The following is a 46,927-nucleotide window of genomic DNA, read 5'->3' as shown; positions in this document are numbered from 1 at the left end:
CCGTGGCGGGTGCCGAGGGCGCCTCGACACGCGCGACGCGATGCAAGTCCATCCACTACGGACCGTCACGAAGTCGTAGCGGGGAACTGCGTCGCTCGCAGGAGTGAGAGCCGGCATCCGCGACTGGCCGACCTCGGGCCGGACGCGGACCGTCTGCTCCTCACCACGCGTGAGGAGCCGACGATGTGGAACTGGCAGGACGGTCTGCAGGCGTGGGGCGCCATGACGGCGGTGGCGGTCGTGCTGCTGGCCGTCATCACCGCTCTGGCCTGGTACGCGCACCACCACGTCACCGCCGAGGACGATCCCGACCTCACCGCCGAGCTCCGAGGATGAACGGACGACCCGCTCAGCCGGCGAACGGTGAGTCGGGCTGTCCCTGACGGCGGCCCATCGAGCGCGGCGAACGACCGGTCGAAGGAGGGCAGCTCGCCGGTCGGCACGACACCGCGCACCACGGCGGTGTCCGCCTCGGGGATCGTCGCCAGCCGGGGCCAGGGTGCTGCTCGGGATCCAGTCGCGGCATGTGCCTCCGGTCTCGAGTCGTGGGGACTCGCCCCCGCTCGGACTCACTGCAGACACCCGGGCCGGGCGGGAGTCATCGCACCGGCTCCGTACCGTCATCCGCGAGAGCATCCTCTTGGGCAACCCGCTGCCTCGCTCGCAGGTCGGACGGGCCGGGCCCGGACCGGCCCGGCTGTCCCGTGACTGATCCCGTCCGGTGCCGCGCGCCCAGGAGCATTGCTCCTGCGGTCGCGCGGGTCGCCGGCACACATGGCCGGACCGCGTGAGGACCCGGCGGGGGCGACTACGTCTGCGGCTCGCCCTCCGGGTGCCGGGAACCGGTCGCCCGCAGCGATCCGGGGTGGGCGTGAGCGGTGGGGTCGCGGCGGGTCTTGGCCAGGCTGGCGACGGTGACGACGGTGAGCACGACGACGATGACGCCCAGGCTGAGCGAGGTGGGGATCTCCGGCACGCGCGGATCGATGTCGACGTGGGCCCAGTGCAGGATCAGCTTGACGCCGATGAACGCGAGGATGAGCGCCAGGCCGGCGGACAGGTAGACGAGCCGGTCGAGCAGGCCCTTGACGAGGAAGAACAGCGCCCGCAGGCCGAGCAGCGCGAAGGCGTTGGCGGTGAAGACGATGTAGGGCTCGTCGGTCACCCCGAAGACGGCAGGGATCGAGTCGAGGGCGAACAGCAGGTCGACGCTGCCGATCGCGATGAGCACGATGAACAGCGGCGTGACCATCCGCCGGCCCTCGAGGCGGGTGGTGAGCCGGCCGCCGACGTAGTCGGGGGTGACCGGCAGGAGGCGGCGGGCGGCCCTGACCATCGCGTTGTCCTCGATGTCGGGGTCCTCGTCGCGGTGCCGGAACAACTGCACGGCTGTGTAGATCAGCAGCAGGCCGAAGAGCAGGAACATGAAGGAGAACAGCGACAGCAGCGTCGCGCCCAGCGCGATGAAGATCGCCCGCATGACCAGCGCGAGCACGATGCCGAAGGTGAGCACCTTGTGCTGGTGCTCTTCGGGCACCGCGAACGTCGTCATGACGATGACGAAGACGAACAGGTTGTCGACCGACAGGCTCTTCTCCACCACGTAGCCGGCGAAGTACTCGGTGCCGGGGACGCCGCCGTAGGTGACGGTGAACCACACGCCGAACGCGATGGCCACCGCGATGTAGAACACCGACCACGCGGTGGCCTCGCGGAAGCCGACTCGGTGCGGCCGGACCGCGGCCAGCACGAGGTCGACGGCGAGCAGGGCGAGCACGAAGGCGATGGTGAGCGCCCAGGTCAGTCCGCTGATCTCGAGCACGCCGGTCTCCGTCTCGTCGGCGAGTGACCCCCACGCCGGTGCTGGGCGTGCCCTCCGGTGGGATGCCCGCCGGATCGACGGTCCAACCCGCGCGGCGCGGCGCCCCTGCGGTCGGCGGACCCACCGACCGCAGGGCAGGTCCCGTCAGCGGGCGGGGAGGACGGGCCCGGGCCTGTCCGGATCCGCCGTGCGGGGCGGCCTACCCGCCGTGGAACGAGGCGAACGGTCCCTCCGCGGAGCGGGAGCCGGAAGCGGGGTGAGGCTCATGCGGTGCGCCCGCTCGGCGTCCCGGGATGCGCGCTCGGCGACAGCGCACCAGGCGTCGGCGTGCTCGGTCCTGCCCGCGGCGGCGGCGTCCGCCGCCATCCGCTGCAGGGTCCCCGCGATCCGGGCCTCGGTCGCGGCGAGGCAGGCGGTCAGGTCGCGGGCCCGCGCGGTGGCCGCCCGGATGCGCTGCTGGGAGGGCGGCGCGGGCGGCATCCGGTAGGTGATGTGCGCCCACACTGTCTTGTGCTCCCCGTCTAGGTCCCAGCCGTGCGCGCGGCTGAGCCGGGCCACCAGGTGCAGGCCCATGCCGCCGAGCGCGGCGTCGCGGCCGATCGCCGGGGTGGGCGGTTGTGCGGCGGCGGTGTCCCGGACCTGCAGCAGCCACCCGGTAACGGCCGCGGTGACGGTCACGTCGACCGGCGGGCGGCCGTGGCGCAGGCCGTTGGAGGCCAGCTCCTCGACGGCCAGCAGCAGGCGCTCGCCGTCGTCGGCCCCGGCGGGCAGCTCGCCGTCGGCCAGTACTGTGCGCAGCCGTCGCCGCATGGCGGTCAGCTCGGCGGCGGTACCCGGTTGCCCGTGCCACATCGCGGCCCGGCCGGGTCCCGGCACCGGCGGTGGTCGCTGCGCCCACGACGAGTGGTCCATGTGCCCCATCCGAAGAGCGTCGAGGCCGTGCTCGACCTCCGGAGTGGGTGGGGCTCACCCGTCCCGTCGGACCGGCCGGACCCGTGTTGTCAAGTTCCGTCCGCTCCCGGCCTACCCGCGGCCCCGCCATCCCATGCCACCGCTGCCCCATGCCACCGCCGTCCCATGCCGTCGCTGTCCCATGCCACCGCCGTCCTCGCACGAGCAGTGCTCCCCCGATGAGTCAGTCGTGGCCGGCGCGCCGGGCGCGCCGCGCCTCCTGCTCGGAGGCATCGGCCTCACGCAGGAGCCGTTCGGCATCCGCCGTGCGGCCCTGGGCGTCGGCCGTGGCCGCGACCTCGTGCAGGGTGTCGGCGAGCCGGGCCTCGGTGTCGGCGGTCGTCGCCTCCGCACGACGCACGCGGGCCTGGACCTGTTCGAGCGCCATCTTGGCGTTCCGGGCGCGCTCGGCGGCCTTCCGGGCCTGCTCCCCGGCGGTCCGCGCGGCCGTGACCGAGGGGTGTTCACCCGCATCCGGCATACCGCCAGCGTGGCGCTGCCGGACGACGGCGGCACGCTCAGCGAGGCGCCGGCCCACCGCGACTGCGCCTGGATCGCGTTCACCATCGGGATGGGCTTCGCGATGCCGGACAGAGGTTCAGGACACGTCGATCCGCGAGGTCACCCTCGGGCACGCCTTGCTGATCCACCTGTTCGGAACGGTGGTGATCGCCGTGGCGGTGAACCCGGTGACCAATCGGGGACGGCAGGGATAGACGTCGACCCGTCACCTGGCACGGATGTGCTCGTCGTGGTGGCAGTTCCGGCTGCAGTCGGCGGCGTTCGTGGACACACGAAGCCGTCCGCGGCCGCATCTCCCCGCTGATCAAGCCGCCCATGGAACGGCAGTGAACGGCCCCGAACGCGATCCATGGCGGCCTGTTCGACGACGACCTGAGCGATCTGGCCGCTCGGATGGACGCCGCGGCGAGGGAGGCAGCGTCCGCGCGTGTGGGCGCGGTGTGGGCGCGGCCCGCATTCGGACCGGCGTCAGGACGTAGAAGTGCTGGTCAGCACGGTGGGCCCCGTGGGGATCGAACCCACAACCCGCGGATTAAAAGTCCGCTGCTCTGCCAGTTGAGCTAGAGGCCCGGGGGATCCGTGCTTTAGACGGTGCTGGCCTCGGGGTTTCCCTCGGTGTTATCCGGCACAGGGGGCACGGGCCCGCCGCACGTAGCGTACGGCGGGCCCGGAGGTCAGAGCTCGTAGACCTTCAGGACGTCGTCCCCGTAGTGGTTGATCACCTTGACCGCGATCCTTCCCGTCGACGGCTTGGGGAAGGGCCGGCTCACCGTGCTGTTCAGGCTGGCCCACGCGTCATGGTCGATCTCCGCTCGCAGAGCCTTCTTCAAGTTGCCGTAGGGGTCGTCTTTTCCAGTGAAGTACGCATGCCGCACGAAGAACGAATCACCGTTGTAGTTGGTGTCGATGAACCAGCAAGCGATGTCGTCGGTGGAGTGCGACCGGACTGCTCCAGTCGTCGGGTCGAAGACGTCGACACCGTGGACTTCGACTTCGACCATCCCATTCAGCTCTGAAGGACGCACAGTGATGTCAGGTTCGCCGAAGACCATAAAGAGGTTGCCGGCACCTGTGTTCTTCAGCAGCGTGCTCCCCATCGTCAGGTCCGGATTCATACGCACCAGAAGCACTGGGAGCTTCCCCATCCGAACCTCGGCCTGTTGAGTGGCGAAGGCATTCACGTCGTTAGACGGCTTGAACTCGGCAGTGACCTCGCCCGCGCGGGAGTCAAACGCGAACCCGCACACCAGAAGCAGGTCGAATCCAGCCCCCTTGAGCGCCTCCTTAGCTGCCTCCTTTATCTGGTCAGGACCAACAGTGCCGTGTTGGGGCCCGAGGCTCAGGGCCGCTCTCCGCGGCTCCCCGTCAGCAGAGATGTATTCACCGGTCGCCTGAAGCCACGTGCCCGCATACGGCTCTAGGCGATCGAACTCCAACCTCTCCTGCTTCACGGTGTTCTGGACGCCGGCCTTACGGAGCTGACTCAGGATTGTGGCCTCATAAGTCTCCTCCGAGGCTACGGCCGCGGCCGCCTCAGTTGCCGGCATTTCCTGCGACGGATCCACGACGGAATGCGGGGATAGCGTCTCGACAGTGAATCGCCCGGTGACCCGAACGCGGCGGGATTCCTCATAGGGTTGGTCGAACAGCACCTCAAACTCGGCACGCGACGAGATGCGCCGCCGAAGCTCAACTCGGGAGAGCCCGTCGGCAACGTCCGGATTATTCGCGATCGACCTGAGCGTGACTCGAGGAATGCGCCGATAGACAAAGCCCTGCCGGATGTCATTCCGGAAGCCGTCGGCCTTTCGCTCTTCCTTATCAAGCACGGCAAGCGCCTCGGCGCCCTCACGCGAATCAGCGAGCACGTATGACGGATAGCGCCTACCCATCAAGCGCGCCCGAGCTAGCGTGACCGCTACGCGGGAAGTGTCGATAGCGACCCACCGTCGCCCCCACTGTTCCGCGACCACAGCAGTTGTGCCGCTACCACATGTCGGATCCAGCACCAGGTCGCCGGGATCGGTGGTCATGAGCAGCGCGCGCTCGATGACCTTCGTGTTCGTTTGAACCACATAGGTCTTGTCCATGCCGCTGCCCGACTGCGTGTCAGTCCACAGGTTTGTCACTGGAATACCCGGGAAGTCGTCAAGGTACCTAATGTACGACAGCGAGTTTCCTGTTGCGGCAACGCGCCCGGCGTGGATCAGTCTTTGCATCCCTTCGCGATGCGTCGACCATTCCCGACTGCTAGGCAGGTATGTGCGTCCTTCGAACTCGACAGGGAAGTATCCGGTACGCCCCTCCCGAACTCGGGCTGACGTGAGAATCTGATAGCGAAAGACCCGGCCTCCAGGCGGGATTCGGGTGGGATCCCGTCGCTCTTCCTTCGTTAGACGTCGCCTCTCGCCGTCCGTCAGCTCCACCATGTCGTACGCGTCGGCCCCCGCGCCGCCCACGTCTTTGGCCATGAACAACTGTCGGTACTTCATCTGGCCGCGTTGCTTCGCATACCAAAGGAGGTAGTCAGTGGTGCCCGGGAGGAAGGCCGCCGTTTGTCCGGCCGTCTTGCGGAAGGTGATCTGGGAAACGAAGTTGTCAGCCCCGAAGACCTCATCTAGGAGACTCCGGACCACATGTACGTTTTCATCCCCGATCTGGACGAAGACGCTCCCGGTTTCGTTTAGCAGGACGTTTGCAGCAGCAAGTCGATCGCGAAGGTAGGAAAGGTACGTGTGGACGCCGTCCTTCCATGTGTCGCGAAAGGCGCGGATCTGCTCGGGCTGTCTTGTTAGATCGCTTGCCTTTCCGTCCTGCACCTCGCGCTTACGCGTACTGATCTGGAAGTTGGAACCGAAACGGATCCCGTAAGGCGGGTCGATGAAGACCGCCTGCACCTTACCTGCGAGTCCTTCCTTGTCAGCCATGCTGGCCATAACCAAGAGGCTATCGCCGAGGATGAGCCGGTTCGACCAGTTCGTATCGTGCTGATAGAAGTCGACTAGTTCAAACGAGTCGAGTCCGTCGAAGTCATCGAAGAGGCTGGGTTCCGACTCGACCTCTTCTGAGGACGCAGTGCTGCGTAGGTTCTCGACAATGGCTCGCGGCTCGATCTTCTCCTGGATGTAGATCGGAACCGCCGGCACCTGGAAGGGCTCAGCGTCCTGGTCGTCCTTTCCCCGCCAGACGAGCTGCGGGTCAGCAGACTGGTCCCGGGGGTACAGAAGCGGCCGCTCGTAGGTGACCTTCTGTGGCTCCCGCTGCTCGTCCGTGATGAAGTCGGCGAGGTCCGCGGTGGGGATGTTTGCTCGCTTGTCGGCGTGCTGGACCGACTCGACCGGCAGGGGACCGGGCGCGGCGGCCCGCTGGACAGGTGGCATCAGGGTGTCTCCTCAAGTTCACCGGCGCGGACCCGCTGAACGATCTCGGTCATCTGACGAAGGGCGACGTTGGGATCGGTGATCTCCGCGAACTGCCAGCGGCCGTACTGCCCGTCGTTGTTGATCGCGGGACACCACAGGTTGCGAGCTGCGGCGGTCTTGGCCAGCTTGTCCTCGCGGCCCTGACCAGAAACCTCGACGATCAGCGTGGTCGGGCCCCAGGTGGCGTCGACGCGGACGAGGAAGTCCGGCTCGTAGCTGTGCTGCTCACCCTCGTGCGTGTACGGGATGGAGAAGCCGAGGCGGTCGTTCTTGCAGTAGCTCATCACGCCGGGGGTGGCCTCGATGGCCTTCGCGACGGTCTGCTCCCATCCAGAGTGCAGGGTGACGTGGGTGATTTGGCAGCGGTCAGGCTGAGTCTCGTAGGTGCGGCGGGTCGTGTCGAAGGACACCTCCGCAGTAGAACCGACCGGGTCGAAGGATCTGTAGACCGGACGCAACCGGGGCGTTCCGCGCTCCGCACTCGTGCCGCGCACGATTGCCTGGTAGATGCGCTCTGCGGCGTCAGCCTTCTTCTGGTCGAGCAGGACCATGCCGGGGAACGCGTAGTCCTTACATTCGAGCCAGTGGTCGAGCCAATCCCGGACGATTGGTACCAGTTCACGGAACCGCCAGAACCGGTCGTTGCCGGCTTCGTCTCGGAGCCGTGGAAGCACGGTTCGAGCCAGTTCGTAAACGAGGGCCTGTTGGCGCACGGCTCGCAGGTCGTCCAGCGTGTGAACTTCCGCCTCACCGACGACGCCACGCACCGTGGTCTGGGTGGGCACGTCGTTGACGGTGAGCACCAGCCGGGAGTCGTCGTCGAACTGGGCCGACAACCGTGGATCGGGGAGGTCGTATCGGTAGCCCACTACACGGGGGAAGGTGATCTGCAGGTCAGCCCGCTCTAAGAGGGCACGGACGTGCACGATCGGGCGAACGACTGTCGGGCGGCCGCTCTTGCCGGTGGTGGCGATGAAGGAGAACGGGACTCCGTAGACCTCGGCGTACTCCGCGGTGAACAGGCCGGTGTCCTCGTCGATGGCGTAGGACCGTCGGCGCAGGGCGCGGCCGACGACCTGCTCGCACAGCAGCTGTGTGCCGAACGCGCGGACGCCGAGGACATGCGTGACGGTGTTGACGTCCCAGCCCTCGGTGAGCATGGAGACGGAGACGACGCAGCGGACTCCCTCGCCGAGCTTGCCCGGCTTGCCGACGGTGTTCATGACCTCGCGGAGAAGGTCCTCGTCGGTGAGGGCGTCGGCGTCGCGGCCGGGGAACCGGGCGCGGTACTCGGCCTTGAACTCCTCGATCTCCCGCGCTGCGATCCGCTTGAACTCCGGGCTCATCGCCTCACCGGACTCCAGCTGCTGGGAGTCCACGAGGATGGTACGGGGGCGGTCCCGCCAACCGCCGCGTTCGTCGTCGTTGCGGAACAGCGGCAGGCCGCCGCTCTGGACGACTGGGCGGTCGAAGCCGGGTAGCTGCTTCTCCCAGCCGGCGATGTAGTCGAACACCCGCTTGGAGACGGCGGTGTTGTTGCAGACCACGATGAACACCGGCGGCGTGCTGCCAGCGATGGTGGGGTCGCTGGCCTCCCAGTGCCGGAAGGAGCGTTCGTAGTTGCTGTACAGACTGTGCAGCGCGGCCTTGAGCTCGTCGGGCAGCACCGGCTCCTCGCCGTCCGCGTCGGCGCGCCGCCCGCGCTTGGGCAGATGGTCGCGGATGTGGACCCACAGGTCGCGGAAGGTGGGCAAGTCGGCCGGAGCGGCGTTGTCGTCCACGGGCAGCCGGGGAATCTTCACGACTCCGGCCTCGATGGCGTCGATCAGCGAGAAGTCGGAGGCGACCCAGGGGAACAGGGTTCCCTCCCCGTAGCCGGAGCCCTTCAGGAAGAAGGGCGTGGCAGAGAGGTCGTAGATGCGGCGGATGCCGTACTTGGCGTGAATGGCCTTGAGCCCGTTGATCCACTGGTGGGCCTCGCTTGCCCGGGCGGCTGCTTCCTTCTTCTCCTCACCGGTGAGCTTCTCCTGCTGGGCGTCCGCCTGGGGCACCGCTGGCCCCTGCCAGCAGTGGTGGGCCTCGTCGTTGAGGACGACGATGTTGGCCTTCCCTCCGCTGCGGTTGGCCAGCTCCCGGCAGACCCGGCGGGCCATCTGGTCGGGGGTCTCGGTGAACGGGCTCGGCCCGTCACCGGGATTGAGGATCTCCTTCGCGAGCTTGCCGGCGTTGGCACCGGCGCCGGTCTCGCGGAGCCCAAACTGGTGGAAGTTCACGATCGCGACGCGGGCGCGCTCGATGCCCGCCCGGAGGTCGGGCGGCACTAGGTCCATCGCGTCGTAGTAGTTCTCCGGGTCCGAGGGCAGCAGAACGCGCAGCCGGTCGCGGATGGTGATGCCGGGGGCGACGACGAGGAATGCGTCGGAGTAGGACCGGCTGCCCGGGCCCATCGGATTGGCCGCCTTGTTGCAGGCGTGCCAGGCGATGAGCATGGCCATGACGACGGTCTTGCCGGATCCAGTCGCCATCTTGTGCGCGATGCGGGGCAGGCCGTCGTTGAACGTCCCGTTGTGCTCGCGCAGCTCGTTGCCGAAGGAGGGGTCGGTCTTGGGCGCCACTTCGGTAAGCCAGATCGCCGTCTCGAGCGCCTCAATCTGAGCGAAGAACAGCGGTCGTCCGCGGTCTCGACGTGTCCAATGCGCGAGCAGCGCCTTGCTGGTGTTGGTCGCGCCGGCGTAGCGCTGCTTGCGCCAGATGTCGAGCTTGCCGCGGATCAGGTTGACCTGGTCGTTGGTCTTGAGCCGGTCCTCTGTCCAGTCCAGCGCCAGGGACAACTGCCCGGAGCGGCGCTGCGCCTGGGGCACGGGCATGAAGTACTGCGAGGGCCGACGCTTCCTGACGACCTCATTGGTGATCCCGTCGTCGTCGAACCGGAAGTGCCTCCCGGGCTCGACGTAGGGCGAGTTCAGGATCGGGTTCTCGATCACCCGGTCGACCACTGTTGCTGCCACCTCACCCCGTACCGCAGGTTGCGGAATCGCTACTACCGGTGGGAACGCTAACCGCTGGGCGGCCGGTTGCCACGCAGCCGCTCTTGAGGCCGCCGCGCCGGACCGCGCCCCTGGCGGTTCACCTCCTTCTTCGGCTCATTGGTCCGGCGCGTCTGCGTGTCCGGTCGGGCCGGCCACTGGTGCACTGTGGAGTTGTCAAGGAACTGCTGGGGGACGGTGCGCGGGGAGCGCCGGTGCGCAGTCGGTCAGGCGGCCCGGCGGAACCGCGGCGTGGCCGGCCGGGGACTGGTGGGCCTGGGCAGGTCCGCGGTCAGCAGCCGCCGGGTGCGGTGCTCGGTCTCGCCGGTCAGTGCGAGGGCGGCCTGGCGGTCGCCACGGTCCGCCGCGACCTGCGCGGCGTAGAGGCTGACGCTCTTGGCGGTGATGTCGGCCAGGTGGTAGAGCCCAGCCTTGACGAGGATGCCGTCGATGACCCGCTGGGCGCTCATGGTGGCCTGCTGGCCGCCGGGCTGGTGGCCGCCGCCATAGCTGACCCGGGTGGCGGGGTCGAGCTCTCCCCCGGCGGCTCGCGTAAGGACGGTGAGCTGCCGGGTGACGATCCGGCTGCCCCAGTCGTCGAGCCGGCCGGTGCGCGCGGCGCGCAACTGCCTCTGCGGGAGCTTGTCGGTGGCGTGGGCGGGGTCGTAGGGCAGCGGGATCGTGCGCGTTGAGCCGGGGAGCGCGAAGCCGCTGGGCGCCTGCCAGCGGTCCAGGTCGCAGATGCGGACGCCGGTGGTCTCGCCAGGGGTGGCGCCGCCGTCGGCGAGGGCGAAGGTGGCCGCGCCCTGCAGCGACCGGGGACGGCGCGCGGCGGCGGTGGCGACCAGGCGGCAGAGCAGCATCTCGTCCGCGGTGAACGGCCGGAAGGTGTGCATGGTGCGGCGCGCGACCAGGACCGGCATGGTCGCCAGGATGGCGTCGGGGTCGCCTCCGGCGGCCAGCTCAGGGCTGGCGAGGAGCGCGGCGAGCAGGTTGCGCTGGCGGTGCAGCCGGTGCATGTCCTCGCTGCCCGGGTGGCAGTCGGTGACGGTCAGGGGGATCTGGGCCTCCCGCAGCGAGCGGGTGTCCTTCTTCGTCGGCTTGTACGGGGTCAGCGGCAGCCCGGTGAGCTGCTGCAGGGCAGCGCCGGCGTCGGCGCGGACGTCGCGCAGGGTGGCGTAGCCGTGTCGGGTGAGGGACTCGGCGAGCCGCTGCAGGTCAGAGGGCAGGTCCTCGCCACCGATGGGCAGCAGCTGCTCGTTCCGCCAGGTGGCGAGGGTGAGCAGCGCGGCGTCGGCCAGGGCGAGGTCGTCGGTGTTGGGGATGTGGCGCGCAGCGGCAGGCATGTGGGTCTCCGTCCGTGAGGGAACGGAGGCGGACCGTCCGCGGAGCGGAGGCGTCGGCAATCACCGCGAAAGGCGGGGTCAGCAACGCCAACAGCCGCCGCCCCGGATGGGGCGGCGGCCGTTGTGGATGGCCTGCACGTGGGGTCAGTACGCGCCGGCGCGGACGGCGCGCTGGTGGGTCTCGGCGTCGATCATGTGGTGGACGCAGAGCATGTCGAGGGTCTGCACCATGCCGTCGGGGCTGGAGGCGCGGCCGTGGTGCTGGGTGGTGGTCTGCGCGGTCTGGTTGACGCTCTCGGAGAGGTTGCGCTGGTTGGCGGCCTTGAAGCCGGGGTCGCGGCGGGAGGGCACCCGGATGTTGTCCAGGGCCCGCTGGCGCCGGTCGCGACGCCGGGAGTCGCGCTGGGTGCGCTGCGGGTACCAGACGCTGTGGTGGTCGAAGCCGCCGTGCGGGCACGGGACGTGCCAGTCGGTGTGCTGGGCGAAGCTGCCGTCGGCCAGCCGCTCGGCGGTGCTGCGCCGCGGGGTGCAGCGGGCGGTCTTGATGCCGTTCTCGACCACCCACAGGGCGCCGTCATCGGCCCACAGCTCCGGCTCGCACGCGTGGTCCGCAGCGTCTGCGGTGACGGTGCCGTACGGGTAGCGCTTGCCGTTGACGGCGTCGTAGCCGGCCGTGGTGGCGTAGAGGTTGATGCCCAGCGGCAGCGGCGCGTCCTGCTCGATGAGCGTGCGCGCGGTGGTACGCATCAGCGCCTCCAGCGTGGCCTTCTCGACGGTCAGGCCGGCCGTGGCGGCGATCTGCCGTGCCTGCCGTTCCAGGTAGTCCCGGGCCCGTTCGTGGTCGACGCTGCTGGCGGCGTTCTCCCGGTTGACGGCGCTGACGCCGTAGAGGGCCATCAGCCGGTGCCGGCGCCAGCCGGTGACCACGCGGTCGTAGTCGAGGAACCGGAACCCCTCGCCGATCTCGGCGACCAGGGCGTCGATGAAGGGCTGGGCGCCGTCGATCTCGGCACCGAGCTCGGCGACCGAGCCGAATCCGACGGTGCCGAACGGCGTCCACGTGTAGAAGCTGATGAAGTTGATCCCGTCCTTGCCCTTGTGGTCGGGGACCTTCGTCGGGTTGCGGCGCATCTGCTGGTAGCGCACACGGTGCGGCGCGCTGGCCCGCGTGTGCTGGTAGCCCCACCGGCCGACCTGGCCGGCCGGGTCGAAGCGGATGCGGCTGTACTCGTCGATGATGGTGCCGTCACCGATGACGGTGAGGGACTCGTCGGGGTCGGTGTAGTCCCAGGGCTTAGCCGGGTCGAACCAGCCGTACAGCTTGGCCTGCGCGACGGCGACCTCCAACCTCCGGGCCTGCATCTCCTGCAGCGCGTCGGCATCGGCGGCGACCCTGCGGTAGAGCTCGTCGGTCACCTGCGCGGACGGCACCTCCACCGGCAGCCACTCGCCGAAGGTGTCGAAGTGCGCCTGGCGGGCCGCGTCCCAGCCGGCGCGGTCCGCGGCGCGCGCGGCGTTGACCGTGCCGCGGGCCAGGCGCGCGCAGACCTTCATCGCCCACAGCTGGCGGTTGGGCCACTTGCGCGAGGCGCGCATCGGGTACACCTCGTCGAGGATGTCGTCGAACTCCACGATGCCCGGCCAGGCGAAGACGCCGGCCATGTGGTCGGTGAAGTCGTCGGGCCGGGCGATGTGCCCGGACAGGTGCTTGGTGCGGATGGAGCGGGGCACGGCCTTCTCCCGGTGCGTGCAGGTTCGATGACCTGTTCACGCTCGCCGAGCGGCCGGGCCGTTCGCGTCGCCCGCAGACCCTTTTCGTCCCTCCCCCGAACGCCCCACAAGCGTGGGGCGTTCGGGGGAGGTGTGGGGCGCTCAGGCCGCTCGCTTCAGCGCCGGCCGCGGGTCGGCGGCGAGCGCGGCCTGGTAGGCCGTCATGGCGTTGTGCAGCAGCGCGAAGCACAGCACGTCGACCAGCTGCCGTGCGCCGCCGAGTGAGGCGGCCCGGTCGACCAGCAGGCTGCGCTTGAGCATCGAGTTCCAGCTCTCGGCGTCATTGCGCAGTCCGTAGAGCCGGGCGAAGTCCGGCTCGCCCTCGGCGATGACGCGAACGTGCCCGGCCCGGCGGTGGTCGGGGTCGCCGGGCTCGGCGTGCGGGGTGATCCAGGCGGTGAACTCCCCTGCCGGGCACGGCACCCGGTAGGCGACGTTGAAGTGGTACCGGCCGGTGGACCGCCGGGACCGCTTGACCTGCAGGCGGTTGAGCCGGCCGAGCACCACCGGTGCGCCGGACTCATCCAGGCCGACCTCGCTGACCGCACCGTTGATCGCGGCCACGGTGTGCCCGCAGGAGCCGCCCGGGGTGTCGTGCTCCCACACCCCGAGGGGATACCAGCGCGGTACCTTGCCCTCCCCGGCGCGGGCCTTGTCCGCGGCGCTGCGGGGCGCGGCGGGCACCTTGTTCACCACGATCAGCCCCGTGTGGGTCATCACCTCATCGACCTGCGGGCCGACGAAGGCCCCGTCGTAGGCGACGGCCTGGATGCCGCTCTCAGCCGCGGCGTGCACCTGCTTGATCAGCTCGACGGCGGTGTCGGCCTCCAGCCCGGGGCGGGGGACGCGGTCGATGGCGAGCACCACCCGCTGCTGCGGGCCGTCGCCGCGGGCGTAGAGGGCGACGAAGTTCTGCCCGAACACCGGCCCGGCGTGGCCGTGGTACTCGGCGACGTCCGGGTCGAAGCGGCGGCCCGGCGCCTCGATGGGCTCGCCCGCGGGATCCAGGTAGACCACCCGGGTCTCGCCGGTCTCGGGGTCGGTCTCCCGGCGCGCCGCCGGGGGCCGGTACATCGGCCGGACCACCGTGCCGTCGCCGTAGATGGTGCGCGACCGGTCCGGGTGGCACAGCGAGCCGGGCCCGTCGGGCCGCAGCAGCCCGAAAGAGCGGGCCTGGCGCACCGCGGCGTCGATGAACCGCGCCTGCAGCTTGGCGCGGATGTCGGGGTCGGTGAGGTAGCGGTCCCGGGCGTTGCGGAACGCCTCGAAGGTCGCCGGCCGGTCCCCCGGCAGGCGCGGCACCAGCTCATCGGGCAGCTGCCGCTTGATGCGCGCCACGGTGTCATGCACCAGCCCCCAGGTCGCCGGGTGGGACAGCTCGGTCTGCACCCGGATCCCGGAGCGGTACAGCCGGGCGAGCACGCCGTAGGCCAGGACCACGTAGGCGGGGTTGGCCGGCGGCCGTCCCACCGGCGGCCGGGGGATCAGCTGGGCCAGCTCGTAGAGCGCCGGCGCGGAGAACACCGCCTCGATCTGCTCGGCGGTCGACAGCCGCCGCGGCGCGGGCACCGCCCGCGGCCGGCTCATCGGGCACCCTCCCGCCAGGCCAGGGCGATGTCCTCGGCGCAGGCGTCCAGCGACCGGTGTCCCAGCGCCCGGGCCACCTCCTCCAGCGGGGCGCCGGCGTCGTACAGCCGGCGGCCGGTCCAGTTGCGCAGGCTGGCCGGGCGCACGTCCGCCTCGGCGCGGAAGCCGGCCAGGTCGAGCACCGTGCGGATCGCGTTGCAGGCCGCGGCCTGCGCCTTCGCCCCGCCGGGCGGTGCGGCGCCGGCGTAGGCCAGCCGCGTCAGCGCGGTGGCACCGCGGTTGATCAGGTTGGTCACGTGACGGGTGAGGAGGCGCCGAGCCCAGAGGCTGAGCTCGCCGGTGCGCGGATCGTGCCGCCGCGTGCCCGGCAGCCGCACCGTCGACGGCTCGGTCGGCTCGTCGAGGTCTGCCAGGGTCAGCGTGGTGATCTCGCTGGTGACCGCACCGGTCTCACCCAGCGCTCACACCACCGCCCGCAGCCGGGCCACCGACTCCCCGCCGAGCTGTGCGGTGACCCGGCACAGCATGACCTCGTCGTCGGTGAGCGGCCGGGCCGCCAGAAGCCCCCGGGGCGGCAGACGCAGGTCCAGCGTCGGGTCACCCACCGGCTGCCCCAGTGCGCGCAGCGTCCGGTACAGCATCCGCACCGCCGTGCGCCGCGCATGCCGCGTGGCCAGCTCCGGCTCCTCGCCGCCGCGGGTGCGGGCATGGATGAAGCCGGCCGCGTCCGCCGGCGTCACCAACGCGAACGTGGCGACCCCGGTGGCGGACAGCCGGGCGGCGAACCGGGACGCGGTCTCCCCAACGCGCGCCACCGTCTGCTCGCTGTGCGGGCCGTCGGAGCGCCAGGAGGCGAGGACCAGGTCCAGTGCGACGTCGATGGGAAGCGGTGCCGGTGGCACCGGAGGACGAGAGGTGAGCCGCGTGACTCGGCGAGGCATCTACAGGCCCTTCGGGCGGAGCACGGACGTCTCCGAACCCGGGGGGACCGTGCTGGCCAGCCTCTGGCCTGCATTCACAACCGGAACCGGGGGCACCTCTACGCAGGTGGCTCCAGGCAGCGCGATACTGGATCTCCGTGCCGAGCGACCTGACCAGGTCCAGCACGGCTACTGGCCGTGTACGTGATCAGCCTGCGCCGATGACCTGTCTGAGCGAGAAGGGTCCTAGCGACGGCCCCGGACCCGCTCGCTGCTCTTCGGGTGGCCCGGGGAGACGTCGTGAATCAGCACGCGTCCCGCGTGCTTGCCGGCGGTCGTCCGGTCGACGAAGTACCAGATCCGCCCGCCGTCAGTCAGCTTGTACTGCCAGCGGGTGTACGCGGTCCCCTGGTACGTCCCGGTGCTCAAGTCGCCCTTGAGCGGGTACTGGCGGGGACTTTGTTCTTCCGGGGCGGCAGTCAGCTGCTCCCAGGCGTCGACAGTCGCATTGCGCGCGGTGGCCAGCATGTCTCGCCAGCCCTTCTCGGCGCTCTTTGTGATCGTGACGATCTCGTACTCGACCTTGCGGAGCGGCCTCGGCAGGGACGCGTCGCGGCTCACCGGCCGGTGGCCGCGAGCGCGTCCTCGTCCAGCGGGGATGGCGCCGGAGTCGCGTCCGTTTCATCTACAGCAGGCTCGCGCAGCCGGGCAAGTAGCTCCGGGTCGGCGTAGATCTCGGCCGTCGACTTCCACGCTTCGACCATCTGGTCGAATGCGGCGAAGCGGTCGACCGTGGCGCTTGCCCGTAGCACCCGGAAGAAGTCGTCGAGGAAGGCCCGCCGCTCGTGCACGGGCAGGAACTCCATCCACGGGTACTCGTCGCTCAGCGACTCGGTGAGCACCGTGACCAGGTCTCTGTTGTCGAGGGCATGTGTCAGCAGGTGAGCCAGCGCCGCGACAGCGTGGCGGTCACCTTCGCGCCGGCGCAGTGACGACAGCAACAGCGGCTCCTTGCCGCGTTGGGACAGCACGACCTCACCGTCGGCCAGATGGTTGACGACTTCGCGGTAGTCCCGCACGAAGCTGGAGAGCGGGATGGGCGCGGCAGTCATGCACACATAGTTCTGCGAAACCGCAGAAGTGTCAAGGGGTGCTGACAAGTGTCAAGGGGTGCTGACAGGTGTCAAGGGGTACTGACAGGCAACAGGGAGCGCTGACGCACGCACCGGGTATCCCGCCCGGAACTCGCCAGCCGGTCGGGGCAAGAGCGGAGGCAAGAAGCCCCTGCCCGTCGCGTACCGACTCACGGTGTCCTGGGAGCCGAGCGCCGAGTGACTCACAGCGGCGACTGCGGGAGCGCGAACCCCGGCGCACTGGCCCTGGGCCGATTGCGCAGCCCAGCTCGCGATGACACCCGTATTTCCATCCGGCCTGCGGGCTGGTGACCGCCGGCGTCACGCCCGGATCGCCCAGCCGGGCGAGCACCTCGCAGTCCGCCGAGAGGCGGCCGCGGACAACTCCACAGCGAACGAGACCACAGCGACTCGCACGTCGATGAGGGCTGCGGCACCGCGTGCCGGTGGCAAGGTGGAGGTGATGAGCAGCCACTGGGTGCGGCGGGACCGGCCTCGGCCGGAAGGAGGTGAACACGCCTCGGCCACCCGGGGACCGCAGGGACGGGATCAGCCCGGTATCCGCGCGAGCAGCGCAGGTCAGGCCGCGTCGGTGGCACCGAGGAGGTGACCAACCGCCACCCCGCGAGCCGAAGACCGGCTACCGCATGAATGGGGCAACACGTGTCAGGGACCCGGGGTGTAGCCGCACCCCGTGCGCTCCCAGCCCTTGCCCTTCGCCTCGGCGCCGTAATCGGTGACGGCGAGCTCCCCAACCGACATCGGCGGGAGCTTCGCGCTACCCCCCGGCATCACCGCCGGGACGAGCGCCGACCTCCGTCCCGGAGGACCGCATGACCACGATCGACGAACTGCTCGGCGCCGGTGACGGCACCGTCATCCAGCTGAACGAGCGGCATCCTCGCCGTCGCGCGCACCTGCGCCAGTTGCTCGACGTGCGCGCCCGCCTGGCCGTCACCGCGGCCGAGCAGCGCTCCCACAACCTCCCCGAACAGCACGAGGTCACCCGGCTGCTGTGGGCCGTCGAGGAGGCCATCCACACCGGCTGGCCCCGCACCTACTACGAGCAGTTCCCGCGGTGGTGCGTCGAGGAGGAGACGCTGCTGCATGAGCCGACGACATCGGTGACCGGCTGCAGCGTCTGCCGCGCCGACTTCGCCCCCGGCGTGAGCCACCAGCCGCCCGACGCGGCCTGACCGAGTGAGCCCGGGCGTCCGCGCCCGGGCTCACTCCACTCCAGACAGCGTGCAGCTGCTCACGTTCACCCGAATGGGGCGCTCAGCGAATGCCGCCCGAGCGCGCACCTGCACCTCTGGCGCCGCGACCCAATCGCCGCGGCCCCGCGCCGCCCGCCCCCGGAGGTGCCCTGATGTCCGTCCCCCACACCCTCACCGCCCGCCCGCACCGGCCGCTGCCGCCCGACGTGGTGGCTGAGCTGCGCGACGCGGCGGTCATGCGCCGCGCGGCCGCGCTGGTCGACATCGACATCGACGAGCTGCCGATCACCTTCAGCCCGCACCACGGCGGCGAGCGCCTCGCGGCCACCCGCACCGCCGCAGAGCTCCTGCTGGCCCGGCTGGAGCTGCTGCTGCCCTGCCCGGACTGCGCTGGAACCGACCAGCGGCTGGACTGCGCGCAGGAGCTGGGGACGCTGGAGGCCCGCCTCGCCGCCGCCGCGGCCCGGGCTCAGTTCGCCCTCGCCTCCCTGCTGCGCCATCCCGACCTGTACGCGGCCTGATCCCACCGTCATCCGCGACGCCGGCACCGAAGCCGGCCGCCCCGATCCGCCATGCGGCACCCAGCAGTGCCGCGATCCCCGCAGCAGGAGTCATGACCGCAATCCAGCCCTCCCGCAAGCCCAATGCCTGGATGTACGTCGAGGGCCCGGCCCGCCGGGTCCTGCACATGAAGTTGCTGTACCGCCGCCAGCACCTGGCTGCCGCGGCGGCCGAGCACACCGCCCACGGACAGGTGGGCGCCGAGATGCTGTGGCGGGCGGTCGACGCCACGGAGGCCCGGCTGCGCCACCTCTTCCCGGACAGCTGGGCCCAGCAGCACGAGACCTGGGCGACCACGGATGCCGCGCGGATGCACACCGCGGCCGACCCTCGCCCCGTCGACTGTCACCTCTGCGTCCCCAATCCGCCCGAGGCCACCGCCTCGTCGGGGTCCTGACCACCGGCGGTGGCCCCACCCGCATGGGCGGGGCCACCGGCCGTGCTACGCCTCCCCGGCGGCCTCACGGGCATGGCAGGCGGTGACACGCTCGCGACACAACGTCCTCGCACGCAGTTTAACTGCGACACTCGGGCTGTGTTGGCCGAACTCCGGGGGAAGCTCGACCCGGAAGGGAGCACCGCGGTCGACCGGAGCGAGGACCTGCTCACCGATGCCGTCTTCGGCGCCTTCCGTCATCTGCCCCGCCGCGCGACCGTGGCGCTGCTGGCGACCGTTGGCGTTGCCGTCACCGCGAAGGACGCCGAGCTCGGGCGCGTGGAACTGTGGCCACGTATGCCCATCACGCGCTGGCCGGGCGTCCTCATCGAGCCGGATGTCGTCGTGGTTGTCGGGAAGCAGCCCGTCGTTTTCGAGGCCAAGCTGCATTCGCCGTTCCACAGCTACCACGATCCGAAAGCCCCGGCCGCGGGGCCGATCCACCAGCTTGCCGGCCAGTACGCCGCAGTGCGGGAATGGGCCGCTGGAGAGAAGCTCCATCCACCAATCGTCGTGGCCGTGACCGCTCCGTCCGCACCACCCGAGCAGGATCTCCGCGAGGCCATCGCCGGCGCGCGTCACCTGCATCCGGACACCGCTGGGGACACGTTCCGTTGGCTGCCCTGGTACCGCATCGCGACGGTTCTTGAAGGGCTCGAACGACTCCAGGTGCACGAGAGAACCCACGTCGAGGACGTGCTGGCGTTCATGGACAGAAGAGGAGTGCGGCGCGTGTTCACGGGCTTCAACGCCGAGGACTACTGGCTCGTCAGCGCAGCGCAGCGGGTCGCCGGTGACAGGCTGTACCCCCAGATCCAGACCTTCGTGGCCGATCTCGCCGACGTACTCGCCGACGACGAGATCGGCTGGTCCCAGCCGAACTGGCGCGCCATGTGGATGAACGCCGGCGGCTCCATGACCAAGCCGACGGACTGGACGCGCGGGTGGATCGGCGCGGCGTTCTGGCCCCAAGTCTGGCCAACTCGGGGAACGAAGGGGGCCAGCCTGGCGCAGTACGCCCTCTTCGACTTCCTCGAGCCTGCGCTTGAGATCGGGCTCAGCATCCCCGGCCCCGGGGTCGCCGCCGCACAGAAGAACTGGTCACCGCACCTGGCGGCCGTCGCAACCGCATTGAACGGCTTGCCGGACCACTACGAGCTCGTCGTTGACGGAGGCGACCTGGCGCGCCCGTCGCGCGCCATTCCTGCCGCCGCTGTCGACGCCGACTGGCTCACCGCCGCCGTGAACGTCTTGCTGGGCACCGCGCACCTGCGCCTCCGTCGGCGCTCCGATCCCCTTCACGCGACGGTGCAGGCGGCCCGGGAGATGCTGGTAGAGCTGCGCGACGACCTCCTCAAGGTCGGGGAACCACTGTGGGACATGCTCGCCACCGTTGAGTACATCCACTCACCGTTCCAGCGCCCAGAGGCGGCAGAGCGCGAGTAGTGAGGGGCAGATGGAACGCCACACGTTCAACGAAGAACAGGTCGACGCAGGCATCGCGGCCATCATCGAGCGCGCGAAGGACCGTGGTCAGACGATCCGCTACTCGGCCGTGTTCGCAGCGGCTGGTCTCCCTGAACCACAGCAGCTCCACCAGGGGTCTGAGTCCCAGCTCGTCACCGACTTCATGAAGGCAATCCATGACCGGTGCATCGAGCGCGGACTGCCGCCGTTGGACTCGCTGGTGGTCCATGTTGCTGGGCCTCGGGAGAACTGGCCCGGCGGGGGCTACTTCAAGGTCAACGGCCTCGCGGACCCCATGAAGGAGCGGGTTTCGGCTGAGGACCAGGTCAAGGCGACCCGCTTCTGGGAAGACCAGAAGCAGCAGTGCAAGGACTGGGCAGACCGAGAGCGCCGGATGCGCTGACCGCGGACCGTCCCGCCGCTGCGGCAGGCATTCCGGAATCCAGCGAGGCGCATTCCAGAATCACGCGTTCACGTCTCAGAAACGGCCCACGCGACCGCCGGGCATGATCGCGAAAGCCCAGGTCACATCTAAAACACGGAGCCCCCAGAGGCCCGGCGGGGCCGAGTCTCCCAGACCGCGCGAGTGGTCACCGGTCGTCCCGGACCCGCCGCGCCACCGCCTCCTCCACCGCCGCGACCGCCGCCGCCGGCTCCGCACGGGCCCCGCGGGGTGCCGACGCCGGCCCGGCCGGCACCGCGGCGTCATCCGGGTCGGCGCTCACAGCACGTCGAGCACCAGCAGGACGACGATCGTCAGCACCGCCGAGATCAGCAGCGAACCGAGGCAGCCGAACCGGTTGGAGAAGAAGAGGAACACCCGCCCGGGGTGCCCGGAGACGCGCGCGCGGAACCCCGCGTGACCGGCGTCGCCACCCGGACGGGCGGGTCCACCCGTTCAGGGGATCGTGGCCCTCGCGGCCGACTACGTACGGTCATCCCCAGTGCGGCGCCGAGCGCGGCCGCACGCCAGACCCCGGTCCGGCCGCCCCGTTCCCCCCGGGCGCGGCCGGACCGGTCCCATGTCCGGGGTCAGCAGGCGCTCCCGGTCAGCGCGAACAGCTCGTCGCGCTGCGCCTGGTCCAGCGGCAGGTCCACGGTCACCTCGTCCTCGCCGTCCACCTGCACGCCGACCACGAAGAGGTACGGCTGCTTGGTCTCGGCCAGCGCGTGGGGGTCGCAGCGCGCCGTCGTGAACTCCAGCGACACCTGCCGCGTGGCCTCGCCCTCCCCCAGCGTCGCCGGGAGGTCCGCGGCGACGTCGTACAGCACGTTGCCGTCGAGCCGGGTCAGCGTCACCGCCCGCTCGTCGTCGCCGCCGCGGGTCAGCGCGAGCATCCCGGTCACGGCGTCGCCGTCGAGCGCCAGCCCCGTCACCGCCACCCCGGCGACGGCGAGCGCCGCCTCGGCCGCGCACGTGTCCGCGTGGATGCGGGCCAGGTCCGCCGCCGCCAGCGGCACCCGCAGCACCTCGCCGCGCCCGTCGGGGCGGACGACGGTCAGCCGCGCGGCCGCGGGCTCCGCGGCGGAGCCACAGACGGCGTCCCCGTACGGCGCGGGCAGGTCGATGACGCGGCCCGGCACGAAGGCGGCCTCCACCGGCCGGTCGGGCAGCGCCGCGAAGCCGGGCGAGTCGATCGCCACCGAGGTGACGGTGAACGGCCCGGCGCCGGTGTCGGTCACCCGCACCTGCACCTGCCCGCCGACCGCCGCGTCGGTGCGCAGCTCAACCGCCTCGGCCTCGATCCCCTCGACCGCGGGCACGGCCGGCCCCGGGGAGGGGGTGGCGGACGAGGACGCCGAGGGCGCCGAAGACGCCGCCGGGGCGCCGCCGCACCCCGCGCACAGCAGCAGGAGCAGCCCGGCCGCCGTCCGCCTCATGCGCGCAGGGTAGGGCGCGCGGGCCCCCTACTGGTGCCGCGCGGGCAGCCGGGCCATCACGTGCCCCGCCTCCATCCGCACGTCGAGCTTCTCCTGCGGGTTGGCCGCCGGCCCGCGCCGCGGCTCGCCGTTGTCCAGGTCGAACGCCGAGTCGTGCCACGGGCAGACCAGGCACGCGTGCCCGCGGACCTCCTCGACGCTGCCCTCGTACAGCGGCCCGGCCAGGTGCGAGCATGTGCCGACGAAGACGTCGACCCGCCCGCCCCGGCGGACGGCGGCCAGCGGCGCGGTGACGCCGCTGCCGGGCGCGGTGCGCAGCGCCGGGCGGCCCTCGGGCAGGTCGTCGAGCGGGCCGAGGTCGATCCAGTCGGAGGTGAGCGCGCGGGCCGCCGTCGCGGCATGGGAGGCGCCGGAGGACTGCGCGTAGGACATGTGCCCGCCCACCGCCGCCGAGCCGGTGGCCAGGCCCAGCCCGGTGTAGGACAGCACCCGGCCGAGCGTGCCGCGCCCCTTCGCCCGGGCCACCAGCGAGCCCACGTAGAAGCCGAGCGCGACGGTGTTGGCCACCGCGTGCAGCGCGCCGAGCCGGCGGACGCCGACCTCCTGCTCCGACCAGTCGGCCGCACCGCTCATCGCGGCGGGCACCGACACGACGACGCCGGTGCCGATGAGCACGGTCGCGGCCGGCCGCAGCGGCGGGATGGCGTCGAGCAGGCCGGCCGACGCCCAGCTGCCCACCGGCACCTGCACCAGCACCGGGTGCAGCGGGTGGCCGAGCCACGTGCCGTGCAGGGCGTCCTTGAGCGCTCCGGGCTTGAGCACGGCCTGGACCGCCGAGCGGGCCGGCTCGATGACCTTGTCGAAGGTGCTCACGTCCGCGAGGCGGTCGAGGAAACCCATCAGGCTCATGGGCGGCTCCCTACCCCCGTCGGCCGCTCGGCAAGCCGGTCGGCGGCGGCCGTCAGGCCGGCGACCAGCAGGCCCGTGACGACGGCGCCCGTGGCGTTGAGCAGCGCGTCGACCGGCGACACGACCCGGCCGAGCGGCAGCGCCCACTGCAGCGTCTCGATCGCCGCGCCCGTGGCGAGTGCGGCGGCGACGAGCACCGCGGGCGAGCGCAGGACCGGCCACCGCAGGACGGCCACCACCGCGAGCGGCGCGAGCAGCAGCAGGTTGCCGAGCAGCTGCACCACGGTGCCGCGGGAGCCAAGGCCGGTCACGTACCAGCGCAGCTCGGCGGCGGGAGCGCCCCACTCCCAGCCCCCGCTGCCCGCGGGCAGCAGCGTCAGGGCAGCCACCGCGGCCAGCGCGACGACGGTGCCGGTGGTCAGGGCGGGTCGGGCGTCCATGCCACCCACGGTGACCGGCCTGCCTGGGAGGAGCCTGGACGCGCCCGGGGTGACGCGATCCACACCGTCACGGGGGAATGCCGGGGCGTAATCCGCTGGCTCCCAGGGAACTGTCAGGGAGAACCTGTGCACTACCCCTGCCACCCCGAGAGACCCGGACCGAGGAGACGTCGTGACCTGCCCGTCGCTGCTGCACCGCCCCGTGGCGGTCGCCGACCTCGTCGGTGACGTCGCGGCCGGCGTGCGCTCCGACCGGTGGTTCGGCCAGTTCTCCCGGTTCGTCCTCGTCGGCGGGCTCTCCAGCGCCGTCTACGCGCTGCTCTACGTGCTGCTCAACGGCCTGGGCGACGTGCCCGCCAACGTCATCGGCTCGGCCATCTCGTCGATCATGGCCAACGAGATGCACCGGCGGATCAGCTTCCACGCCGGTGAGCGCGTGGGCTTCCTGACCGCCCAGTGGGAGGGCGGCGCGCTCGCCGTCGCCGGGATGATCGCCACCAGCCTCGCGCTGAGCTGGTTCAACTCGGTCACCACCGACCCGTCGGTCGTCACCGAGTTCCTGGTCATCGCCCTGGTCACGGCCACCATCGGCACCCTGCGCTTCCTCGCGCTGCGCTGGGTGTTCCGCCCCCGTCCCGCCTGACGGCACCGGTTCGTCCCCGATCCGGCGTTTGACGCGCCGGGATCCGCGGGCACACTCGGAGACGGTGGTTGAACACGCAACCACTGTCCGAGACACGAGAGCCGAGGGAACCGTGGCGAAGATCGCCGTCATCTACTACTCGTCCACCGGGAACGTGCACCAGCTCGCCGCCGCGCTCGCCCAGGGCGCGGAGGAGGCCGGCGCCGAGGTCCGCCTGCGCCGCGTGCCGGAGCTCGCCCCCGAGGAGGCCATCAGCTCCAACCCGCTGTGGCGCGCCCACGTCGACGCCACCGCCGACCAGGTGGAGGAGGCCACGCCGGCCGACATGGAGTGGGCCGACGGCTACGCGCTGGGCAGCCCCACCCGCTTCGGCACGCCCGCCGCGCAGATGAAGCAGTTCATCGACCAGCTCGGTGGCCTGTGGTTCACCGGCAAGCTGGCGAACAAGGGCGCCACGGCGTTCACCAGCGCGCAGAACGTCCACGGCGGCAACGAGTCGACGATCCTGACGTTCTTCAACATCTTCTCGCACTTCGGCGCCGTCATCGTGCCGCCCGGTTACACCGACCCGCTGCTGTTCGAGGCCGGCGGCAACCCCTACGGCGTCTCGACGGCGTCCGGCGGCCAGTCGGCCACCGCGTCCGAGGCCGAGCTCACCGCCGCCCGCTACCAGGGCCGCCGCCTCGCCGAGATCACGGCGAAGCTCGTCGCCTGACCGCCCGGCCGTCCCGGCCCGCCCCCGCCGCGGGGCGGGCCGGGACGCCGCGCCTCTAGCCTCGACGGATGGACGAGCCGACGACGACCCCGCCGCGGCCCTGGCGCCGCCGCGGACGCACCGCCGGCCGCTGGCTGCTGCGCGTCGCCGTGGCCACCGCCGGGGCGCTGCTCGGCATCCTGCTGCTGGGCCGCATCGACGCGCCGATCGGCCCCTTCGACGCCAGCCTCGCCCTCACCCCCACCGGCGGCGGCGCCACGGTCGAGGTGCCACCGCTGGGCAGCCTCGAGGTGGACGCCTACGACGGGCCGCTGGGCCTCGACGTGCAGCTGCGCCGCGTCGACGAGACCCGCATCCAGGCGCTGGTCAGCGACCCGGCGCGGCTCGACGGCCTGGTCGACCGCGTCAGCGCCGACCTGCAGGACGCCGTCACCCGGCTGGCCTGGACCACCGCACTGGCCGGCGTCGGCGGGGCGGCGCTCGGCTCGCTCGTCGTCTACCGGCGGTGGCGGGAACCGCTCGTCGCGGCCGGCGCCTCGGTGGTCCTGCTGGCCGGCACCGCCGGCCTGGGCGCGGCCACCTGGCGGCCCGAGGCCCTCTCCCAGCCCACCTACACCGGGCTCCTGGTCAACGCGACCAGCCTGATCGGCAGCGCCGAGGACATCGTCGCCCGCTTCAACGCCTACCGGGCCTCGCTCGAGGACCTGGTCACCAACGTCGGCACCCTCTACTCGACGCTGTCGGCGCTCCCCGCGCCCGGCGGGCCCACCGACACCGTCGCCCTGCTGCACGTCTCCGACATCCACCTCAACCCGGCGGGGTTCGACCTGGTCGCGCAGGTGGCCGAGCAGTTCGACGTCGACGCCGTCCTCGACACCGGCGACATCACCGACTGGGGCAGCGCGCCGGAGAACCAGGCGATCGGCTCCATCGGCTCCCTCGGCGTGCCCTACGTCTACATCCGCGGCAACCACGACTCCGCGATCACCGCCGCGCTGGTCGCCTCGCAGCCGAACGCCACCGTGCTCGACGACTCCGCGACGACGGTCGCCGGGCTCACCGTGGTGGGCGCCCGCGACCCCCGCTTCACCCCCGACAAGGACGCCACCGGCGACACCGAGTCCCTCGAGCAGACCGGCGAGGACCTCGCCGAGCTCTCCGCGGAGCAGGACCCGCCGCCGGCCATCGCGATGGTGCACGACCCGAAGCAGGCACCGCCGCTGGACGGTGTCGTCCCGGTCGTTCTCGCCGGGCACACCCACGAGCGGGAGGTCGAGACCCTCGACGAGGGGACGCTGCTCATGGTGCAGGGCTCCACGGGCGGCGCGGGCCTGCGCGGCCTGCAGGGCGAGAGCCCGACGCCGCTGACCTGCACGGTCCTCTACCTCGACCCCGACAGCGGGGCGCTGGTCGCCTACGACGACATCACCCTCGGCGGCCTCGGCGAGACCGAGGCGACCATCGCGCGCACCGTCGTCCCCGAGCCCGAGGAGCCGGCCCCGGCGGACGGCGGGACCGACGGCGACAGCAACGGCGACACGGACGGCGCCACGGACGGCGGGACGGGCGACGGCACCGACGGCGCCCCGGCCTCCCCGACCGGCTGACCGTCCCGCCCTACGCTCGCCGCCATGTCGACGACGTCGCGCACCCGCCTGTCCGCCGGCCTCCTCGCCGGGGCGATCGCCCTCGTCCCGCTGGCCGGCTGCTCGTTCACCTCCAACGGCTTCTCCTGCTCCGGCACCTCGTGCACGGTCACCCTGAACGGCGAGGGCAGCGAGGTGGACGTCCTGGGCACCACGGTGACCCTCGGCGGCGTGCGGGACGGCCGGGCCTCGATCACCGTCGGTGGCGCGAGCGTCTCCTGCGGGGCGGGTGAGTCCGTCGCCGCCGGGCCGCTGCAGCTGGAGTGCACCAGCGTGACCGGTGACGCCGTCGAGCTGCGCGCCAGCCTGAACTGAGCTCAGGCCGCGTCGGCGACCTCGACCACGACCCGCACCGGGTCCTGCAGCAGGTAGACGCGGAACGGCGCCTCCGCGCGGGCGCCGACGAACGCGACCGTCGTCCCCTCGTAGGTCGCGTCGAACACCACCTCGGTGACGTTGCCCGTCCCCTGCCCGGCCACCGGGCCGCCCGCGTACTCCTCGACCCCGGTGTCGTACGGGTAGCCGGCGCCGGTCACGGTCACCTGCAGCACCGCACCGCCGGCCACCGCGACCGGCGCGCCGCTGCCCTGCGAGCTCGCGGCGTCCACCCACCGGACGTCCCACCCCGGCGTCCCGGCGCCGTCGACCTCGAGGACGACCCGGTCGAAGCCGTCGTGCCGGCCGGTCCGGACGTCGGTGACGGTCACCTGCGCGCCCGCGGACGCCGCCGCGGTGTCGGGCGAGGCGTCCCCGGGGAACGCGGCGCCGCCGTCCCCACCGCCCCCGTCGCCGTCGTCCTCCGGCTCCTCCGCCGAGGGGGTCGCCGCCGGGGCCCCGCCGTCACCCGCCGCCGGGGAGGTCGCGGGCGAGGGCGCGGGGGAGGGCGCCGCGGACGACGTCGAGGGGGTGGCGGCAGCGGGTTCCGCGCCGCCTCCGCAGCCGGCGACGAGGAGGGCCGCCGACAGGGCGGCGCACACGGGCAGGAGGGGACGCCGGGTCACCCGGGGAGCGTCGCAGCGGAGGACCGGCTCCCCGCGCACCGGCGCGCCGACACCCCCGGACCGGGGTGGTGTCCGGGCCCCCGCGGGGGCCATGTATCGTTCTCCCTGCCCCCGGCGAACGAGCCCCCATCGTCTAGCGGTCCAGGACGCCGCCCTTTCAAGGCGGTAGCACGGGTTCGAACCCCGTTGGGGGCACGCACCACCGCAGTACCAGCACCACCAGCAAGGCCCTGTAGCGCAGTTGGTTAGCGCGCCGCCCTGTCACGGCGGAGGTCGCGGGTTCGAGTCCCGTCAGGGTCGCTTCCCCGGTGGAACGTCACCGGGAGGGGCAGGTAGCTCAGTCGGTACGAGCGCTCGCCTGAAAAGCGAGAGGTCGGCGGTTCGACCCCGCCCCTGCCCACACACACTCCCCCGGACGGTGCCGGTGGTCGTCGAGCGATCCGACCCGGCCGCCGATCCCCGCCTCGCCGCCCGCCTGCTCGAGGTGCAGCACGCCGCCTACGGCGTCGAGGCGCGGCTCATCGGCGACGACCGCATCCCCGCCCTGCACGAGGACCTGCCCGCCCTGGTGGGCGCGGGGCTCGACTGGCTCGTCGCCCGCGACGGCGGCACCGTCCTCGGCGCCCTGGGCATGCGCGCCACCGGCGGGGAGGTCGACGTCGACCGGCTCGTCGTCGACCCCGCGCACGCGCGGCGCGGCACCGGGCGCGCCCTCGTGGCGGCCGTGCTGGCCGGCGCGGGCGGACGGCGGGTCACCGTCTCCACCGGACGGGACAACACCCCGGCCCGGCGGCTCTACGCGCAGGCCGGCTTCCGGGAGACCGGCGAGCGCGAGGTGCTGCCGGGCCTGTGGGTGGTCGACGCGGAGTGGGTGGCCGGCGCGGCGCGGGAGCCCTAGACGCCGACGGCGCGGTCGGCGAGCACCTGCTCGTAGACCTGCTCGTGCACGGCGCGCACCGCCGCCAGCTGCCCCTCGCGCCACGCGCGGTCGGCCGGCCGGGGCATCGGCCGGGTCAGTGCCGCGCCGACCGCCGCGTTCAGCGACACCGGGTCGAAGCCGTGCTCCTCGTCGTTGCCGTAGACGACGACGTCGGACCACTGGTCGGCGAACCAGCCGCAGCTCGGGGCGACGACGCGGGTGCCGACGTCGCGGCAGACCTCCAGGTCCCGCGAGTGCGTGCCGCAGCGCTCGGGCAGGACGGCGACGTGCAGCTCCTGCAGCTGTCGCGCCCAGCGCGCCGGGTCACGGACCACCACCTCCAGGCCCTCGGCGCCGGCGAGCTCGCGGCCGCCGGGCAGCTCCTGGCCCGGCTCGAGGAACACCCGCAGCCGCCCGCCGCCGGACACCGCGCCCGACAGCGCCGCGCGGACCATCGCCGCCGGGTCGGGCACGGCGGTGCCCGGGGTGCCCAGCGCGAGCCCGACCAGGCCGCGCTCCGCGCCGGTGTCGGGGTCGGCCGCGGCCACCGACGGGTGCGCGACGACGATCGCCGTCCGGCCGAAGCGGTCGGCGATCTCGTCGGCCGCGCCGGGGGTCAGCGTGAACACGACCTCCGCCGTCGCCAGCAGCGCGGCCAGGTGGGCGTCGTGCCGGTGCCGGGTGGGCTGCGCCGGGTCGCGCAGCTGGTGCACCGTGACGACCAGCGGCACCCCGGTGCGCCGCAGCGCCTCGGTCCAGCTCACGACCTCGTCCTCGGGCAGGTGCCCGTAGCCGGTGTGCACGTGCACGACGTCGACGCGGTCGGCCCAGGCGGTCAGGTAGGCCGGGTCCAGCCACGGGCTGGGGTCGTGGTCGGGCCCCACCGGGACGGCCGTGTCCGGCAGCACCGCGGCGACGTAGGCGTCGCGGTGCGGCACCGTCGCGACGCGGACCCGCGCGCGCGAGGCGGACGGCGGCAGAGCGGGGATCACTCGGGCGGCACTCCTCCTGCGGTCGAGCACTGCGACGGCAGGGGCGGTGCTCCTCGATGAACTCCGGCCGTTCCGATACCCAGGATGGTGCCGCACAACCGTGTGCGACCTCACCCGGTGGGCCGCGTCACTCGTCGGGAGGACCGGTGCGCGCCTCCTGGGCGGCGGCGTACGCGGGCGCCCGGAAGCGGGCCATCGGCCCGTCGGCCAGCATGCCCGGCGGCGGGTTCCGGACGGCGTCGAAGCGCAGGTCCGGGTCGACCTCGCCCACGGGCGCGGTGACCAGCAGCCGGCCGAAGGGCACCCAGTCCCCGCCGCCCCGCGCGGCCAGCAGCCGGAACGCCGTCCCCGGCGCCGCGGCGGCCACCGGGCCCGGGTCGGACGGCAGCGCGGCCGGACCGTCCGGGACGGCGGCCAGCCGCACGGTGCCGGCGGCGCAGCGGTAGCCCATGAGCGAGGTGTAGGCGGCCGCGGCGTCGGCGCGCAGCACCGGCAGGTAGCGGGTCCGCCGGCCGCGGCCGGTGGTCGACAGCAGCAGGTCCACCGGCCGGTCGCCGTCGGGCAGCCGGACGGCGAGGCCCAGCAGGTCCGGCAGCGGGGCGGGCAGCCCGGCGCCGCGGGAGAACCGGACGACGGCGGGCTCGCGGGCCGCGCCGGCCAGCCAGGGGACGCCCCAGTCCGGGCCGCCGGACCGCTCCAGGACGGCGTCGAGCACGGCGCCGCGCGGGTGCATCGGCTTGCCGTGCCGCCGGCGCGCGAGCGCAGCCAGCGGCACCGCCACGAGCCGTCCGGCGAGGGCCAATGCGTCTGCCACGGCGGCTCCCTACCCGGGCCCGCCGCGACGGAACGACACCGACCGCCGCGTCCCGGTGGGCAGGACCTGCCGGTGTCGGGCGGGATGTCCGTCGTTCCTTGCCCTGTGGTGCGGACCGGTCCGCTGCCTACCGTCGGGAGGTGCTCTCGACGCTCCTGGTCATCGGCGGGGTCCTCCTCGGGCTGGTCGCCCTGCTCGCCCTGATCGTCGGCCTGAGCGCCCGCCCCGCCCCCCGCACCGACCGCCGGCCCGCCGGCTGGGTCGCCGACGCGGGGCGCCCGCACCCCGACGCGTGGTCGCCGCTGACCAGCACGACCACCTCGGAGATCCCGCCGGTCCGCTGACCGGCCCCCGATCCGGCGTCCCGGCGGCTGCGGCCAGCGCGCCGCCGGGACGACCCGTCACCCCCGCCGGCCGACCGGCTCCCACTCCGACTCGGCGCGCAGCACCGGCTTGAGCACCTTGCCGCCGGGGTTGCGCGGCAGCACCGCCGAGCGCACCGACACGAACTGCGGCACCTTGAAGTCGGCCAGGTGCGCGCGGGCGTGGCCCAGGAAGGCCTCGACGTCGAACGCGCTGCCCGGGACCGGGACCACCACCGCGCCGACCTTCTCCCCCATCACCGGGTCGGGCACCCCGACGACGGCGACCTCGAACACACCCGGCGCGGCCGCCAGCGCGTTCTCCACCTCCACGCAGTACACGTTCTCGCCGCCGCGGTTGATCATGTCCTTGGCGCGGTCGACGACGTAGGTGAAGCCGTCGTCGTCGATGCGGGCGAGGTCGCCGGAGTGCAGCCAGCCGTCGGTGAACGCCTCGGCGGTGGCCTCGGGCTTGTTCCAGTAGCCCTGCACCACGTTGGCTCCGCGGATGAGCAGCTCGCCGACACCGGTGGCGGGGTCGACACCCTCCAGCCGCAGGTCGACCACCGGCGCGGGGAAGCCCACCGAGTCCGCGTGGGTGCCGGCGTGCTCGTGCGGCAGGAACGTCGAGATCGACGAGGTCTCCGACAGCCCGAACCCGTTGCCCACCTGCGCCGAGGGGAACGCCTCCTTGATGCGGGCGACCAGCTCCGGGGCGATCGGCGCCCCGCCGTAGGTGGCGAACCGCACCACGCTGACGTCGGTGTCCGCGAAGGCCGGCTGGTTGACCGCCAGCCAGAACACCGCGGGCACCGAGGTGACGACGGCGATCCGCTCCTCCGGGATGACCCGCAGGAACCGGCCCACCTCGAAGGCCGGCATCACCACCGCGGCCGCGCCGCTCTGCAGCGCCGGCAGCAGCTGGCTGTTGCAGCCGGTGACGTGGAACAGCGGCACGCTCACGAGGTTGCGCAGCGACGGGTCGTCGCGGCCGAGACCCACCACCCGGCGGGCGTTCTCCGTGTTGGTCAGGAAGTTCTCGTGACTGGTCATCGCGCCCTTGGGGAAGCCGGTGGTCCCCGAGGTGTAGAAGATCGCCGCGAGGTCGGAGAGCGCCACCCCCTCCTCGGCGTACGGCTCGCCGTCGGGCAGCGGGGTGCCCGCCTCGAGCACCACCCCCGCGCCGCTGTCGTCGACGACGTACCGCGCCTCGGCGTCGGTGAAGCGGGTGTTCACCGGCACCGCCACGCCGCCGGCGAGGAGCGTGCCGACGAAGCCGAGCACCCAGTCCGCGCCGTTGCCCAGCCGGATGGCCACGCGGTCGCCCCGGCCGACGCCGGCCGCACGCAGGCCGCCCGCCACCCGTGCCGCGCCGTCCCACAGCTCCCGGAAGGTGAGCCGCGGCCCGTCCACCTCGACGAGGGCCTCGCCGCCGGGGTCCCGGTCGACCGAGGCCCGCAGCATCGCCACCACGGAGTCAGGGAGGTCGGTGTAGTGCTTGGTGCCGCCGGCGTCGCGCTCGACCCCCGACTCGTCGAAGGGGTGCAGCGTCATCTCAGTACGCCCCCACGTTCTCGAAGTACCGGCGCGGGACGTCGACCAGCATCGTGGTGATCTGCTCCTCGGTCACCCCGTGCTCGCGCAGGTAGGGGAGCACGTCCTCGTGGATGTGCGTGTAGTGCCACTGCGGCAGCAGGTCCATGACGCCGGGGGCCAGCCAGTCGATGTAGCAGGAGGCGTCCTGCGAGAGCACCATCTGGCCGGCGAAGCCGCGGCGGCACATCTCCACCACGATGTCGGCGCGCGCCTCGAACGTCGTGTCCAGGTTGATCCCGAAGCGGTCCATGCCGAGGACGAACCCGGCCTCGGCCAGCTCGGTCAGGTGGTCGGCGTCGGTGGTGTCGCCGCTGTGGCCGAGCACCACCCTGCGCGGGTCCACGCCCTCGTCGTCGAACACCCGCTGGACCGCCAGGCCCTGCCGGCTCCCCGGGTGCGTGTGCACGGTGATCGGGGCGCCGGTGGCGCGGTGCGCCCCGGCCACGGCGCGCATGACCCGCTCCACTCCCGGGGTCAGGCCCTGGTGGTCGATGGCGCACTTGAGGAAGGCCGCCCGCACCCCCGTGCCCGCGATCCCGTCGCGGATGTCGCCGACGAACATGTCGACCATCGGGTCGGGCACCTTCGCGCCGACCGCCGCGTCGAGCGCCGGGCCGCGGTAGTGGAAGAAGAACGGGACGTCGTCGTAGGTGTAGCAGCCGGTGGCGACGACGATGTTGAGGTCCACCTGCTCGGCGATCCGCTGGATGCGCGGGATGTAGCGGCCGAGGCCGATCACGGTCGGGTCGACGATGGTGCGCACGCCGGTCCCGGCCAGCTTCCCCAGCTTCTGCACCGCGTCGGCGACGCGGTCGTCCTCGCTGCCCCACTCCTCGGGGTAGTTCTGCTGGACGTCGGCGTTCAGCACGAACACGTGCTCGTGCATGAGCGTCGGGCCGAGCTCGGCGGTGTCGACGGGGCCCTTGACGGTCTGGACCTGGGGCACGGGTGCTCCTCGCGCGATGGCGCCCGGCACCGGTGCCGGGCGGGCACCGGGACGTTAGCGGCGGTGTGACCCCGATAGCACCGGGGTCAGGCCTGCCCCGTCAGGAGCTCGGCGGCCCGCTCGCCGACCATGACGGCGCTGGCGGCCGGCCCGCGGGTGGGCACCTCCGGGAGCACCGAGGTGTCCGCGACCCGCAGCCCCTCGACGCCGCGCACCCGCAGGTGCTGGTCGACGACGGCGCCGGGGTCGCCGTCCGGGCCCATCCGCGCGCCGCCGGTCAGGTGCACCGCGGTCGCCAGCGCGGCGCGGACCCAGCCGTCGAGGGCGTCGTCGTCGGCCAGGACGGCGTCGTCCGGGCCGGGGCGGGCCGCGACCAGCGCGGCGAGGGCCCGGGTGCGCAGCAGGGCGCCGGCCAGCCGCACCGCCTCGCGCAGCCGCCGCCGGTCGGCGGCCGTGGCGAGGTAGCGGTGCTCGATCCGCGGCGCGGCCGCCGGGTCGGCCGAGGCGAGCGCGAGCCGGCCGCGGCTCTCGCCGCGGTAGAGCCCGGCGGCCAGCGACAGCGTGACGTCGTCCCCGCCGCCCCCGGGCACGACCCGGCCCCACGGCCGCAGCCAGGGCAGCACCTCCAGGTCGCCGGGCACCGGGGAGTCCGACGACGTCGCGTGCAGCACCGAGTGCAGGGGCAGCGGCCAGTCCTCCTCGGGCAGGCCGGCCACCGGCACCCAGGGCAGGTAGACGAGCGGGTGGTCGGACAGGCCGGCCCCCACGCCGGGCGCGTCGACGGCGACGCCGACCCCGGCGGCCCGCAGGTCCGCCGCCGGGCCGATGCCCGACAGCAGGAGCAGGTGCGGCGTGCCGACGGCGCCGGCCGCGAGCACCACCTCCGCGGCGCGGACCGGCCCGGCGTCGGTGTCGACGCCGACCGCGCGGCCCCGCTCGAGCAGCACCCGCCGCACCCGCACGCCGCCGCGCACCGTCAGCAGCGGCGACCCGCGGCGCGGCGAGAGGTAGGCCATGGCCGTGTTGACCCGCACGCCGCCGTCGACGGTGAAGGGCACCGGGCCGTACCCGGGTGGGCCACCGGCGTTCTTGTCCGGCTCCGACGGCACGCCGAGCTCGGCCGCCGCGGCGGCGAGGGCGTCGGCGAGCGGGCCGCCGGCGGTCGGCCGGGTGACCGGCAGCGGCCCGCCGGCGCCGTGCCCGGGCCGGTCGCCGTACTGCCGGTCGTCCTCCAGGCGGCACCAGGCCGGCAGGCAGGCCGCCAGGCTCCACTGGTCGTTGCCCGCGGCGGCCCAGCCGGCGTGGTCGGCGGGGGTGGCGCGGACGAAGTAGCCGCCGTTGACGGCGCTGGACCCGCCCACCCCGCGCCCGCGCGGCAGCGGCGCCCGGCTGCCCGGCACGAGCTCGGTCGTGAACGACCAGTTGGCCGGGTGCCCCGGGACCGTGGCGCCCAGGGTGGCGGCGTCGCGCAGCTCGGGCGGGAAGTCGGCCGGGCGCGGGTGGTCGGCGCCGGCCTCCAGCAGCAGCACCCGGCGGCCGGCGTCGGCCAGGCGGGCGGCCAGGGCGCAGCCGGAGGAGCCCGCGCCCACCACCACGACGTCCCAGCTCACAGGCCGAGGGCCTCCGGCAGGTCCAGCCGGCGCACCTTCCCGGTGGACGTGCGCGGCAGCTCGCCCACGGGGTGCAGGCTCTTGGGCCGCTTGGCCGGCGCCAGCCGCTCGCGGGCCCACGCGCCGAGCTCGGCGGGGTCGGCGGTGCCCACGTAGGCGGCCACCACCCGCTGGCCCCAGTCCTCGTCGGGGACGCCGACCACGGCGCTCTCGACGACGTCCGGGTGGGCGTCGAGGACAGCCTCGACCTCCGCCGGGTAGACGTTGACGCCGCCGGAGATGACCAGGTCCTCGCGGCGGCCGTCGAGCCAGACGGTGCCGTCGGCGTCGACCCGGCCGAGGTCGCCGACGGTCACGCGGTCGCCGCGCCAGGCGGCGGCGGTCTTGTCCGGCGCCCGCCAGTACTCGAAGCGGGCCCACGGCGGCACCGCGCACCACAGCTGGCCGCGCTCGTCGGTCTCCAGGCGCCGGCTCGGCCGGGCCCGCCCGACGCTGCCGGGGTGCGCCAGCCAGTCCCCGGGCGCGCACACGGTGAACTGCGCCTCGGTGGAGCCGTAGAACTCCCAGACGCTGCCCGCCGGAAGCGCGTCGAGGACCGCCCGCTTGAGCGGCTCCGGGCAGGGGGCGCCGGCGTGCACGAGCCGGCGGAAGGAGGACCAGTCGACGTCGTCGCGCGCCACGAGCCGGCGCAGGTGCGTGGGGACGCAGAAGGTCGTCGTCGGGGCGAGCGCGGTGATCGCCGCGGCGGCCCGGGCGGCGTCGAACGGGCCGGGCAGCAGCACCTCGCCGCCGGCCAGCAGGGTGTGCACCGCGAAGCGCAGCGGCGCGGAGTGGTGCAGCGGGGAGAGCACCAGGTGGCGGTCGCCGGCGGTGAAGCCCCAGAGGTCGATCTCCTCGGCGGCCAGGGCGCGTGCGTCGTCCTCGGCGAGGACGCCGGACCACACGCCCTTGCGCCGGCCGGTGGTGCCCGACGTGTAGTGCATGGGCCGGGCGAGCGGCACGTCGGCGAGGTCGGCCTCGTCGTCGCCGAGCAGCCGCTCCGGCGCGCCGGCCACGTCGAGCGCGCAGTCGGCGTCGGCGGCCAGCGCCGCGCGCTCGGCGGCGGGCAGCGCCGGGTCGAGCACCACGGGCACGACCCCGCTGCGCAGGGCCCCGAGGACGACGGCGAGCAGCGCCGGAGAGGCCGCCGCGGACACCAGCAGCCGGTCGCCGGGGCGCAGGCCGGCCGAGCGCAGCGCCGCCGCGGCCCGGCGCTGGTCGCGCTCGCCGTCGGCGGCCCGCACGACGGCGGTCACGGCAGGCGCACCCGGTCGCCGTCGACGACCACGTGCCCCTCCGCGGCGAGCTTGGCCAGCGTCGCCCGGGTCGACTGCGCGGCCGCCGGCCACAGCGCCCGCGGCACCTCGGCGTAGACGTCGGCCACCAGCGCGTCGACCGTCCCGGCGCCGCGGACCAGCGCGGCGAGCAGCTGCGACTCGCGGAAGGCGCGGTGGGCCAGGTAGAAGTCCAGGACGGCGCCCGGGTCCTCGGTGAGCTCCGGGCCGTGCCCGCAGTACAGCGCGCTGGGGCCCAGGTCGTGCACCCGGCGCAGCGACTCCAGGTAGGCGACGACGTCGCCCTCGGGGTGGGTGACCACCGACGTGCCGCGGCCGAGCACGTGGTCGCCGACCAGCACCGCGCCGGACTCCAGCCGGAACGCCAGGTGGTCGGCGGTGTGCCCCGGGGTGCCGACGACGCCGATGGCGGTGCCGGCCAGCGCCAGGCGCTCCCCCGGCTCGAGGACCCGGCCGCGCGGGCCGGCCACCGCGGCGTCGGCGGCGGCCACCGGCGCGCCGAACCGGTCCCCCCACGGCAGCGCGGCCTCCGCGTGGTCGCCGTGGTGGTGGGTGACCAGGACGGCGACGCAGCGGGCCTGGCGGGCCGTCAGCGCCTCCTCGACGGCGGCCAGGTGCGCCGGGTCGTCCGGGCCCGGGTCGACCAGCACCGCCTGCCCGCTGCCCGGCGCGCCCACGACGTAGGTGTTCGTGCCGTCGAGGGTCATGCCCGACGCGTTGGGCGCCAGCACGCGGGTGACCAGCGGCTCGAGGTCGGCCGTCCGCGGCATGGCGCCGGGGGCGGGGAGGTCCCATGTGACACGGGGGTCTGCCGGGGCGCGCACGCCCGGCACGCTAGCCGCAGCGCCCGCGACGGGCGCCGCCCGGCGGCTAGCCTCCGCACATGCGTTCCCTGACCCTCCTGTCCCGCTCCGCCCTGGCGGTCGCCGCCGCGGCCGTCCTGACCGCCTGCGGTGGGTCGGACGAGGGCTCCTCCGACTCCGCGTCGTCGAGCAGCAGCACCAGCTCGTCGTCGTCGGCCTCGCAGACCAGCAGCGCGGCCCCGAGCTCGGCCAGCGACGACCCCGCCGTCGCCGCCTTCTGCACCCAGGTCGCCCAGTTCACCGAGCTGGGCAACCAGCTCTCCGCCGCCTCCCCCGAGCAGCTGCCGGGCCTGCTGCAGCAGGCCGCCGCGGCGTTCGACAGCGTCCAGCCGCCGGCGGAGATCGCCTCCTCCTGGCAGGTCCTGGGTGACGGCGTGCAGCGGTTCGCCGACACCGCCAACGGCGTCGACCTCGCCACCCCCGAGGGCCAGAGCCAGCTGCAGACCGCCGCCCAGGACTTCCTCGGCGTCGCCAGCGGCCCCGACGGCACCGCGGTGCAGGAGTTCGGCACCGCCAACTGCGGCGAGGCGGCTCCCACCACCTGACGGAGGACCACCCTTCCCCCCACACCTCGCTCCGCTCGGCGCGGGCCCCTGAAGGGTGGTCGTTCCATCCCCTCACCGACGGCCCGTCCCCTCCTGCAGGGGGCGGGCCGTCGTCGTCCGTGCGGTGGCTCAGCAGCCGCTGATGCTCACGCCGCGGGCGCGCAGCCACGGGACCGGGTCCACCTGGCCGGCGTGCAGCCGGCCCGAGGGGTGCACCTCGAAGTGCAGGTGCGGGCCGGTGGACTGGCCGCGGTTGCCCACCTCGGCGATCAGCTCGCCGGCGCGCACCCGCTCCCCGGGCCGGACGAACTCGGCGTTGACGTGGCCGTAGACGGTGACCGCGCCGTCGTCGCCGGTGATGTAGATGGCCAGGCCGAAGCCGGTGGCCGGGCCGGTGCGGGTGACGGTGCCCGAGGTGGCGGCGTAGATCGGCGTGCCGATGGGCGCGGCGATGTCGACGCCGCCGTGCAGGGTGCCCCAGCGCCAGCCGAAGCAGCTCGACGTCCGCCCGGAGGTCGGCTTGACGTAGCCGGACCCGCTGACGGCGCCGGCCGTCCCGGAGGAGGCGCTCCGGGCGGCGGCGGCCGCGGCGGCGGCCTCCTGCGCGGCCCGGGCGGCGGCCGCGGCGGCGGCGGCCTCCTCGGCGGCCTTCTGCCGCTGCCACTCGGCGTAGGCGTCGCGGGCGCCCTGCAGCTGCAGCAGCTGGATCTGCGCCGCCTGCAGCTGCTGGTCGAGCGCCGCCTTGTCGGCCTGGGCCGTGGCGACGGCGCCCCGCTGGGCGGCCACCTGCGCGTCCGCGGCGGCCTTGGCCGACGCCGCCTGCTCCTCCGCCTCGGCCATCTGGTCGCGGGTCACCCGGGCCGAGGACTCGGCGTTGGCCTGCCGGACGCGGGCGACCTCGAGCTCCTCGAGGACGTCGACCTGCGTGTCGGCGACGTACTCCAGCATCGCGGCGCGCTGCACGAGCTCGCCCGGGCCCGCGGAGTCCAGCAGCGCGGCGGCGGTGGTCAGGGTGGCGCCGTTGACGTAGCTGTCGCGCGCGAAGCCGCCGATGCGCCCGATCGCGGCCTCCACGGCCTCGGCGGCGGCCCGCAGGTCCGCGGCGGCCTGGTCGGCGGCGGCCTGGGCCAGCGCGAGCGCCTCCTCGGCCGCCTCGTAGGCGACGCCGGCGGCCTCCGCCTGCACCGCGAGGCGGTCGAGTTCGGTCTGGGCGAGGGCGACCTCGGCCTGCAGCCGGCCGACCTCCGCGGCCGCGGCCTCCTGGGTGGCCCGGGCGTCGGCGAGCTGCCCGTCGGTGGGGTTGGGCGGGGGCGCGGGCACGGCCAGCGCCGGACCCGCACCGCCGACGAGGACGGCGCCGGTCAGCAGGCCGGCCAGCGCGACCCGCAGGCCCCGCCGCCGCGCGCGGGCAGCGCGACCGGGGGGCCGCCGGCCGGAACGGCACTGCAGCATCGAGCACTCCCTGGGGAAGAGGGACGGAGGAACGGCAGAAGCGTCGCGCCGTCACCGTGCGTCACACGAGCAACACGCGGCACGGGTGCCACATCGTGACGAGGGGGTGCGGTCACCACCCCTCCCGTCGCCGCTTGTCGACACCCGCACCGCCGCTCGCCCGGTGCCGGACGGCCCCGTTCCGCCGCGTCCCGCGCGTCTAGGCTCGCCGCCGTGGACGTCCTCGCCTCTGGCGCTGAACAGGTGGTCTTCTGCTCCGACCCGGGCTCCGGCCTGCGGGCGGTGATCGCCATCGCCTCGACCGCGCTGGGCCCCGCGCTCGGCGGCACGCGGTTCCACCCGTACGCCTCCGAGGACGAGGCGGTGGCCGACGCGCTGCGGCTCGCGAGCGCGATGGCCTACAAGAACAGCCTGGCCGGGCTCGACCTCGGCGGCGGCAAGGCCGTCATCATCGGCGACCCGCGCACCGACAAGACCGAGGCGCTGCTGCGCGCCTACGGCCGCTTCGTCGAGTCGCTGGGCGGGCGCTACCTGACCGCCTGCGACGTGGGCACCACGAACGCCGACCTCGACACGGTGGCCCGCGAGACGCGCTTCGCCCACGGCCGCTCCGAGGTGTACGGCGGCTGCGGCGACTCCTCGGTGCTCACCGCGTTCGGCGTCTTCCAGGGCATGCGCGCGGCCGCCCAGCACCGCTGGGGCACCCCCACGCTCGCCGGGCGCACCGTCGCCGTGGCCGGCGTCGGCAAGGTGGGCAGCTGGCTGGTGGACCGGCTCGTGGCCGACGGCGCCGACGTCGTCGTCACCGACGTCGACCCCGACGCGGTCGCGCGCGTCCGCGCCCGCCACCCCGGCGTCCAGGTGGCCGCCGACACCGCCGCCCTGGTGCGCACCCCGGCCGACGTCTACGCGCCGTGCGCCCTCGGCGGCGCGCTCGACGACGAGACGGTGGCCGTGCTCGGCGCCGAGATCGTCTGCGGCGGGGCGAACAACCAGCTCGCCCACGACGGCATCGCCGCGCAGCTGGTCAAGCGGGGCGTCCTGTACGCCCCCGACTACCTGGTCAACGCCGGCGGCGTCATCCAGGTCGAGGACGAGCGGCACGGCTTCTCCTTCGCCCGCGCCGAGGCCAAGGCGGCGGGGATCTTCGACGTCGCTCGGCGGGTGTTCGCGGCCGCCGAGGCCGAGGGCGTCTCCCCCGCCGTGGCGGCCGACCGGCTCGCCGAGGAGCGGATCGCCGCGGTCGGCCGGCTGGCCACCATCCGCCTGCCGCGCTGATCCCGGGCGGACGTGTCCTCTACCACGGCCCCGGTCGGGGGACGGAGGAGGGAGGACCCGTGCCCGAGTCCCGTCCGTGTCGTAGTCTTGCTCGGGACACAGTTCACTCAGTCGGGGTCGCCACGCGGGCCGTCCAGCCCGTGAGCTGGGCTCCCGTTCTCCGTTATGAGGGGGTCGAGCCGATGGGGCGCGGCCGAGCGAAGGCCAAGCAGACGCGCGTGGCCCGTGAGCTCAAGTACAGCTCACCCAACACCGACCTCTCCGCGCTCCAGCGCGAGCTGGCCGGTTCTCCGTCGACCTACACCGCTCCGGCGGCGAAGGACGACGACGATGACGACGACGACGAGTTCGTCGACCGATGGGCGGACGACGACGCCGACGACGACTGGGCGGCCAGTCGCTGACGGTCGGCGTCCCGCCGGTTCGCTGAGCACGCTGCACCGCCGTCCCGCGAGGGACGGCGGTGCGCGCTGCGCCCGGGGACCGGGTCAGCGGTAGGAGCCCTCCAGCCGCGCGCCGGTCCCCCCGGCGCCGACGGTGCCGGCCACCCACGCGGGGACGCCGCGCGCGGTGAGCAGGGCGACCGCGCGGTCGGCGGCCTCGGCGGCGACGGCGGCGACCATGCCGACGCCGCAGTTGAAGGCCCGCTCGGACTCCGCGCGGGGCACCCCGTGCTCCTCGAGCAGGGTCACGGCCGCCGGCAGGGCCCAGGTGCCGCGGTCGAGCACGGCCTCCAGCCCGTCGGGGACCACCCGCGCGGTGTTGCCGGCCAGCCCGCCGCCGGTGATGTGCGCGAACGCGTGCACGCCGTCGGCGCCGAGCTCGTCCACGAGCGCCAGGCAGTCGAGCGCGTAGATCCGCGTGGGCTCCAGCAGCACGTCGCCCAGCGGGCGGTCGAGGCCGGCGGGGGTGGCGGCGAGGTCGAGCCCGGCGGCCGACACCACCCGGCGGACCAGCGAGTAGCCGTTGGAGTGGAACCCGCTGGAGGCCATCGCGACGACGACGTCGCCGTCGCGCACCCGCTCGGGCCCGAGCACGCCGTCGGCCTCGACGACGCCCACCGCGGTGGCGGCGAGGTCGTACTCGTCGGCGTCCATGAGGTCGCCGTGCTCGGCGGTCTCCCCGCCCACCAGCGACGCGCCGGCGAGCTCGCAGCCGGCGGCGATGCCGGTGACGATCGCGGCGATGCGCTCGGGGACGACCTTCCCGCAGGCCACGTAGTCCTGGAGGAACAGCGGCTCGGCGCCGCAGGCCACCAGGTCGTCGACGACCATCGCGACCAGGTCGATGCCCACGGTGTCGTGCCGGTCCAGCTGCCGGGCCAGGGCGATCTTCGTGCCGACGCCGTCGGTGGAGGAGGCCAGCAGCGGCCGGCGGTGGCGGGTGGTGTCGAGGGCGAAGAGCCCGGCGAACCCGCCGAGGCCGCCGACCACCTCGGGGCGGCGGGTCCGCTCGACCGCCGTGCGCATCAGGGTGACGGCGCGCTCGCCGGCGTCGATGTCGACGCCGGAGGCGGCGTAGGTGAAGCCCCCGGGGCCTGCGCTCACGGGCGGCGGAGGGCGTCGTCGGCGCCGCCGGACACCGCCGGGCTGCCGGCCTGCTGGCCGGTCCAGCCGCTGACGGAGCGCCCGGGCTCGTCGACGCGCGGCATCGGCGTGCGGCCGATCCCCTCGAGCACGTGCTTGCCGAGCACCCCCGGCTCCCCCAGCGGGATCGGGTAGGTGCCGGTGAAGCAGGCGGTGCACAGCCGGTTGGCCGGCTGCTCGGTGGCCGCGATCAGGCCCTGCTCGGAGACGTAGCCCAGCGAGTCGGCGTTGATCGAGGCGCGGACGCCGTCGACGTCGAGCCCGTTGGCGACCAGCTCGGCGCGGCTGGCGAAGTCGATGCCGTAGAAGCACGGCCACTTCACCGGCGGGCTGGAGATGCGCACGTGCACCTCGATGGCGCCGGCCTCGCGCAGCATGCGGATCAGCGCGCGCTGGGTGTTGCCGCGCACGATGGAGTCGTCGACGACGACCAGCCGCTTGCCGCGGATGACGTCGCGCAGCGGGTTGAGCTTGAGCCGGATGCCGAGCTGCCGGATGGTCTGCGACGGCTGGATGAAGGTGCGGCCGACGTAGGAGTTCTTGACCAGGCCCAGGCCGTAGGGGATGCCGCTGGCCTCGGCGTACCCGACGGCGGCCGGCGTGCCGGACTCCGGCACCGGGATGACCAGGTCCGCGTCGGCCGGGTGCTCCTTCGCCAGCCGCCGGCCGATCTCGACGCGGGCGGCGTGCACGCCGCGGCCGCTGATCGTGGTGTCGGGGCGGGCGAGGTAGACGTACTCGAAGACGCAGCCCTTGGGCTCGGCCGGGGCGAAGTGCTGGCTGCGCAGGCCGTTGCCGTCGATGGCGATCAGCTCGCCGGGCTCCACCTCGCGGACCACGGAGGCGCCGACGATGTCGAGCGCCGCGGTCTCGCTGGCCACGACCCAGCCGCGCTCGAGGCGGCCGAGGACCAGCGGGCGCACGCCCTGCGGGTCGCGGGCGGCGTAGAGCGTGTCCTCGTCCATGAAGGTGAGGCTGAAGGCGCCGCGCAGCTGCGGGAGCACCTCCATGGCCGCGGCCTCGACGCTCATGTCGGGGCGGGCGGCGATCAGGGAGGTGACGAGGTCGGAGTCGGTGCTGGCGGCGAAGGCGCCGGGGACGCCGGCGTCGGCGGCCCGGCCGGCCAGCTCCTCGGTGTTCACCAGGTTGCCGTTGTGGCACAGGGCGAGGCCCGTGCCGGCGTCGGTGGTCCGGAACGTCGGCTGGGCGTTCTCCCAGGTGGACGAGCCGGTGGTCGAGTACCGGGTGTGGCCGACGGCGAGGTGGCCGCGCAGGCTGCCCAGGGTCGACTCGTCGAAGACCTGGCTGACCAGCCCGAGGTCCTTGTAGACGACGACCGAGGCGCCGTCGGAGACGGCGATGCCTGCTGCCTCCTGACCGCGGTGCTGGAGGGCGTACAGGCCGAAGTAGGTCAGCTTGGCGACCTCCTCCCCCGGCGCCCAGACACCGAAGACGCCGCAGGCGTCCTGGGGGCCGGGAGCATGGGGGTCGAGGGCGTGCGTCAGCCGTCCGTCACCGCGAGGCACACAGCCCAGCCTACCGGCAGCGGCCCCTCCCGCCGGGTGGCGCGCGCCACCCGGCGGTCCGGCGCGGACGGAACTGCGGCGGGGGTGCGGGGCGTTGTCGGGGGCACGACCCGAGGAGGCGTCATGGCCAGTGACCGGCCCGACCCGCAGGAGTTCCTGGAGATGGCCCAGCGGATGCTCCGCGGGCTGTTCGACCAGCCGCGCGCGGACGACCCGCGCGACGACGACCCGTGGGGCCGCGCGACCCGCGAGCGCCGCCGGGAGCCCAGCCCCGAGGAGCGCCGCGAGAACCTGACCTTCGCGCTCGCCACCCGCGCCGTCGAGGCGCTGGAGGACCTCGCGCTCAACGTCGCCGCCATCCGGCAGCGCCTCGAGCGCACGGCTCCCGCGGACCAGGCACCCAGGCCGGCGGAGGAGCCCACCGTGCGACCGCCGTCCGCGGAGGGCGACGGCGGGACCGGCCGGGACTGAACCCGGCCGGTCCGGCCGACCCAGGAGACCGTGCCGGTCAGGAGACCGTGCTGATCTCCGCGGAGATCCGGGTGTCCTCGCCGTGCCCGGTGTGCACGACCGTGTCGCCGTGCAGGGTGAGCAGCTTGGCGCGGATGGACCGCACGATCGTCGGGTGGTCGCTGAAGCTGCGGCCCGTGGCGCCGGGCCCGCCGGAGAACAGCGTGTCGCCGCTGAAGACGGCGGCCAGGTCCGGGGCGTGCAGGCAGGTGCTGCCCGGCGAGTGACCCGGGGTGTGCAGCGCGCTCAGCGTCGTGCCGGCCACCCGGAAGCGGGTGCCCTCCCCCAGCGCCTCGTCCGGGCGCGCCCCGGGGTGGACCGCGCCGTAGACCATGTCCCACAGCATCGTGTCGGCGGGGTGGAACCAGATCGGCGCGCCGGTGGCCTCGCGCAGGTCGACGGCGGCGGTGATGTGGTCGTTGTGCCCGTGGGTGAGCACGATCGCGGTCACCTTCCGCCCGCCGACGGCCTCGACGATCGGCTCGGCGCGGTGCGGGGCGTCGATGACCAGCACCTCGTCGTCGTCGCCGACGAGCCAGACGTTGTTGTCGACGTCGAAGTCCTGGCCGTCGAGGCTGAAGACGCCGGAGACGACGGCCTTCTCGATGCGGGCGCCCATCAGAGGACGACGACCGAGCGCAGGACCTCGCCGCGGTGCATCTTCTCGAAGGCCGCCTCGACGTCGTCGAGGCCGACGGTCTCGGTGACGAAGTCGGCCAGCGGGAAGCGGCCCTGCCGGTACAGGTCGGCGAGCATCGGGAAGTCGCGGCTGGGCAGGCAGTCGCCGTACCAGCTGGACTTGAGCGCCCCGCCGCGGCCGAACAGCTCGATCATCGGCAGGGTCAGCTGCATGTCCGGGGTGGGGACGCCCACCAGGACGACGCGGCCGGCGAGGTCGCGGGCGTAGAAGGCCTGCTCGAACACCTCGGGGCGGCCGACGGCGTCGATGGCGACGTCGACGCCGAACCCGTTCGTGAACCCCTTGATCGCCTCGACGGCGTCGGTGGACCGGGAGTTGACGGTGTGCGTGGCGCCGAACTGCCGCGCCCACTCGAGCTTCCGGTCGTCGACGTCGACGGCCACGATCGTCGTCGCCCCGGCCAGCTTCGCCCCGGCGATGGCCGCGTCGCCGACGCCGCCGCAGCCGAAGACCGCGACGGACTCGCCGCGCTGCACCCCACCGGTGTTGATGGCCGCGCCCACGCCGGCCATGACGCCGCAGCCGAGCAGGCCCGCGGCGGTGGCGGGGGTCTCCGGGTCGACCTTCGTGCACTGGCCGGAGTGGACGAGCGTCTTCTCCACGAACGCGCCGATGCCCAGCGCCGGGGACAGCTCGGTGCCGTCGGCCAGCGTCATCTTCTGCGCGGCGTTGTGGGTGTCGAAGCAGTAGTGCGGCTGGCCCTTGAGGCAGGCGCGGCACTGCCCGCACACGGCGCGCCAGTTGAGGACGACGAAGTCGCCGACGGCCACGTTGGTGACGCCCTCGCCGACGGCGGCCACGGTCCCGGCGGCCTCGTGGCCGAGCAGGAACGGGAACTCGTCGTTGATGCCGCCCTCGCGGTAGTGCAGGTCGGTGTGGCAGACCCCGCAGGCCTGCACGTCGACGACGGCCTCCCCCGGGCCCGGGTCGGGCACCAGGACCGTCTCGACGCTGACCGGTGCTCCCTTGCTGCGGGCGACGACGCCCCTCACCTCGTAGGCCATGCGCCGAGCCTAGAGGCGGGGCCCCGGCCGTCGTCCGGTCGCGCGGGACGGGATGCCGCGCAACGGTCAGGTCACGCTCGACGCGCGGGTTCCCGGAGGGGGACGTAGCGTTCGTCACTGTTTTCCTGCCAACAGGGCCGCCCGGCCCCGCCGAGCGGAGGTCCCCCGTGGCGCTACCCGGCTTCCTGCGGCGCGAGCGCATCGTCGCCCGCCCCGGATTCAACCGGTGGCTCATCCCGCCCGCGGCGCTGGCGGTGCACCTGTGCATCGGCCAGGCGTACGCCACCAGCGTCTACAAGAACGCCCTGGTCGACCACTTCGCGGTCTCGCAGACGGCGATCGGCATCGTCTTCTCGATCGCCATCGTGATGCTCGGCCTGTCGGCCGCGCTGTTCGGCACGTGGGTGGACAGGAACGGCCCCCGCGCCGCGATGTTCACCTCGGCGTGCTTCTGGGTGTCCGGCTTCCTGGTCGGCGGCCTGGGCATCGAGACCGGCCAGCTGTGGCTGCTGTACCTCGGCTACGGCGTGCTCGGCGGCATCGGCCTGGGCATCGGCTACATCTCGCCGGTGTCCACGCTGATCAAGTGGTTCCCCGACCGGCCGGGCCTGGCCACCGGCATGGCGATCATGGGCTTCGGCGGTGGCGCGCTCATCGCCTCGCCGCTGTCCCGCCAGCTGATGAGCTGGTACGACCCCAGCTACGACGGCACGGCCGGCACGGTGCCCAACGGCGAGGCCGTCGCGGCGCTCTTCTTCACCTTCGCCGCGCTCTACCTGGTCTTCATGATGTTCGGCGCCTTCATCGTGCGGGTGCCGGCCGAGGGCTGGAAGCCCGACGGCTTCGACCCCTCGACGGTCAAGCAGAAGGCGCTCGTCACCACCGAGAGCGTCTCGGCGCGCAACGCCGTCAAGACCCCGCAGTTCTGGCTGCTGTGGACCGTGCTGTTCTGCAACGTCACCGCGGGCATCGGGATCCTCGAGCAGGCCAGCCCGATGATCCAGGACTTCTTCCGCGACGGGGACACCTCCACGGTCGCCGCCACGGCGGCCGCGGGCTTCGTCGGCGTCCTGTCGCTGTTCAACATGGCCGGCCGGTTCGTCTGGTCCTCGACGTCGGACTACATCGGCCGCAAGCCGATCTACATGGTCTACCTGGGCGTCGGCCTGGTGCTCTACATCGCCCTGGCGACCATCGGCAGCAGCGCCACCTGGCTGTTCGTGCTGCTCGCCGCGGTGATCATCTCGTTCTACGGCGGCGGGTTCGCCACCATCCCGGCCTACCTGCGCGACCTGTTCGGCACCTACCAGGTGGGCGCCATCCACGGCCGGCTGCTCACCGCGTGGGCGGCGGCCGGTGTCGCCGGCCCGCTGATCGTCAACAGCGTGCTCGACACCCAGGGTGAGCCGGGCAGCCTGGTCGCGGCCAACTACCGGCCGGCGCTGTTCATCATGGTCGGCCTGCTCGCCGTCGGG

Annotated in this window: 45 protein-coding genes and 4 tRNA genes (1 of these 49 cut by a window edge); 20 read left to right on the top strand and 29 right to left on the bottom strand. The window is 73.4% G+C overall.

The genetic code is table 11. From position 1 onward, the window contains the following. Positions 1 to 183: 183 nt before the first annotated feature. Positions 184 to 336, top strand: a complete 153-nt coding sequence (locus WA616_RS15060) for a hypothetical protein (RefSeq protein WP_336031035.1) — start codon at positions 184 to 186, stop codon at positions 334 to 336. A gap of 472 nt (positions 337 to 808) precedes the next feature. On the opposite strand, the gene WA616_RS15055 is transcribed toward WA616_RS15060, so the two are convergent. The 13 genes from WA616_RS15055 to WA616_RS14995 form a co-directional block, all read right to left on the bottom strand. Further along, on the bottom strand, positions 809 to 1,822 hold the full coding sequence (locus tag WA616_RS15055) for a TerC/Alx family metal homeostasis membrane protein (RefSeq protein WP_336031033.1): 1,014 nt from the start codon (positions 1,820 to 1,822) through the stop codon (positions 809 to 811). Positions 1,823 to 1,966: 144 nt separating this feature from the next. Beyond that, complete coding sequence (locus WA616_RS15050; RefSeq protein WP_336031031.1) at positions 1,967 to 2,734, bottom strand: ATP-binding protein; 768 nt, start codon at positions 2,732 to 2,734, stop codon at positions 1,967 to 1,969. Between the two features lie 223 nt (positions 2,735 to 2,957). After that, positions 2,958 to 3,311 (bottom strand): hypothetical protein, encoded by a 354-nt coding sequence (locus WA616_RS15045; RefSeq protein ID WP_336031028.1) that lies wholly within the window; start codon positions 3,309 to 3,311, stop codon positions 2,958 to 2,960. Between the two features lie 481 nt (positions 3,312 to 3,792). Next, a tRNA-Lys gene (locus WA616_RS15040) sits at positions 3,793 to 3,865 on the bottom strand. A 104-nt stretch (positions 3,866 to 3,969) separates the two neighbouring features. Next, positions 3,970 to 6,675 carry a site-specific DNA-methyltransferase gene (locus WA616_RS15035; RefSeq protein WP_336031027.1) on the bottom strand — a complete coding sequence of 902 codons (2,706 nt, stop codon included), beginning with the start codon at positions 6,673 to 6,675 and terminating at the stop codon, positions 3,970 to 3,972. Further along, complete coding sequence (locus tag WA616_RS15030) at positions 6,675 to 9,713, bottom strand: BPTD_3080 family restriction endonuclease (protein WP_336031026.1); 3,039 nt, start codon at positions 9,711 to 9,713, stop codon at positions 6,675 to 6,677. The genes WA616_RS15035 and WA616_RS15030 overlap by 1 nt, the downstream gene beginning before the upstream one ends. A gap of 257 nt (positions 9,714 to 9,970) precedes the next feature. After that, complete coding sequence (locus WA616_RS15025; protein ID WP_336031024.1) at positions 9,971 to 11,089, bottom strand: hypothetical protein; 1,119 nt, start codon at positions 11,087 to 11,089, stop codon at positions 9,971 to 9,973. A 144-nt stretch (positions 11,090 to 11,233) separates the two neighbouring features. Further along, on the bottom strand, positions 11,234 to 12,820 hold the full coding sequence (locus tag WA616_RS15020) for a hypothetical protein (RefSeq protein ID WP_336031023.1): 1,587 nt from the start codon (positions 12,818 to 12,820) through the stop codon (positions 11,234 to 11,236). 141 nt (positions 12,821 to 12,961) lie between these two features. Beyond that, complete coding sequence (locus tag WA616_RS15015; RefSeq protein WP_336031021.1) at positions 12,962 to 14,446, bottom strand: hypothetical protein; 1,485 nt, start codon at positions 14,444 to 14,446, stop codon at positions 12,962 to 12,964. Continuing rightward, on the bottom strand, positions 14,443 to 14,742 hold the full coding sequence (locus tag WA616_RS24515; protein ID WP_442902003.1) for a hypothetical protein: 300 nt from the start codon (positions 14,740 to 14,742) through the stop codon (positions 14,443 to 14,445). The genes WA616_RS15015 and WA616_RS24515 overlap by 4 nt, the downstream gene beginning before the upstream one ends. A 165-nt stretch (positions 14,743 to 14,907) precedes the next feature. Further along, positions 14,908 to 15,348 carry a hypothetical protein gene (locus WA616_RS15005; protein ID WP_336031019.1) on the bottom strand — a complete coding sequence of 147 codons (441 nt, stop codon included), beginning with the start codon at positions 15,346 to 15,348 and terminating at the stop codon, positions 14,908 to 14,910. A 264-nt stretch (positions 15,349 to 15,612) separates the two neighbouring features. Continuing rightward, positions 15,613 to 15,987 carry a hypothetical protein gene (locus tag WA616_RS15000; RefSeq protein ID WP_336031016.1) on the bottom strand — a complete coding sequence of 125 codons (375 nt, stop codon included), beginning with the start codon at positions 15,985 to 15,987 and terminating at the stop codon, positions 15,613 to 15,615. Then, positions 15,984 to 16,478: a hypothetical protein gene (locus WA616_RS14995; protein ID WP_336031014.1), complete on the bottom strand. Its 495-nt coding sequence runs from the start codon at positions 16,476 to 16,478 to the stop codon at positions 15,984 to 15,986. The genes WA616_RS15000 and WA616_RS14995 overlap by 4 nt, the downstream gene beginning before the upstream one ends. Positions 16,479 to 17,332: 854 nt before the next feature. Here WA616_RS14995 and WA616_RS14990 point away from each other — a divergent pair. From WA616_RS14990 to WA616_RS14970, 5 genes are all read left to right on the top strand, one after another. Beyond that, the gene (locus WA616_RS14990) at positions 17,333 to 17,695 is read left to right on the top strand and encodes a hypothetical protein (protein WP_336031012.1); all 363 of its coding nucleotides are present in this window, start codon (positions 17,333 to 17,335) and stop codon (positions 17,693 to 17,695) included. 173 nt (positions 17,696 to 17,868) lie between these two features. Next, complete coding sequence (locus WA616_RS14985; RefSeq protein WP_336031010.1) at positions 17,869 to 18,237, top strand: hypothetical protein; 369 nt, start codon at positions 17,869 to 17,871, stop codon at positions 18,235 to 18,237. A 92-nt stretch (positions 18,238 to 18,329) separates the two neighbouring features. Continuing rightward, a complete protein-coding gene (locus WA616_RS14980; protein ID WP_336031009.1) occupies positions 18,330 to 18,674 on the top strand; it encodes a hypothetical protein in 345 nt (114 codons plus the stop codon). A gap of 138 nt (positions 18,675 to 18,812) precedes the next feature. Next, entirely contained in the window at positions 18,813 to 20,159 is a 1,347-nt protein-coding gene (locus WA616_RS14975) for a hypothetical protein (protein ID WP_336031006.1), read from the top strand. Between the two features lie 10 nt (positions 20,160 to 20,169). Continuing rightward, on the top strand, positions 20,170 to 20,583 hold the full coding sequence (locus tag WA616_RS14970) for a hypothetical protein (RefSeq protein ID WP_336031004.1): 414 nt from the start codon (positions 20,170 to 20,172) through the stop codon (positions 20,581 to 20,583). 629 nt (positions 20,584 to 21,212) lie between these two features. On the opposite strand, the gene WA616_RS14965 is transcribed toward WA616_RS14970, so the two are convergent. From WA616_RS14965 to WA616_RS14955, 3 genes are read right to left on the bottom strand one after another with little or no spacing between them, the layout of a single operon-like run. After that, positions 21,213 to 22,061 carry a hypothetical protein gene (locus WA616_RS14965; RefSeq protein ID WP_336031002.1) on the bottom strand — a complete coding sequence of 283 codons (849 nt, stop codon included), beginning with the start codon at positions 22,059 to 22,061 and terminating at the stop codon, positions 21,213 to 21,215. A 27-nt stretch (positions 22,062 to 22,088) separates the two neighbouring features. Further along, complete coding sequence (locus WA616_RS14960) at positions 22,089 to 22,970, bottom strand: Rieske (2Fe-2S) protein (RefSeq protein WP_336031001.1); 882 nt, start codon at positions 22,968 to 22,970, stop codon at positions 22,089 to 22,091. Beyond that, complete coding sequence (locus WA616_RS14955; protein WP_336030998.1) at positions 22,967 to 23,410, bottom strand: VanZ family protein; 444 nt, start codon at positions 23,408 to 23,410, stop codon at positions 22,967 to 22,969. Before WA616_RS14955 ends, WA616_RS14960 begins: the two co-directional genes overlap by 4 nt. Positions 23,411 to 23,582: 172 nt before the next feature. Here WA616_RS14955 and WA616_RS14950 point away from each other — a divergent pair, with 172 nt between their 5' ends. The 4 genes from WA616_RS14950 (at position 23,583) to WA616_RS14935 (ending at position 26,729) form a co-directional block, all read left to right on the top strand. Next, complete coding sequence (locus tag WA616_RS14950) at positions 23,583 to 24,053, top strand: GtrA family protein (RefSeq protein ID WP_245794623.1); 471 nt, start codon at positions 23,583 to 23,585, stop codon at positions 24,051 to 24,053. Between the two features lie 112 nt (positions 24,054 to 24,165). Then, complete coding sequence (wrbA, locus tag WA616_RS14945) at positions 24,166 to 24,768, top strand: NAD(P)H:quinone oxidoreductase (RefSeq protein ID WP_073421115.1); 603 nt, start codon at positions 24,166 to 24,168, stop codon at positions 24,766 to 24,768. Between the two features lie 68 nt (positions 24,769 to 24,836). Beyond that, complete coding sequence (locus WA616_RS14940; protein ID WP_336030994.1) at positions 24,837 to 26,375, top strand: metallophosphoesterase; 1,539 nt, start codon at positions 24,837 to 24,839, stop codon at positions 26,373 to 26,375. Between the two features lie 24 nt (positions 26,376 to 26,399). After that, positions 26,400 to 26,729 (top strand): hypothetical protein, encoded by a 330-nt coding sequence (locus WA616_RS14935; protein WP_336030991.1) that lies wholly within the window; start codon positions 26,400 to 26,402, stop codon positions 26,727 to 26,729. A gap of 2 nt (positions 26,730 to 26,731) precedes the next feature. On the opposite strand, the gene WA616_RS14930 is transcribed toward WA616_RS14935, so the two are convergent. Then, positions 26,732 to 27,415 carry an AMIN-like domain-containing (lipo)protein gene (locus WA616_RS14930; RefSeq protein WP_336030990.1) on the bottom strand — a complete coding sequence of 228 codons (684 nt, stop codon included), beginning with the start codon at positions 27,413 to 27,415 and terminating at the stop codon, positions 26,732 to 26,734. A 122-nt stretch (positions 27,416 to 27,537) separates the two neighbouring features. Here WA616_RS14930 and WA616_RS14925 point away from each other — a divergent pair. The 4 genes from WA616_RS14925 to WA616_RS14910 all read left to right on the top strand — a co-directional run bounded on the left by WA616_RS14925 (position 27,538) and on the right by WA616_RS14910 (position 28,313). After that, positions 27,538 to 27,610, top strand: a tRNA-Glu gene (locus WA616_RS14925). Positions 27,611 to 27,641: 31 nt separating this feature from the next. Beyond that, positions 27,642 to 27,715 (top strand) — tRNA-Asp (locus WA616_RS14920). Positions 27,716 to 27,741: 26 nt separating this feature from the next. After that, positions 27,742 to 27,815 (top strand) — tRNA-Phe (locus tag WA616_RS14915). 24 nt (positions 27,816 to 27,839) lie between these two features. Then, positions 27,840 to 28,313 (top strand): GNAT family N-acetyltransferase, encoded by a 474-nt coding sequence (locus tag WA616_RS14910; protein ID WP_336030988.1) that lies wholly within the window; start codon positions 27,840 to 27,842, stop codon positions 28,311 to 28,313. On the opposite strand, the gene WA616_RS14905 is transcribed toward WA616_RS14910, so the two are convergent. Both WA616_RS14905 and WA616_RS14900 read right to left on the bottom strand, forming a co-directional pair. Beyond that, complete coding sequence (locus tag WA616_RS14905; protein WP_336030987.1) at positions 28,310 to 29,326, bottom strand: glycosyltransferase; 1,017 nt, start codon at positions 29,324 to 29,326, stop codon at positions 28,310 to 28,312. The two genes, WA616_RS14910 and WA616_RS14905, sit on opposite strands and share 4 nt — an antisense overlap. Positions 29,327 to 29,453: 127 nt before the next feature. Next, positions 29,454 to 30,140: a phosphodiesterase gene (locus WA616_RS14900; protein ID WP_336030984.1), complete on the bottom strand. Its 687-nt coding sequence runs from the start codon at positions 30,138 to 30,140 to the stop codon at positions 29,454 to 29,456. A 140-nt stretch (positions 30,141 to 30,280) separates the two neighbouring features. Here WA616_RS14900 and WA616_RS14895 point away from each other — a divergent pair, with 140 nt between their 5' ends. Continuing rightward, on the top strand, positions 30,281 to 30,484 hold the full coding sequence (locus WA616_RS14895; RefSeq protein ID WP_073421110.1) for a hypothetical protein: 204 nt from the start codon (positions 30,281 to 30,283) through the stop codon (positions 30,482 to 30,484). 57 nt (positions 30,485 to 30,541) lie between these two features. Here WA616_RS14895 and WA616_RS14890 read toward each other — a convergent pair whose 3' ends face one another. The 5 genes from WA616_RS14890 to WA616_RS14870 form a co-directional block, all read right to left on the bottom strand. After that, positions 30,542 to 32,056, bottom strand: a complete 1,515-nt coding sequence (locus tag WA616_RS14890; protein ID WP_336030982.1) for a class I adenylate-forming enzyme family protein — start codon at positions 32,054 to 32,056, stop codon at positions 30,542 to 30,544. Position 32,057: 1 nt separating this feature from the next. After that, a complete protein-coding gene (locus WA616_RS14885) occupies positions 32,058 to 33,044 on the bottom strand; it encodes a phosphotriesterase family protein (protein ID WP_336030980.1) in 987 nt (328 codons plus the stop codon). 86 nt (positions 33,045 to 33,130) lie between these two features. Further along, a complete protein-coding gene (mftG, locus tag WA616_RS14880; RefSeq protein ID WP_336030978.1) occupies positions 33,131 to 34,654 on the bottom strand; it encodes a mycofactocin dehydrogenase MftG in 1,524 nt (507 codons plus the stop codon). After that, a complete protein-coding gene (locus WA616_RS14875; RefSeq protein WP_336030976.1) occupies positions 34,651 to 35,949 on the bottom strand; it encodes a class I adenylate-forming enzyme family protein in 1,299 nt (432 codons plus the stop codon). The genes mftG and WA616_RS14875 overlap by 4 nt, the downstream gene beginning before the upstream one ends. Then, positions 35,946 to 36,812, bottom strand: a complete 867-nt coding sequence (locus tag WA616_RS14870) for an MBL fold metallo-hydrolase (protein ID WP_336030974.1) — start codon at positions 36,810 to 36,812, stop codon at positions 35,946 to 35,948. Before WA616_RS14870 ends, WA616_RS14875 begins: the two co-directional genes overlap by 4 nt. 59 nt (positions 36,813 to 36,871) lie before the next feature. On the opposite strand from WA616_RS14870, the gene WA616_RS14865 reads away from it, so the two are divergent. Further along, positions 36,872 to 37,396 (top strand): hypothetical protein, encoded by a 525-nt coding sequence (locus WA616_RS14865; RefSeq protein ID WP_336030972.1) that lies wholly within the window; start codon positions 36,872 to 36,874, stop codon positions 37,394 to 37,396. 129 nt (positions 37,397 to 37,525) lie between these two features. Here WA616_RS14865 and WA616_RS14860 read toward each other — a convergent pair whose 3' ends face one another. Further along, on the bottom strand, positions 37,526 to 38,848 hold the full coding sequence (locus WA616_RS14860; protein ID WP_073421098.1) for a M23 family metallopeptidase: 1,323 nt from the start codon (positions 38,846 to 38,848) through the stop codon (positions 37,526 to 37,528). 213 nt (positions 38,849 to 39,061) lie between these two features. Between WA616_RS14860 and WA616_RS14855 the strand changes: the two genes are divergently transcribed. Continuing rightward, positions 39,062 to 40,126, top strand: a complete 1,065-nt coding sequence (locus tag WA616_RS14855; RefSeq protein WP_336030968.1) for a Glu/Leu/Phe/Val family dehydrogenase — start codon at positions 39,062 to 39,064, stop codon at positions 40,124 to 40,126. Positions 40,127 to 40,308: 182 nt separating this feature from the next. Continuing rightward, positions 40,309 to 40,530: a DUF3073 domain-containing protein gene (locus tag WA616_RS14850; protein WP_073421094.1), complete on the top strand. Its 222-nt coding sequence runs from the start codon at positions 40,309 to 40,311 to the stop codon at positions 40,528 to 40,530. Positions 40,531 to 40,614: 84 nt separating this feature from the next. On the opposite strand, the gene purM is transcribed toward WA616_RS14850, so the two are convergent. Together purM and purF are read right to left on the bottom strand one after the other, a co-directional pair. After that, the gene (gene purM, locus WA616_RS14845) at positions 40,615 to 41,673 is read right to left on the bottom strand and encodes a phosphoribosylformylglycinamidine cyclo-ligase (protein ID WP_336030964.1); all 1,059 of its coding nucleotides are present in this window, start codon (positions 41,671 to 41,673) and stop codon (positions 40,615 to 40,617) included. Then, on the bottom strand, positions 41,670 to 43,238 hold the full coding sequence (gene purF / locus WA616_RS14840; protein WP_336030961.1) for an amidophosphoribosyltransferase: 1,569 nt from the start codon (positions 43,236 to 43,238) through the stop codon (positions 41,670 to 41,672). The genes purM and purF overlap by 4 nt, the downstream gene beginning before the upstream one ends. A gap of 123 nt (positions 43,239 to 43,361) precedes the next feature. On the opposite strand from purF, the gene WA616_RS14835 reads away from it, so the two are divergent. Beyond that, on the top strand, positions 43,362 to 43,709 hold the full coding sequence (locus tag WA616_RS14835) for a hypothetical protein (RefSeq protein WP_336030959.1): 348 nt from the start codon (positions 43,362 to 43,364) through the stop codon (positions 43,707 to 43,709). 37 nt (positions 43,710 to 43,746) lie between these two features. Here WA616_RS14835 and WA616_RS14830 read toward each other — a convergent pair whose 3' ends face one another. Further along, positions 43,747 to 44,367: an MBL fold metallo-hydrolase gene (locus WA616_RS14830; protein WP_336030957.1), complete on the bottom strand. Its 621-nt coding sequence runs from the start codon at positions 44,365 to 44,367 to the stop codon at positions 43,747 to 43,749. Further along, positions 44,367 to 45,452, bottom strand: coding sequence for an S-(hydroxymethyl)mycothiol dehydrogenase (locus tag WA616_RS14825; RefSeq protein WP_073421084.1), 1,086 nt, complete (start codon positions 45,450 to 45,452; stop codon positions 44,367 to 44,369). Before WA616_RS14825 ends, WA616_RS14830 begins: the two co-directional genes overlap by 1 nt. Before the next feature lie 167 nt (positions 45,453 to 45,619). Here WA616_RS14825 and WA616_RS14820 point away from each other — a divergent pair, with 167 nt between their 5' ends. Beyond that, positions 45,620 to 46,927 carry the 5' portion of an L-lactate MFS transporter gene (locus WA616_RS14820; protein WP_073421082.1) on the top strand. 108 nt of this gene lie beyond the right edge of the window, so only the first 1,308 of its 1,416 coding nucleotides appear in the window; it begins with the start codon at positions 45,620 to 45,622; the stop codon falls past the right edge of the window.

It is taken from the genome of Geodermatophilus sp. FMUSA9-8, assembly GCF_037034165.1.
In the GTDB taxonomy this organism is placed as follows: domain Bacteria; phylum Actinomycetota; class Actinomycetes; order Mycobacteriales; family Geodermatophilaceae; genus Geodermatophilus; species Geodermatophilus nigrescens.
The sequence above is the reverse complement of the archived record's forward strand: the minus strand, read 5'-3'. Positions and strand labels throughout refer to the sequence as shown.

What these genes read in the sequence shown, in the direction of transcription:
- WA616_RS14955 (WP_336030998.1), bottom strand. Translation starts at nt 23,410, where the DNA reads ATGGACGCCCGACCCGCCCTGACCACCGGCACCGTCGTCGCGCTGGCC.
- WA616_RS14970 (WP_336031004.1), top strand. Translation starts at nt 20,170, where the DNA reads ATGGAACGCCACACGTTCAACGAAGAACAGGTCGACGCAGGCATCGCG.
- WA616_RS15050 (WP_336031031.1), bottom strand. Translation starts at nt 2,734, where the DNA reads ATGGACCACTCGTCGTGGGCGCAGCGACCACCGCCGGTGCCGGGACCC.
- WA616_RS14990 (WP_336031012.1), top strand. Translation starts at nt 17,333, where the DNA reads ATGACCACGATCGACGAACTGCTCGGCGCCGGTGACGGCACCGTCATC.
- WA616_RS14860 (WP_073421098.1), bottom strand. Translation starts at nt 38,848, where the DNA reads ATGCTGCAGTGCCGTTCCGGCCGGCGGCCCCCCGGTCGCGCTGCCCGC.
- WA616_RS14965 (WP_336031002.1), bottom strand. Translation starts at nt 22,061, where the DNA reads ATGAGGCGGACGGCGGCCGGGCTGCTCCTGCTGCTGTGCGCGGGGTGC.
- WA616_RS14865 (WP_336030972.1), top strand. Translation starts at nt 36,872, where the DNA reads ATGCGTTCCCTGACCCTCCTGTCCCGCTCCGCCCTGGCGGTCGCCGCC.
- WA616_RS15015 (WP_336031021.1), bottom strand. Translation starts at nt 14,446, where the DNA reads ATGAGCCGGCCGCGGGCGGTGCCCGCGCCGCGGCGGCTGTCGACCGCC.
- WA616_RS15035 (WP_336031027.1), bottom strand. Translation starts at nt 6,675, where the DNA reads ATGCCACCTGTCCAGCGGGCCGCCGCGCCCGGTCCCCTGCCGGTCGAG.
- WA616_RS14980 (WP_336031009.1), top strand. Translation starts at nt 18,330, where the DNA reads ATGACCGCAATCCAGCCCTCCCGCAAGCCCAATGCCTGGATGTACGTC.
- WA616_RS14995 (WP_336031014.1), bottom strand. Translation starts at nt 16,478, where the DNA reads ATGACTGCCGCGCCCATCCCGCTCTCCAGCTTCGTGCGGGACTACCGC.
- WA616_RS15060 (WP_336031035.1), top strand. Translation starts at nt 184, where the DNA reads ATGTGGAACTGGCAGGACGGTCTGCAGGCGTGGGGCGCCATGACGGCG.
- WA616_RS14825 (WP_073421084.1), bottom strand. Translation starts at nt 45,452, where the DNA reads ATGGCCTACGAGGTGAGGGGCGTCGTCGCCCGCAGCAAGGGAGCACCG.
- WA616_RS14830 (WP_336030957.1), bottom strand. Translation starts at nt 44,367, where the DNA reads ATGGGCGCCCGCATCGAGAAGGCCGTCGTCTCCGGCGTCTTCAGCCTC.
- WA616_RS14850 (WP_073421094.1), top strand. Translation starts at nt 40,309, where the DNA reads ATGGGGCGCGGCCGAGCGAAGGCCAAGCAGACGCGCGTGGCCCGTGAG.
- WA616_RS14935 (WP_336030991.1), top strand. Translation starts at nt 26,400, where the DNA reads ATGTCGACGACGTCGCGCACCCGCCTGTCCGCCGGCCTCCTCGCCGGG.
- WA616_RS14890 (WP_336030982.1), bottom strand. Translation starts at nt 32,056, where the DNA reads ATGACGCTGCACCCCTTCGACGAGTCGGGGGTCGAGCGCGACGCCGGC.
- WA616_RS15025 (WP_336031024.1), bottom strand. Translation starts at nt 11,089, where the DNA reads ATGCCTGCCGCTGCGCGCCACATCCCCAACACCGACGACCTCGCCCTG.
- WA616_RS14960 (WP_336031001.1), bottom strand. Translation starts at nt 22,970, where the DNA reads ATGAGCCTGATGGGTTTCCTCGACCGCCTCGCGGACGTGAGCACCTTC.
- WA616_RS14940 (WP_336030994.1), top strand. Translation starts at nt 24,837, where the DNA reads ATGGACGAGCCGACGACGACCCCGCCGCGGCCCTGGCGCCGCCGCGGA.
- WA616_RS14985 (WP_336031010.1), top strand. Translation starts at nt 17,869, where the DNA reads ATGTCCGTCCCCCACACCCTCACCGCCCGCCCGCACCGGCCGCTGCCG.
- WA616_RS14835 (WP_336030959.1), top strand. Translation starts at nt 43,362, where the DNA reads ATGGCCAGTGACCGGCCCGACCCGCAGGAGTTCCTGGAGATGGCCCAG.